We start from the raw sequence: 43,344 nt of genomic DNA on the forward strand, positions 1-43,344 counted from the left end.
GCCGCCGGGTCGGTGAGCGACGGCTGCGCGGACGGCGCCGGCACCCGGCTGAACGGCACACCGGGCGGCGCCTGGACCGGCGCCGGGCGCCCGGCGGCCAGCGGCCCGCGCCCCGCTCCGCCGCACGCCGCCGCGGCCTCCAGGCCGTCCGGGCTCTGCGTCACGGGCCGGTTGCCGCCGAAGCAGTTGGCCGGGTCGACGGAGGCGAGCACCAGATCGGCGCCGTTGCCGTCCACCTGGTTGCCCTCGACCCGGTTGCCGCTCGCCGGGTGGCCCGCCGGATCGGTGACGATCACCCCGGCCGCCCGGTTGCCCCGCACCAGGTTGCGCTCCACCCGGTTCTCCGTGCCGCCGCCGATCCCGATGCCGATGCCGAAGCCGCCGTCCGCCTGCTGCGGCGAGTCGGCGGCGTTGTTGTCGACGACCACGTTGCCCGCGATCACCGCGCCGTGCTGCGGGGCCAGCGCCTCCAGGTCGTTGGAGTTCACCGTGACGCCCACCCGGTTGCCCGCCGCGCGGTTGCCCAGGATCGACAGGTTGTCCGAGGCGTTGGTCAGCTCGATGCCGACCGCGTTGCGCTCCACCGTGTTGCCGCGCACCAGGGTGTCGCAGGGCTTGCACTGGCCGACGTAGATGCCGGAGTCGGCGTGCCCGGAGGCGTAGGACTCCTCGATCACCCCGGCGCGCGCGTCGAAGGCGTAGATGCCGTACAGGCCGTTGTTGTACGCCGTCACCCGGGTCGCCCGGAAGCCCTCCACCGGGGGGAAGCGCCGGGTGTCCAGCGGGTCGTACGCCGAGCCGCCCGCGCCGCGCTGCTGCAGCTTCTCGTCGGTCACCCCGGTGAACAGCACGCCGTTGGCCAGGTAGCCGTGCACGGTGAGGTTCTCCACCACCGTGCCGGGGCCGGTGGCGGTGATGCCGTTGGCCAGCTTCAGCCCGCCGTCGAACACCACCGCGGAGCGGTCCGTGCCGCGCAGCACCACGTTCCGCCCGGTGACGCGCACGCTCTCGCGGTAGGTGCCGGGGCCGATCAGCACCGTGTCGCCCTCGCGGGCGACGTCCACCGCCTTCTGGACGGTCGGGAAGTCCTCCGGTACGCGGACCACGCTCCCGGCCGGATGCCTGGCGTCCTCCGCGGCCGGGCCGGAGGAGGAGCACCCGGCGGCCGCCAGGGCGACCGCGACGACCAGCGAGGTCACAGCGGTCCTGCGGGGTGACTGACGATCAGGAAACGTGATTTGCATGGCACGTGTTTTATCGTCTCCAATAGGGCGCATGCCCACCGAACCGGAAAACGCGTCGCCTTCGGACCTTCCCGCCGCCCCCGGCGTCGGGCGCCGGCGGGCGCTGTTGGCGGCCGGGGCGGTACTCGCCGCCGGCGTCGGCGCGGCGGTCGGCGAACTGGTGGACCACGACCGCGCGCCGGTCCGCGCGGCCACCCCCGGCGCGCCGCCGCCCGCCGCGCCGATCCCCTTCCACGGCGCCCGGCAGTCCGGACTGACCGCACCTCAGCTGCCCGCCACCAGGCTGCTCGCCTTCGACCTCCCGCAGGCCACCGCCGCCGACGGCCGCGAGGCCCTGCGCACCCTGCTCACCGCCTGGACCCGCACCCTGGCCGCGGCGGTGGGACCGTCGCCCGACCCGCGCCTGCGGGCCGACGGCGCGGCGTCCCGGTTCACCTCGCTGGTCGGCCTCGGCCCCGGCCTGGCCGCCCGGCTCGCCCTCGCCGTCCCCGCCGGCTTCGCCGAACTGCCGCCGTTCCCCGGCGACCGCCTCGACCCGGCCCGCGGCGGCGGCGACCTGCTGCTCCAGCTGTCCGCCGCCGATCCCTGGACACTCGCGGTCGTCGCCGAACTCGCCACCACGGCCGCCCACGGCGCGGGCGCCGCGCCCCGCTGGGCGCAGTCCGGCTTCCTGCCCCCGACCGCGCCGGGCGTCACCCCCCGCAACCTGTTCGGCTTCAAGGACGGCACCGCCAACCCCGACGAGGACGCCGCCCGCCAGTGGGTCTGGGGCCCGCCCGGCCCGCACCAGGACGCCACCGTGCTCGTCTACCGGCGGATCCGGATGGACACCGCCGCCTTCGCCGCCCTCCCCGGGGAGCAGCAGGACCTCGCCATGGGCCGGCGCGCCGGCGACGGCGCCCCGCTGACCGGCACCGCCGAGCGCGACGAACCGGACCTCTACGCCAAGCACCCCGACGGCGCCTACGTCATCCCGGCCACCTCCCACGTCCGCCTCACCGGCCCCCGCCTCGACGGCGGCGCCCGGATGCTGCGCCGCGGCTACAGCTACGACGACGCGCCCGGCGACCGCGGCCTGCTGTTCTGCGCCTTCATGCGCGACCCGGGCCAGTTCACCCGCGTCCAGAACCGCCTCGCCGAGCGCGACGCGCTCAACCCCTTCCTCGAACACACCGCCTCCGCCGTCGTCTACGTCCTCCCCGGCGCCCCCGAGGGCGGCACCCTCGGCGGCCACCTCTGGGCGTGACCCCGGCCCGGCGGTGGCCGGCCGTCAGCCGGTGGCGGCCCGGCGCAGGCGCTTCTTGTCCGGCTTGCCGACGGGCGTCAGCGGGATCTCCTCGACCAGGTGGAGCACCTCGGGGGCGTAGATCCGGCCCTTGCGCGCGGTGACGAAGGCGCGGAGTTCGTCCAGCCGCGGCCGCTGCCCGGGGGCGGGGACGACGGCGACGTGGACGTGCTCCGCCTCCTGCTCGTCGCGGACCCCGAAGACCGCGCAGCGGGCGACGGCCGGGTGGGTGAGGAGCAGGTCCTCCACCTCGGAGGGGTAGACGTGCCCGCCGACCACGATGATCAGGTCCTTGACCCGGTCGGAGAGGTGGAGGTACCCGTCCTCGTCGAGGTGGCCGACGTCGCCGGTGTTCAGCCAGCCGTCGCGCAGCACCGCGGCGGTGAGGTCGGGCCGCTTCCAGTAGCCGGCCATGACGGTGTCGGAGCGCAGGTGGATCTCGCCCTCGGCGCCGGTCGGCAGGTCGGCGCCGTCGAGCGAACGGACCGCCACCTCGACGCCCGGCACCGGCCGTCCGACCGGGACCGGCCCGCCCGGGCCGAGCCGTTCGTGCTCCTGCGGGGTGAACACGGAGACCAGCTGGGCCTCCGACATCCCGTAGATGCCGGTCATGACCGGCCCGAACACCTTGAGCGCCTCCCGGATCCGGACCGGCGAGGCGGCGCTGCCCCCGTAGAGGATCTGCCGCAGGCTCGACAGATCGGTGCGGCCGACCGCCGGGTGGTCGAGCAGCTGGTGCAGCAGCGGGGGCAGCACCCAGAAGTCGGTGATGCGTTCGCGCTCGACGGCCTCCAGGACGGCGCCCGGGTCGAAGGAGCGCTGGAGGACCACCGTGCCGCCGCGCCGGAGGGCCAGGTCGGCGAGGATCCCGGCGAGGTGGGCGAGCGGGGTGGCGACGAGCAGCCGGGGCGGGGCGTCGGCGGAACCGCTGCCGATCGGGGCGTCGAAGACCCGCAGGTAGGGCCCGTGCAGGCTGAGGATGCCCTTCGGGATGCCGGTGGTGCCGCCGGTGTGGCGGATGCCGAGGTCGTCCCCGGGGTCGATCGGAACGCCCGGCGCCTCGGCGGGGCGGTGGGCGGAGGCGGCGATGACGTCCTCGCCGAGGGCCGTGCCGCCGGGGCCGGGGCCGGGTCCGGGGCCCAGGGTGAGGACGGTGGGCACGTCGAGCAGCGGGAGCAGCCGGGCGGCCTCGGCGTACCGTTCGGCGTCCACGAGCAGGACGGTGGTGTCGACGCTCGCCGTGATGTCGGCCAGGACCGGTGCGCTCATGCCGTCGTACAGGGTCACCACCCGGGCGCCCGCGAGACCGGCCGCGTACCGGGCGCCGAGGGCCTCGGGGGTGTTGCCGGTCAGCAGGGTCACGGTGGTGCCGCGCGCGGCGCCCCGGGCGATCAGCTCGTGGGCGAGGCGGTAGGTGGCGGCGGCGAACGCGCCGGCGGAGACCGCGGCGCCGTCGGCGGTGACCAGGGCCTGCCGGTCGGGTCCGGATGCGAGGGACCGGAGGATCAGCTCGGGGCCGCTGACGAACTCCGCGTCGCCCACGGCTACTTCTTCGTTGGCGTTGGCAACCATGGGCCCAGGCTAACCCCGCCCCCGCCGCCGTCCGGTGGGAACGGGGCGTGAACGTCTTTTCGCGGGCGCATCGGTGATGCCGCGTCAGCATCCGTGCGCCCCCCGGCCGCCCGTCGTTCGGTAGGCTCGCGGGCGGGACTGGAACGGTCCGGTCCGGACGGGAGTGATCCGTGGCGACCTACGTTCTGATCCATGGCGCGGCAGCCGACGCCTGGTGCTGGCGGCCGCTGGCGGCCGGGCTGCGCGGGCGCGGCCACCGGGTGGTCGCACCGGACCTGCCGTGCGAGGACGACACCGCCGGGCTCGCCGAGTACGCCGACGCGGTGGTGGCCGCGGTGGCGGCGAGCGGCGAGCGCCGGGGCCCGCTCGTGGTCGTCGCCCACTCCTTCGGCGGCTTCACCGGGCCGCTGGTGTGCGAGCGGCTGCCGGTGGACCTGCTGGTCATGCTCCAGGCCCAGGTGCCGGCCCCGGCGGAGTCCCCCGGCGCGTGGTGGGAGAACACCGGGTACTGGCCGGCCCGCCGTGCGGCCGACCTCGACCGGGGGGTGCCGCAGGGCGTGGAGGAGGACGAGCGCGTCCTGTTCCTGCACGACACCCCGGCCGCGTTGGCCGAGGAACTCCTCGCCGGCCACGAGCGGCGGCAGTCGGCGACCCCGTTCGGGGCGCCGTGGCCGCTGAAGGCCTGGCCGCAGGTGCCGACCAGGTTCCTGCTCGCCGCCGGGGACCGCTTCTTCCCGCCCGCCTTCCTGCGGCGCCACGTCGAGGAACGGCTCGGCTTCCGGCCGGACGAGATGCCGGGCGACCACCTCCCGATGCTCGGTCACCCGGAGGAGCTCGCCGAGCGGCTGGAGGCGTACCGGGCGGGGCTGTAGGGCACGCCCTGCCGACCGGGCCGGGCCGCGCCGGGTCCGCGACGCCGGGCACGCACACCCCCGGCCACCGGCCGGGCGGTGCCCCCGCCGCACGGACCCCGCCGCATCCACGCCGCCACGGCCTCGGCCGACCTGATGCACCGGACACGCCCCGGGGGGCGCCTTGTCGGGCGGCTGAGCCGGGCCCCGGCCGCGCCCCGGCCCCCGCCCGTGCCGGTCGGTGGCGCGGTGGGCGAGAATGGGGGTGACGGAGGCACAGGGCTGTGGGGGCGACGAGGTGGGCGGGGATTTCGGGGGTGCGGACGAGGCCGGCACCCGGGTGCACAACCGGCTGACGGACAGCACGGTGCACGGCGCCGTCGTCCAGGCCGGGCGCGCCGACATCGTCCTGCGGGCCACGGAGCCCGTCGAGCCGGCCGTCCCGGTGACCGTGGCGCCGCCGCTCGGCCTGCGCGACACGAGCCGCCCGCTGCGCGGCCGCGCCGACGCCCTGGCCCGGCTGGAGGCCGCCGCACCGGCCGGTGACCGGCTGCTGGTGCTGTGCGGGATGGGCGGCTGCGGCAAGACCACCCTCGCGCTGGAGCTCGCCGCCCGCCGCACCGAGGCCGGCTGCCGGGTGTGGTGGGTCGAGGCCCGCAACGGCCCGGCCCTGGAGGCCGCGCTGCGCGCCGTCGCCCGTCAGGCGGGCGCCGCCGCGGAGGAACTGGAGCGCGGGGACACCGCCGACGTCCTCTGGTCCCACCTGGACCGGCTGGACGCGCCCTGGCTGCTGGTCGTCGACAACGCCGACGACCCGGCCCTGCTCGACGGCCCGGGCGCACTGAACGCCGGCACCGGCTGGATCCGCCCCGCGACCGGAGCCGGCACCGTCCTGGTCACCACCCGCGAGAGCACCCCCGCCACCTGGGGGCCGGCGGCCCGGCTGCACCCCCTGCAACCGCTGACCGGCGAGCGCCTCGCCGCCGCCGCCCGCATCCTGCGCGACCACGCCCCGGACACCGCCGGCACCGAGGCCGAGGCGCACGCCCTCGCCGCCCGCCTCGGCGGCCTGCCGCTCGCCCTGCGCCTGGCCGGCACCTACCTCACCGAGGCGGGCCGGACCCCGGCCCCGTTCCGGGCCCCCGGCACCCCGACCACGTACGCCGACTACCGGCGGGCGTGGGAGGACGGCCCGCGGGGCCTGGACCCCGCGCACGTGCTGCCCCGGACCTGGGCGATGTCCCTCGACCTGCTCGACCAGCGCGGCCACGCCCACGCCCGGGGCCTGCTGGAGCTGATCGCCTCCTTCGCCGACGCGGACCTCCCGTACACCCTCCTGCTCACCCCCGACCGCCTCGCCGACGCCGGCCCGCTCGCCACCCTCGACGGGCCGGCCCTGTGGCAGCACCTCACCGCCCTCGCCGCCCTCGGCCTGATCGACCTCCCCGACCCCGCCCCCGACACGCTCCCCGTGCTGCGCATGCACCCCCTCGTCCGCGACGCCTCGCGCACGGCGGGGGCCGGGCGCACCGCGCTGCGCCTGCTGGTCGTGGCGGCCCTCGCGGAGGAGACCGGGGCGCCGGAGGACGCCGAGTTCGGGAGGGTCTGGCGGCTGCTCTCGCCGCACGTCCTGGACGGCTTCCACCGGGTCGACACCGGCTCCCTCGACGACGAGGACTTCCTGGAGATCACCGACGCGGTCGACCTGGCCGTGCGTCACCTCTGGGTGGGAGGCCTGCTCACCCAGGCCCGGGCGGAGTACGAGGCGGTTCTGGCCCTCGAACGCGAGCGGGTGGACGACACCCACCCCGACCTGCTCGTCACCCGGCGTCACTTCGCCCGGGTGCTGCGTGACCTGGGCGAGTTCGAGGCGGCCCGGGCGGAGCTGGAAGAGGTCCTCGCCATCGAGTGCGAGCGGGCCGGCGAGACGCATCCGGGCGCGCTGAACGCCCGTCACGACCTTGCCCTGGTGCTGGCCGCCACGGGGGAGTCGGAGGCGGCCAGGGCCGCGTTCGAGGCGGTCCTCGCCGCCCGCCGGGCGGCCTTCGGTGACGCCCACCCCTTCACCCTCGCCACCCGGCACGAGCTCGCCCAGATCCTCCATGACCAGGGGGAGTTGGCGGCGGCCCGGGCCGAGTTCGAGGCGATCCTCGCCGTCCGGGACGCGGCGTCCGGCCGCAACCACCCCGGGACGCTCGTCACCTGGCACCGCCTCGCCCTGGTGCTGCGTGACCTGGGCGAGGCAGAGGCGGCCCGGGCCGAGTTCGAGGCGATCCTCGCCGCCCGGCGCGGCGGCCTCGGCGAGGACGCTCCCGAGTCGCCCGCCGATTTCGCCAAGATCGCCCAACTCCTCTACGACCTGGGGGAGCTGGAGGAGGCGAGAGCCGCCTACGAGCTGGCTCTCGCGAACCGGAAGGAGCGGAGCGAGACGCACCCCGACACCCTCGTCATCCGGCACAACCTCGCCGTGGTGCGCCTCACCCTGGGGGAGTTGGAGGCGGCACTGGCCGAGCTGAAGGCGGTGGTCGCCCACGAACGCGAGCGGTGGGGCGACACCCACCTGGCCGGCCTCCCCGCCCGCCGTTCCCTCGCCCTGGCGCTCCTCGGCGCGGGGGAGCGTCAAGCGGCCAGGGCCGAGCTGGAGGCGATCCTCCGCATCCAGCACGAGCGGCTGGGCGAGGACCACCCCTACACCCGCGCCGCCCGCGAGGACCTCGCCGGGGCCCGGCACGTCCCGGAGGGAACGGCCTAGCGGGCTCCGCGCGTTGGGCGGGCATGGTGATGCTGACGAGTCTGCTCCTGATGACGGCGCTGGTGATCGTGCCCTTCACCCTCGCGGCCGCCCGGCACCTGGTGGTCCGTTCGGGCCGGCCGGGGTGGCTGGCCCGCCGCCTGGCCGCCCGGACCAGGCCCGGCGGGGCGGGCCTCGGTGCCACCGCGACGGAGGAACTGCACGCCTTCCTCAACGCCAACAAGCGCGTCCAGGTCGAGCAGCGGCGGACTCAACTGGTCCTGCGGGACGACGACCACGCCGGCGCCCCGCCCCGCGCCCGCTTCGACCTGGACCTCGGCATCGCCTACGTGGAGCAGCAGCGGTAGCGCCGCCGCCGTGCTCAGACGGCCAGCACCTCCACCGTGTGGACGGCGTTCCGGGCCCCGCCGGGCGGTTGGACGCGGCCGCGCGCGTCGGTGGCGCGGCAGCGGATGCGGTGCGGGCCGGGGCTCAGACGGCAGGGGAGGGCGAAGCGCTGCCAGACGGGGTGCGGGCCGCGCGGCTGGAGGGCGGCGGGCCGCCAGCCGCCGTCGTCGACGGCGACCTCCACCGAGACGACCGGCGTGAAGCTCCACGCCCGGCCCGTCACCTCGTGCGGCCCGGCCGGCACGCGTGCGCCGTCGCACGGGCCGAGGAGCTTGCTGTTGACGTCGACGTCCCGCACCGGCTGCGGGGCGCCGCCGCCCGGCGGGACGCGGGTGTAGAGGCGGGTGGTGAACAGGTGCTCGGGCCGGTGGTCGGCCAGCACCACGCGGGTCAGCCACTTGACCGAGTTGGTGGCGAACATCCGGGGCGCCACCGCGCGCACCGGGAAGCCGTGCCGGTGCGGCAGCGGTGCGCCGTTGACGGTGTCGGCCAGCAGCACCTCCTCCCGGGCCCGCTCCAGCGGGAGGTCCTTCAGATAGGCCAACCCGCGCTCTCCCGCGAACGCGCCCCGGTCGGCGCCCTCGAACCAGACGTGCCGGGCCCGCGGACGCGGGGCCGCCAGGGCCAGGACGTGGTGGAGCGCGACGCCGGACCACTCCAGGTTGGCCACGGCGCGGGTCGGGACGTCGGGGCGCGACGGGCTGCCGAAGCACTCGTGGACGGCGGTCAGGCGGGTCCGCGGCAGCCCGCGCAGCGCCGAGAGGTCCAGCCAGAGCGGTCGCTCCACCAGGCCTTCGACGGTCAACGTCCAGGCGGAGGCGTCGAGTTCGGGGGGCGGAGCGAGGTGGCTCCGGACGAAGAGGTGCTCGACGGGGGTGAGGAAGGCGTCGGGCGTGCTCGGATCGGCGGGCGTTGCCTGCACACGGGCTCCGTACGTCGTCGGGCGGCCCGGGAGGACCGGGGTGGACTACAGGAAGGATTCCGGCCCCGAACGATCCGTGTCCACCCACCCGCCCCGGCGGCTTCCCGGACACCGCGTGACGACCGTCAGGACGGCAGGACGCCGAGCTGGCGGAGCTGGCTGAGGAGGTCGACGACGCCCCAGGTCTCGGCGATCCGGCCGTCGGCGAAGCGGAAGACGAAGATCTCGTCGTACCTGACCGCGCGCCCGGTCGGCGGACGGCCCAGGTACTCGCCGAGGTTGGTGCCGGTGACGGTGTTGCGGCTGACCACCTTGTCCCCCTGCGCGATCACGTCCTCCACCGTGACGCGCAGGTCCGGGAAGGCCCGCAGGAGCGTGGTGAACACCTGCTTCAGCGCCTGCACCCCCGTGGTGTCGAGCGGCAGCGGCGTGCGGACCAGCAGGTCCGGTGCGGCGACCTCGTCGATCGTCGCCGCGACCAGCTCCGGATCACCGGAGCCGACGGCGTCGTGCAGCCGGCGCAGCGTCGCCACATGGGCGGTGGTGGTGGACGTGGACACGGGGTCCTCCTCCTGTCGGAAAAACGGAAAGCCGTACGGAGGACGGATGCCGGGCGCGATCTGTGACACGGCCCCGCCGCGCCTGGAGTAGGGCCCGGGGCCGGGGGGTACTGCTCAAGCGACAGCGGGGACACGGAACGTGACCGACGGCACCGCCGGTCCCCGCGCGTCCCGTACGACTCTCCCGCCGTGCACCGAGAGGACGAACATGGCCGAGATCGGGATCATCGTCGGCGGCGAGCAGCCCGGCCGGCGTGCGGCGCTGGCACGGTCGGCCGCGGTCACCGCGGACGCGTTCCGGGCCGTGGGCCACACGGTCCGGGTGGTCGAGGCCGGTGATCCCCGCACCGTCGACGGGCTCCGGGGCGTGGACGTCGCCTTCCTCGGCCTGGCCGACGACTACGCGGAGCACGGGACGCTGCAGGGGGTGCTGGACGCCCTGGGCATCCCGTACACCGGCTCCGGGGTCACCGCGAGCGTCCGGTCGATGCACAAGCCCAGTGCCAAGGAGCGCGTGGCGGCGGCCGGGGTCGACGTCCTGGCGCAGGTCCGGGGGACGGAGCTGGACGGGGCCGGGCCGGACGGCGCCCGGCGGGCGGCGGACCGCGTCGGCCTGCCGGCCATCGTCAAGCCCGAAGCGGAGGGGTGCTCGGCCGGCATCTCCGTGGCGCGCACCCACGAGGAGCTGGCCGACACCCTCGCCCGGCACCGGGCGGTGGGCCGCCGGGTCTTCGTCGAGCCGTTCGTCGTCGGAAGGTCCGTCACCGTGGGGGTGCTCCAGGACGCCGACGGCACGTGCGCCGCCCTGCCGGTGCTGGAGATCGATTCGGGGCGGGAGTTCTTCGACCACGACGCCAAGCACGCGCTCGGCGTCGCCCGCCGCTGCCCGGCCGACGTCCCGGCCGGCGCGGCCGACCGGATGGCACGGGCGGCCGTGACGGCCCATCGCGCCCTGGGCTGCCGCGGGTACTCCCGCAGCGACTTCGTCCTGGCGCCGGACGGGCGGGCGTACTGGCTCGAAGTCAACGCGCTGCCCGCGCTGTTGGAGACGGCGAGCTTCGCCACCGCGGCGGGCGCCGCCGGTGTGGCCTACGGCGAGCTGATGCTGAGGGTGCTGTCCACGGCCGCCCACCCGTCGGCCTACGGGCCGGGGCCGTCGTCGAACGCGCCGAGCCTGGAAGCCGCGCCGTGACGCGCCCGTCGCGTGCTACGGCGCTCCGCCGCCCGCGACCAGCGTGCCGAGGGCCGTGCGCCGGTGGGTGACCGAGCGGCCGGTGCGGGCCGTCGTCGCCAGTCCGGCCGCCCTGAGCGCCGCGGCGTGGGCGGAGGCCGTCGCGTTGCTGACGCGCAGGGCGCGGGCCAGGCCCGTCGTGGTCCGGGGCTCGGCGAGCAGGCGCAGGGCGTCCAGCCGGGTGCGGCCCAGGACGGCGGCCAGGGCCTCGGAGGGGTCCTCCGGGCGCCCGGCGGCGGGGGGCAGCCCGGGACCGGCGGGGTAGGTGAGGACGGCGGGACGGTCCGGCGCGTCCTGGAGCAGGGGGCCCGCCGGGTGGTGGAAGGTCGGCAGCAGCACCAGGCCGCGCCCGCCCAGGACGACGTCCCGGGCCGGTCCTGCGCCGGGCCACTCCCACACGCCCCCGTGCAGCCGGCTGCCGGGGGCCAGGCCGGTCAGCGCGGCGGCCGGGCCGTGCTCGGCGACGGCCAGGGCGTAGCGGGCGAACTCCTCGCGGTGCAGGTCCTGGACGACGGACCAGACCGGGGCGAGGACCGCCCCGAACGCGGCCTGCTGGGCACGGCGCAGGGTGCGCCAGGCCGCCCCGTCGCCCTCGTGCAGGCCGTGGATCCAGCGGGGCGCGGTCAACGGCCCGTGGACGCGCTCCAGTTCGGCGCGCACGAGCCCGGGGGCGGTGGCGCGGATCCGCTCGAAGCCGTCCGCCAGGGTGTCGCCGAGCACGTCCAGGAAGGACGGCGGGCGGCCCCCGGGAACCAGGTCGGCGAGCGGGCCGGCGGCGGCCGGGAGGGAACGCAGGACCCGGCCGCGCCACGGGGCGAACAGCGGCCCGCCGCGCGGATCCACCGCCGTCGCCAGGGCGGCGTGCAACTCCTGGAGCGGCGCCGGGCGGGGGGCGAAGCGGAGCCGGGCGAAGTCCGCCGCGGTGAAGTGGACGCGCAGCACTCCCACGGCTCCCACGATCCCCCGTCCCGCGCCGGCCTTTCGGCCAGGGCCTGAACCTTCGCGCCGGGACGGTCCCGTCCCGAGGATGGCCGCATGACATCCCGACGCACTCTTCTGAAGGCCACTCTAGGCGGCACCGCCGCCGCCCTGCTGCCCACCGCCGCCGCGGCCGCCGCGACCGCCGGCGGCGGGCCGGTGCTGCGGCTGCCCGCGCCCGGCGGCCCGCACCCCGTGGGCCTGCGGACGGTCGCGCTGACGGACCCCGCCCGCACCGACCCGTGGGTGGGCGGCCCGCGCGAGGTGATGCTGACCGTCCTGTACCCGGCCCGCTCGGTGCGCGGCCTCCCGCGGGCCCCGCAGCTCACCCCGGCCGAGGCCCGGGAGTTCGCCGGCTACGCGCCGCTCGTCCACCCGGGGCTGCCGGGGCCGGGGGCGGTGGACTGGGGATCGGTCCTCACCCACGGGTACCCGGCCGCGCCGCCGCTGCCCGGGCGCCGGCCGGTGCTGGTGTACTCGCCGGGCGGCGGCGACTCCCGCACGCTCGGCACGAGCCTCGCCGAGGACCTCGCGAGCCACGGCCGGGTCGTCGTCCTCGTCGACCACCCCGGTGACGCCTCCCAGGTGGAACTGCCGAGCGGCCTGCGGACGACCGTGCTGACCGGCCCCCCGGATCCGGCGACCTTCCGCACGATGACGGACACCCGGATCGCGGACCTGCGGCTGGTCCTGGACCGGCTCGGCACCCTGCCGCTCGCCCCGGTCATGGACCTCGGCCGGATCGGCCTGTACGGGCACTCCGCGGGCGGCACGGCGGTGGTCCACGCGGCCCGCGGCGACCACCGGGTCGGCGCGGTGGCGAACCTGGAGGGCTACCTCGACCTGGACCCGGCACCGGCCGGAGCCGACCGTCCGCTGCTGCTGTTCCGCAGCGAGCTCTTCGAGGGCGCCGCCCGGATCGAGGCCTCCTGGGCGGGCCTCCCCGGCCGGCGGGCGCTGCTCGCCGACGCGAACCACTGGGCGTTCACCGACTACGGCCCGCTCGTCGCGGGACTGCGGGCCGCCGGCCTGGTCACGGCGGCGACCCGCGACGCCCTCGTGGGGACCGGTGACCCGAGGGCGGCACTCGCCCGGGTCCGGCGCGGCGTGGGGGCCTTCTTCGCCCGTCATCTGGCGTAGCGGAAGCGCGGTGCGGCCGACCGGGGCTGGGCTCGCCCCCGGCGCCTCGCGGCCCGGGCCTGCGGCCAGCGCCGGGTTACCCCTGGTACGTGGCGACGAGGCTGTAGGGCTGGGATGTCGTTCTGCGCCCCGGGAGCGGTGCCGCCCTGGTGCCTCGCCGTCTGGGCTTGCGGCCTCGGGTCACGTGACTGCGCGGTGACGCGCCTGGGGGTGCCGTTCTGTTCTCTGCGAGCGGGACCGTCCCGGTGTCTCGCCGCCGGGGCGTGCGGTCAGCGCCGCGTCACCCCAGGCCACGTGACGGGGCGGCCGTGCGTCTGGGGGCGCTGTTCTGTGCCTCGGGGGGCGGTGCCGCCTCGGTGCCTCGCGCGGCCTCGGATCACGTGACTGTGCGGCGACCGCAGGGGGTGCCGTTCTGTTCCCTGCGAGCGGGACCGTCCTGGTGTCTCGCCGCCGGGGCGTGCGGCCAGTGCGTCAGCACCCCGGGCCACGTGACGGGGCGGCCGTGCGTCTGGGGACGCTGTTCTGTGCCTCAGGGGGCGGTGTCGCCTCGGTGCCTCGCGGCCTGGGTCTGCGGCCACTGTGTCGTGGCCTCGGGCCACGTGACTGCGCGGCGACGCGCTTGGGGGTACCGGCTGCGCCTCGGCGGGCGGGGCTGTCTCGCCGTCCGGGCCGGCGGGCACCGTGTCGTCGGGTCGAGGCCCGTGGCGACGTGGCCGTGTGCCCGGGCGTGCCGTTCTGGGGAGTTTTGCCGCGAGCAGTGTCGCCTCGCCGCCTGGGCCTGCGGCTACCGTGTCGTGGCCTCGGGGCACGTGGCGGCGCGGCACTGGGGAGTTCGCCGGAAGCCGGGCCGCCCCGCCGCCCCGGCTCCCGAGCGCGGTCGCGACCGGCGCCCCGGCCCCGGCCCCCGCCCCGCAGGTGGCCTCGGGAGGGACCGCCACGGGCGGCCTGCGGACATCAGTAGCCGCCGCGCCCCGGCCGGGCCCGCGCCGCCCCCTCGAACGGAGCCGGTGCAGGGCGGCCGGACCGGCGGCGGGTGCTCGGCGGCGAGGCCGCCCTGTGCCGCCTCGGCCACCGTGCGCGACGGCCCCGGCAACCGTGTGTGGCGGCCGTCGCGCCGGGTAGGCGCACCGACAGGGGCGCCGACCGGCCGTGGAGGAGGACGTGACCGCGCTGTTCGCCGACCGCAGGGACGCCGGGCGCAGGCTGGCCCGGCGGACGAGTGCGTACCTGGGTGCCCGCGCGGGGGAGCGGGCGGTCGTCGTCGGGCTGGCTCCGGGCGGTGTCGCGGTGGCGGCCGAGGTCGCGCGGGCGCTGGCGGCCCCGCTGGACGTGGTGGTGGCCCGCCCGCTCAACGCGCCCGGCAACGGCACCCCGCTCGGCGCGCTCGCCGACGAGTGCCCGCCGGTGCTGAACCGCCGGATGATGCGCGCGCTCCGGCTGCGGGAGGAGGACCTCGACGCCGAGGTGGCCCACCAGCGGGTGGAACTGCACCGGCTGGAGAAGCTGTACCGGGACCGCAGACCGGCGCTGCCGGTGGACGGGCGGACGGTGGTGCTGGTCACCGACGGGGTGGTGTACGGCCCGGTCGCCCCGGCCGCGGTGCGGGCGCTGCGCGGCTGCGGCCCGGACCGGCTGGTGCTGGCCGCCCCGGTGTGCGACGCCCGCTCGGCGGCGGTGCTGCGCCGGGTCGTCGACGTGCTGCTCTGTCTGCGCGAGACGACCTATCTGCACGCGGTGGGCCCCTGGTACGGCGACTTCCGTGACGTGACCGACCGCGAGGTGGCGGTCCTGCTGCGCCGGCCGCCGGGCCGGACCCCGGGGTGAGGGGTCAGATCCCCGTGGCCGGGAGCAGCAGCAGACGTTCGGGGTCGAACGGCATCCAGGCCGGGGCCTCGCCGCGTCCCATCGCGCGGACGCGGCACCAGGGCGGGGCGCCGGCCGGGCGCCACCAGGCGTTGATCCGGCCCACCGCCCAGCTGCCGTCCGCCCGGGTGATCTGGACCGGCTGGTAGGCGGGCTCGACCTCGTGCTCCGGCGGCCGCCAGCCGGGTGCGGCGGGCGGGCGGGACGTTGCGGTGTACTGCCCGGGATGGTCTGCCATGTCTCCCCCTCCTGGGTGGGCGGTGGAGGTCAACTCTACAGGCGTGTAGTAGTTCGTGGGAGTCCGATGGGTGAAATTCGGTCGAGCGGCCGGTGCCGGACGCGTAGGGTCCGGTGCCGCGCGGGAGTCCGGGGCTCCGGCGCCGCGGCCGGCGGCGACGACGTCCGGGACAGGGGGGAGTTCCGTGGCGGGCGGGTGGGGTGTCGTGCTGGTGCTGGGCCTGGTGGTCCTGGTGGGATCGTCCGTGCAGCGGCTGGCGGGCGTCGGCTTCGCGCTGGTCGCGGGACCGGCGCTGGTCCTGCTGCTGGGGCCGGGGGACGGGGTGACGCTGTCCAACTGCGCGGCCGGCGTCATCAGCGCGATCGGACTGGCCGACAGCTGGCGGCAGGTGCGGCTCGCCCGGATGCTGCCGCTGATCGGCGCGGCCGCGTGCACCGTTCCGGCCGGTGCCTGGACGGCCGCCCGGGTGCCGGCGCCCGCCCTGCTGATCGGGATCGGACTGCTGGTCAGCGCGGCGGCGCTGCTGGTGATCCGCGGGGTGCGGGCCTCCGGGCTGCGCGGCGTGCGCGGCGCCCTGGCGGCCGGTGCGGCCAGCGGGTTCATGAACTCCGCCGCCGGGGTCGGCGGTCCGGCCGTCTCGCTGTACGCGGTGAACACGGGCTGGAGCGCCCGGGAGTTCGTGCCCAACGCCCAGTTCTACGGGGTGGCCGTCAACCTCTTCTCGCTGGCGGCCAAGGGGGTGCCGCACCTCGCGGTGCCCGCGTGGTCGACGACGGCGGCCGGGATCGTGCTCGGCGCGGGCCTCGGCAAGGTGCTGGCGGAGCGGGTGGCCGAGCGCCGGGCCCGCACGGTGGTGCTGGCCCTGGCGCTGGCCGGCGGCCTGGCCACCCTCGGCAAGGGGCTCGGGGAGCTCTGAGCGTGCGACGGGTCGCCCCCGGTTCCGGTGTCACGGCCGCCGTCGGAGGGCAGGCTGGGTCCGTGCTGCTCCGCATCGAAGCCGTCGACCTTCCGGGCCGGTCCTGCCCGGCCGCCCCGGGGTTCCCCGGCTACCGGGACGTCCACGTCGCCGTCCAGCGGCGCGACCGCCCCGGCGAACTCCTCGATCCGCAGCCCGGTGACGCGCTGTCGGCGGGCTGGACACTGGAGTGCACGGCGAGCCCCGTCTCCGGCGGCATCGACCTCAGGGGTCCGTGGATCCAGGGCCGGCCCGGGCAGCGCTTCGTCTACCTGGTGTGGGGCACGGCCGGGCGCGCGGGTGGCTTCACGATGTTCCGGCGGGCCAAGCTCATGCTCGACGCCGTCGACCGGCAGGTGCTCGCCGAGGCCGTGGCGGCCGGGCGGCTGGTCGCCCGCCTCGGCCTGACGGACGCCGAGGGGCAGCCGCTCTGCGCGGCCGTCCGGCCCCCGGCCGTGGTGTGGACGGCCGGAGCCTGACGCCCGGTCACCCGCCCGACGACCCGCCCGGCCGCTCACCGGCCCCGGTCACCGGCCCCGTTTACCCGCCCCACATACCGGCCCCGGGTATAGTGACCGCATGTGTCCGGACGCCGCCCCACCCTCCCGCGACCGGCGTCGCCGTGGGGCCGGGGCGGCGCTGGTCCTGGTGCTGCTGACCGCCCTCGGGCTGATCGGCCACCACAGCCTGCCGCCCGGCGTCGTCCCGGCCCCGCACGCCGCGATGGCGGTGGCGATGCCGACGGCGCCCGCCCACGGGCACCCCGCCGGGCACCGGGCGTCGACCGTCGCCGAGCATCCCGCCCAGGCCTGTGCCGAGCACCGGGTCTGCTCCTCGACGGCGCCCGCGCGCGGCGTCCCGCTCGACGCCCCGCCGCCGTCCGGCCTCGCCGCCGCGGGCTCCGCCGACCCGGCGCCGCACCGCCCGGCCCCCGCACCCGGCATCCCGTGGCCGGGCGCGCCGCCACCCGATCTCGACACCCTCTCGGTCTCGCGCAGATAGGCGCCCGCACGGCGGCGGGGAGCGCACCCTCCCGCCGCCGGTCCGCCCCGTCCACCGGCACGGCCGTGCAGGCCGGTGCCGTCGCGCACTCACCCGAGAGACCACGATGTCCCGATTCACCGTCAACCGCCGTTCCCTGCTGCTCGCGGGCCTGGGCGCCGCCGGCGCCGGCCTGCTCGCCGCCTGCTCGGACACGGCCGGCACCCCGCCGCTCGTCGACCCGTCCGGCAGCCCCGTCGCCGAGGCCGAGGCCGGGCGGCGCGCCACCGGCCGCGAGCGCCCGGTGACCGTCACCGCGGCCGCCGCCACCGTCGAGCTGGGCGGCGGCCTCACCGCCCCGACCTGGACCTTCGGTGCCCTGCCGGGCACCGCCGTGCGCACCACGGCCGGCGACACCCTGGTCGCCACGCTGGACAACCGGCTGCCCGCGCCGACCTCCCTGCACTGGCACGGCCTGGCGCTGCGCAACGACATGGACGGCGTGCCGCCGGTCACCATGCGGCAGGTCGGCCCCGGCGGCAGCTTCACCTACCGCTTCGTCACCGACCGGCCGGGCACCTACTGGTTCCACCCGCACGTCGGCGTCCAGCTCGACCGGGGCCTGTACGCCCCGCTGATCGTCGAGGACCCGCAGGAGCCGCTGGGGTACGACGAGGAGTGGGTGGTCGTCCTGGACGACTGGCTGGACGGCGTCACCGGCACCCCCGACCAGGCGTTCGCCGAACTCCGCAAGGGGATGGGGGGCGGCAGCGGCGGCCACGACATGAGCGGGATGTCCGGCCACGACATGGGCGGCCACGGCACGGGCGGCACGGGCGCCCCCGCCGGTCAGCCGCCGTCGTTCATGCTCATGGGCGCCACCAGCGACCTGCTCGGCGGCGACGCCGGCGACGTCCGGTACGCGCACCACCTGGTGAACGGCCGGATCGCCGCCGACCCCGAGGTGTACCGCTCCTCGCCCGGCCGGCGGGTGCGGCTGCGGATCGTCAACGCGGGCGGCGACACCGCCTACCGCCTCGCCCTGGGCGGCCACCGGCTGACCGTCACCCACACCGACGGCTACCCGGTGCGGCACGAGGAGGCGGACGCCCTGCTGATCGGCATGGGCGAGCGCTACGACGCCCTGGTCACCCTCCAGGACGGCGTCTTCCCGCTGACCGCGCTCGCCGAGGGCAAGGGCGCCGCCGGCCGGGCCCTGGTCCGCACCGGCGCGGGCGAGGCGCCGGCGGCCACCGTCCGCCCCGCCGAGCTGGACGGCCGGATCCTCACCGCCGCCGAGCTGCGGGCCGCGGACGAGGTGCGCCTCCCGGCGCGCACCCCCGACCGCACCCACCGGATCGAGCTGACCGGCGGCATGGCGAAGTACGACTGGGCGCTCGACGGGCGGCCCTTCGACATGGCGGACCCGGCCGCCCGCCCGTTCCTGGTCGGTGGCGGCGAGCGCGTCCGCCTGGAGTTCGTCAACCGGACGCAGATGTGGCACCCGATGCACCTGCACGGCCACACCTTCCAGGTCGGGGAGCAGGGGCCGCGCAAGGACACCGTGATCGTGCTGCCCGGCCGGACGGTGACCTGCGACTTCGACGCCGACAACCCCGGCCGCTGGATGACGCACTGCCACAACGCCTACCACGGCGAGGCCGGGATGATGGGCCTTCTCGCCTACCGGGCCTGACCCGCCCCGTCGTTCCCGCTCCCGCCCCGCCCGCCGTGCACGCGAAGGCGAACGGGACCGGGACCGGGACCGGGAACGACGCGCGGGTCAGTCCTCCCGCACCACGACCGTGCACAGCCGCTTGGTCGCCCGGGTGAGCGCGACGTAGAGGTCGCGCTCACCCCCGGGGCGGGCGGCGGTGATGCCGTCGGGATCGACGACGATGGCCGTGTCGAACTCCAGGCCGCGGGCCTCGGACGCCGGCACCAGCCGGACCTGCCCGCCTCCGCCGGCCGCCGTCAGCGCCGCCGTCAACGCCGCCGTCAGCGCGGTGACCGACGCGTCCGGGCAGATCACCCCGATCAGCTCGCCGGGGTGGGCGGCCGCCTGGCCGTCCAGCTCCGCGCGCAGGACGCCGGGGAGCGCGGCGGGCGCCGCGCCGAGGGTGCGCGGCCGCTCGCCGTGCCGGATCGAGCCGACCGGCGGCTGGTCCGGGGCGATCCGGGCCAGCAGCTCGCGGGTGGCGGCCAGGATCTCCTCGGTGGTGCGGTAGCTGACGGTCAGGGTGCGCAGGTCGAAGCGCCGGCCGAGGTGCGGGGCCAGCGCCTCGTGCCAGTCGCGGGCGGTGGTCGCCGGACCGGCCTGGGCGAAGTCGCCGACCAGCGTCATCGACCGGCCGGGGCAGCGCCGCAGGACCATCCGCCACTGGAGCGCGGTGAACTCCTGCGCCTCGTCCACCACGACATGGCCGAAGGCCCGCGCCGGCGGGCCGTCGAGCAGCGCCGCCGCCTCGTCGAACAGCGGCAGGTCGGCGTCGGTCCACGGCGCCGCGGGGGCGCGCAGCAGCAGCGCACGCTCCTCGGCGGTGAACTCCGGCAGGTGCGCGGCCAGCGCGTCGGGGTCGCCCAGCAGGGCGTCCACCACCGCGCCGGGCGTCAGCCGCGGCCACAACCCCTCGACGGCGCGCTCGACGTGCGCGTCGTCGAGGAGTTCGGCCCGCATGGCGTCGCTGTCGAACCCGGGGCCGTCGTCGCCCGGCCCGGCCTCCAGACCCAGGTGACGCAGGTCCGCCGCCGCGGCCCGGTCCAGGTCGATGCCGGTCAGCTCGGCGACCTCGGCGTCGATCCGCTCCAGCGTCTCGGCGGCACCCCGGGCCAGCACCGCCGTCACGGCCTCCACCAGCAGCTCCTTGAACAGCCGGCGGGCCCGGTGGTGGGCGAGCCCGCCGACCCGGGCGGCGTCCCGCAGCCGGGCGACCTCTGCCCCCTCCAGCCGGACGTCCTCCTGCCCGACGCGGACCGCGAGGCCCCCGTCCGGCGCCTGCCGCGCGCGCACCACCGCGGCCAGCGCCCCGGCGAGCGCGGCGTCGCCCTTGAGCCGGGCCGCCCGCGGCCGCTCGACGGCCTCCACGGCCGGAGCGGTGACCTCGGCCGCCAGTTCGGCGCAGGTCGCGAGGACGACGTCGTTCTCGCCCAGCGAGGGCAGCACCTGCGAGATGTAGTCCAGGAACCGGGCGTTCGGCCCCAGCACCAGGACGCCCTGCTCGGCGGCCTTCGGGAAGGCGTAGAGCACGTAGGCGGCGCGGTGCAGCGCCACCACCGTCTTGCCGGTGCCCGGCCCGCCCTGGACGACGGTGACCCCGCGGTGCGGGGAGCGGACGATCGCGTCCTGCTCCGTCTGCAGCGTGGCCACCGCGGTGCCCATTCGCCCGGTGCGCCGCTCCTGGAGCGCGGCGGACAGCGGACCGTCGCCGACCACGTCCTCGGCGGTCGGCTCGGAACCGTCCAGCAGCTCGTCACTGACCCCGACGACGGCGCGCCGCGCCAGCCGCAGGTGCCGGCGCCGCCGCAGGCCCATCGGGTGCACCGGAGTGGCCTCGTAGAACGCGCGCGCCGCGTCCGCCCGCCAGTCGACCAGGGCCGGCAGCTCGTCCTCCTCGCGCTGCAGGCCCAGCCGGCCGATCCGCAGCGCCGTCCCGTCCGCCAGGTCGATCCGGCCGAACACCAGGCCGCCCTCGGCGCCTTCGAGGCGCCGCACCTCCCGGGTGAGCCGTTCGGCCGCCGACTGCCGCTCGTACGCCTCGCGGGCGCCGTCCGCCCGGGTCGCGAGCGTCACGGCGAGCTGCGCCCGGGTGTCGGCGAGCCGGTCGTCGAACAGGGCGGTGACGGCGGCCACCTCCGCCCGCTCCAGTTCCACCTGGCGTACCACGTTCTGCTCGGCCTGCGGCACAGGAAGTGCTCCCCTCTCGGTGTCGGCCTGTCACTATGCGTGGTCGCGCGGGGAAAGTAAATGTTGACTTGTAGACCGGAGTTGTGTCCCCCGACCGCGGTCCCGGCCCCGTCCCCGCCCCCGTCCGCGCCCCCGCAACGCGACCGACCGGGCACCCGGCCGCGCGGCGGCGGTCCGGGTGCCCGGTCGGCGGGAGGCGGTGCGCGCGGTGGTGCGGTGCGCGCGGGAGCCGGGTGGTCAGGACTCCTTGACGACCACGGTGTTGGCCGGCTTGTCGTGCAGCGCCTGCTGGAGCGGCTTGTCCCACAGCGGCCACAGCACGTTCAGCAGCGCGAAGAGCGAACCGAGGCAGTAGACCGCGTTCGGCAGCGTGTAGAGGGCAGCGCGGATCAGCAGCGAGTTCTCGGCGGGCTTGCCGCCGGTCGCGACCGAGACGACCCGCAGCTTCATGACCTTCTTGCCGACCGTCTGGCCGCCCTGGGTGAGCAGCATCGCGGCCTCGTAGCCGAAGGACAGCAGGGCCGCCAGGACGTAGTACAGGATCGAGGCGCCGATGACACCGAAGAGCACCACGGTGGGCACGAGCAGCACGCCGACGTCGATCAGCCGGGCGACCAGGCGCTCGCCGATCGGGGCGAGCGGACGGCCGCCGGGCACCGGCGAGCCGCCGAACGCGCCGGGCTGCGGGTGCCCGTGCGGCCAGGAGCCCTCCGGCGCGCCGTAGGGCTGCTGCGGGGGAGTGCCGTAGCCGTGCTGCCCGTACGGCTGCTGCTCCCCGAACGGCTGCCCGTAGGGGGCCTCCTGCTTGTACGGCTGCTCCTGCCCGCCGCCGTAGGGGTTCTGGTTCTGCTGACCGTGCGGGTTGTTCCCCTCGTAGGGGTTCTGGCCGTACCCGTTGGGGCCGTTGGTGCTCATCGTGGCTGGTTCCCTGCCTCGGCGACGGTGGTGTACGGCTGTTCTATCGAGCCCGCGTCCGCCGGGGGAAGGCCGATCGGCAAGTCGTTACCGATCAGGGGCATCGTTGTCGCCGAGCCGGGAGGCCGGGAGTCCGTTATGTTCGGAAATGCCGGAACAAGCCTGCGCCGCCCCCCGCGGCGGCCCGACCAGGGAGACGGGAATGACCGGTGCACCCGAACCCATCAGCGAGGCCGGCCGCAGCACGCTGGAGCGGGAACTCGCCGAACTGCGCACGGAACGCGATGCCGTCGCCGACACCCTGCGCGGCGGCGAGGACGTCGGCGACCGGGCCGATCAGGCCGACGAACTGCAACGGGCCGACCAGCTCGACCGGTTGGACGACCGGATCGCCGGAATCGAGGGGCGGCTGCGCGAGGCGGCCGCCGCCGGGGCGCCGAGCACCGAGAGCGTCGGCGTCGGCAGCACGGTGACCCTGCGCTTCGCGGACGCCGACGAGATGACCGTCCGGATCGGTGAACTCGCCGAGGAACTGGATCCGGAGCTGGTCACCGCGGACAGCCCGCTCGGCAAGGTGCTGCTCGGTCGCCGGGCCGGCGAGACCGTCGAGTACGAGGCGCCCGGCGGCCGGACGACGGCGCTCGTCGTGTCGATCGGGAGCACGTAGACCTGCGGCACGCCCCTGGCCTCCGGCCCGCCTCAGGCCCGCGGCACGTCCTGGAAACGGCCCGGGACCCAGAGCGGTACCGGGGCGTCGGGCGCCATGTGTCGGGCCGCGTCGGCGTCCAGGGCGGCCAGGGCCAGGCCCCGGTCGCCGTCGGTGAGCTCCGCCAGCGCGGCGGCGGCGGAGCGCGCGCAGGCCAGGACCAGCGCCAGCAGGTCCTGGCGGCGGCAGTGCTCCCGGACGTAGGCCGCGGACCGCTCGGCGACGTACCCGGCGTGGGCCTCGCGTTCGGCGTCGCCGGCCGGGCCGCTCCCGGCGGTGGCCGCGCGGACCCCGTGCCAGAGCAGGACCAGTGCGGCCGGCTCGGCCGGGTGGGACACCTCGGCGAGCCGCGCCCGGTCGCGGGCCTCGGCCGACTCGCGGCCCAGCCGTTCCAGGGCGGCCGGGCCGTCCCCGTCGTGGCGCCGCAGCACCAGCTCCGCCGCCCGCCGCACCACGGCCCGCAGCACGGTCTCGGCCGGCACCCGGAGGCCGGGCGCCGCGGGGTCGGCGAAGGCCAGCCACGCGTCGGCGAACGAGGCCGCCCGCAGCTGTCCCAGCCACGGCGCGGCGCCGGCCGCGGGCGCCAGCCGTTCCTCGACGGCGAGGCGGATCAGCCCGACGCCGATGAGGTCCGGCGCGCTCGCGTCCGGTCCCAGCCCGATCAGTTTGGTCCCCACGGCGTACCCCCCGGTCAGCGGTCGTCACTCTGCCGGGTCATCCCATCACAGTGCGGCGCGGTCGCACGGGATCGTGGCGCCGATGAGACGTACGACACGCGGGGGAGCGCCGGAGGGGCGCCGCTGGTCAGGCCCGTTCGGCTGCCTCGTCGGGCTCGGCGGCCTCGTCGGCGTTGCCGGTCCCGGCGGTCCCGGCGGTCCCGGCGGGCTCGTCGGGCTCGTCGGCCCGCTCGGGCTCCGGGTCGCGGCGCTCGAAGGGCGAGGGCACCGGGAAGTAGGCGCGCAGGAACTCCGTGACGGCCTGCTCCTGCTCCTCGGGCGACAGCAGGTCGCGGGTGCCGTCGGCGAGGCAGAAGTAGTCCGCCCAGCGCTCCTCGTGCAGCTGGGCGAGCCGGCCGAGGTCCTCGGTGCTGTCGGTGACGAAGTAGCCGTCGTAGAGGTGGCCCTCGACGGTGCGGGCCGTGGCGTGGCCGTAGTGGATGGCCAGGGTGACCGGCGCGAGGTCGGCGGCCGAGCGGAACGGCGAGCGGACGGTGTCGTGCAGCTCGTCCGCGAACCGCTCCGCGCTCTCGGCGAGCACGCTGCGCCGCAGCGGGTGCGGCGAGTGCTTGAGGGTGCGCGGGTAGGTCTTGCCGACGGCGGCGGCCAGCGCGGCCCGGGTGTTCTTCTGCGCGGCGACGTACACCGACTCGCCGGGCTCGGCCCCGCCGGGCGGGATGATCCGGTTGTCGGGGAAGTACCGGGGCATGCCGTTGCCGAGGAAGAAGTCCTCCGGGACGAGCGGGCGGCCGAGGAAGACGTCGTCGTTGAGGTAGAGGAAGTGCTCGGCGAGGTCCGGGACGAGGTGCAGCCGGGTCTCGATGGCGTGGGAGTTGAACACCGGGCCCGCGTCGGTGCCGGCGAACAGCACCCGGTGCGGGACGACGGTCAGGCCCGGGTGGGCGGTGTCCAGCCAGTGCGGTGTCTGGTCGTCGGTGACCAGGTGGATCCGGCGGATCCACGGCGCGTGCGCGGCCAGGGCGCGCAGGCAGTAGCGCAGCTCGTCGCGGTTGCGGAAGCGCTGGTCGGCGTCGCCGGCGATGCCGCTCTCGGCGACGCCGTCCTCCTCCGCGATCGGGGCGGCGGTGTGCGCGAGCCGGGCGCGGGCGGCGGCCCGGCGCTCCTGCCAGCCCGGGTCGGCGTCGTCGACCCAGGTGATCACGGCGTCGACCGGGAAGTCGACCTGCTCGGGCAGCGAGGCCGCGAAGACGTCGAGCAGGGGGTAGGGCCGGCCGCCGACGGTGGTGGTGGCGGTGGCCTCCAGCGAGGGCACCCACCAGCCGAAGGGCGTTTCGTCGATCGCCGCTATGGCGCCCTCGGAGGGCGCGGCGGAGTCCCAGAACTCGACGTCGCAGCCGGTCTCGGGGCCGTACAGCAGGGTGCCGAGCACCGCCGGGCGGTAGATCCGCACGCCCTTGACCCGGTCCGCCGGCCAGATCGGCCCGGCCTGCTCGCCGGCCCGCTCGCCGTCCTGCTCCTCGCCGTCGCGCTCGGCCGCCTCCCGGTCCTCCGCGTCCGGCGCGGGCTCCGCCGCCGCCTCCAGCAGGCCGACCGCGCCGGGCAGCTGCTCGGCGAGCACGGTGGTGAGGGTCCGCCCGTGCTCCAGGAGACCGGCGTAGACGGCCTGGCCGGCGAACGCGGCGGCCAGCGCCTCCAGCACCGCCGTCCGGTCGCCCGGGCGGATCGCCAGCCGGTGCCGCGGGTGGCGGTCGGGCACGATGCCGTGCGCGAGGCCGGCCGTCCGCAGCGCCGCGCTCACCTCGGCCAGGTTGCCGTCGCGGCGGTCGCCGGGCAGCAGCGTCCGGCGCGGTTCGGCCAGGTGCTCGCGGTGGCGGACGACCCCCGGGACCGTGCCGAGCAGCTCCGCCTCCCGGGCGGCCCGCTCCTCGCCGAGCCGCTCGTACGGCGACCGGGGCTCCTCCTGGGCGGCGTCCTCGGGCTCGACCTGCGCAACCGGCGCGACCGGCTCGTGCGCGGCCTCGTGCGCAGCCTCGGCAACGTCCTTGTGCGCGGCCTCCGGCGCGACCTCCTCCGGCGCCCCGGCGGCCGGCCCGGCAGGCGTGCCGCCGACGGGCCGGTTGCGACGGGCCAGCGCGGCCAGCGGGCGCATCTTGGCCGCGAAATCGGCCGGACGGATCGGCAAAGGGAACTCCAGGGCTCTCGGTACTGGTGTCAGGCGTTTCACGTCCCCCGAAAAGCTGCCGGTCTCTGCTCCGCTCCTCCGGCTCTCTTCCTCGCCTCTTCTTCTTCGCGACCGGCTCACCCGTGCACCCGACGGGGGCGCAGGTGGGACGGGCTTCCGGTCCGCACGAGATCGTATGCGACCAGGCGAATTCTGTGTTGAGCCATGGTAACAATCGCATGTCTTTTCGGCTCTGCGAGGCGTCGCCCGGGGAGTGCCGTCCGTGGTGAATGGTGTGCGACCGGCCTGAGGGCCCGTCATCGGTTCGCCGATTCACCGGATCTGTCCTGCCGTCGCGATCCGGCTTTCCGCCACCTTTGTCCTGTCGTGACCCGGCCATTGCCCGGGGTTGACGTCCGTGTCCGCCTGCCGGGAGCGACTCTCGTCGGCCTGCATATGCAGGTGGTCGACATATGCCGAGAGTTGTCCTATGGTGTTCGCCAGGCGGGCGGCCGGCTCCGGAGAACGGACGAGCCGTGGGGGGTGTGGGCGCCCGCCGCACCCGCGTGGTCCGGCAGACGGCCGGGCCCTTCGCTTCCTGTGGGAGGACCGCAGTGCACCACCGTTCCCGTTCGCCCAAGTTGCTCGGCACGGCGATCGCCGCCGTCCTGGGCCTCGGCCTGGGCATGCCGACCGCGTCCGCCGTCCCGTCCGCCGACCCCGACCCCGTTCCGGGCCTGGTCGCCGGATCGGACACCGCCGCCCCGCAGCTGGTCACCGGCCTGGCCGAGGCGGCCCCCGGCGCGACCCCGGCCGACGCGGCGCGGGCCCACCTGGCCGCCCACCGGGACCGTTACCAGGTCGACCCCGCCCAGCTGGTGGAGACCGGGACGGAGCGCGCCGCCGACGGCCGCCGCACCGTCAGGTTCGCGCAGCAGTACGGCGGCCTCCCGGTCTTCGGGGCCGCCTACCTCGTCCACCTGGTCGGCGAGGGCGAGGGGCAGCGCGTCGAGTCGGTCGGCGGCAAGTACTTCACCGGGCTCGCCGCCCCGACCGCGCAGAGCGTCCCGGACGCGGTGCTGCGCGAGCTCGCGCTCGGCGCGGTCGAGGACCCGGTCGCACGGCAGGCCGCGACGGCCGAGGACCACGGCCTGGTGGTGCTGCCCGGCGGCACCGGCCGGCTCGCCCGCCACTTCACCGTGCGCGGCGCCGACGCGGCCGCAGGGGAGGCGAAGGCGCGCGCCGTGTTCGTGGACGCCACCGTCGGCGCGGTCGCGCTCGCCTACGAGGTCCGCGCCCCGCAGCTGCCGGCCGCGCAGGCCGCCGGGTCCGCCGGTGCCGCAGGGGCCCCCGAGCCGGCGGTCGGCACCGCTCCGGACGTCCACGGCAACCCCGTGCAGGTGAACATCGGCCGCCTCCCGGACGGCAGTTACCAGCTCACCGACCTCACCCGCCCCGCCACCATCACCACCTATGACGCGGAGGGGCGCGAATACCTGGAGGTCAGGGGCAGGATGCCGGCCGGGGTCCAGCCCGCGGCCTCCGCGACGCCGGACTTCCCCGCCTCGGCGGCCGCCACCGGCGCCGCCAACGCGCACATCAACGCCGGGCTCGTGTACGACTTCTACCGCGACCGGCTCGGGCGCCAGGGCATCGACGGCCAGAACGGCCCGATCATCGCGATGGTCAACGCGACCAGCTTCGGCAAGCCGATGCGCAACGCCGCCTGGGACGGCCAGAAGATGATCTACGGCAGCGGGGGTGCCAAGGAGTTCCCCTTCGCCGTGGCGATCGACGTGGCCGGCCACGAGATGACCCACGGCGTGGTCGAGAAGACGGCCGGGCTGATCATGATAGGGCAGTCCGGGGCCCTGGACGAGGCGGTCTCCGACTACTTCGGCAACGCCATCGAGGTGACCGCCCGGGGCCTGTCGATGGACGACCCCCGCGCCGCCCTGCTGGGTGAGAGCCTCTGCCGCACCGGAACCCCGGAGGCCTGCGCGGACCGGCGGCTGGACGACGGCCGCACGACGGTCGCCGACTACGTGGGCGCCCCCTACAGCGTCGACAGCGGCGGGGCGCACCTCAACTCCACCATCATGGGCGGGGCGCTGTGGGACATCCGGCGCACCCTGGACCCGCTGACCGCCGACCGTCTGGTCTACCGGGCGCTCAGCGAGTACCTCACCCCGCTGGACGGCTTCGTCGAGGCCCGCAACGCGGTGCTCGCGGCGGGCCGGTCGATGGGCCTGTCCCGTGCCCAGCTGCGATCCGTCGCCGGCGCCTTCGACGCGCACGGGATCAAGGAGGGCTGGCAGCGCCGGATCGGCGTGGACAGCCGGCTGGTGCTGGGCGACGTCGCCGGCGGGCTCGTCGCGCCGGCCGTCGCCGACGGCCGCTGGGTGGCGGCCACCACCGGCCACGGCTTCGGCGGCGTCCTCGGCGTCGTCGCCGGAACCGTCGGCAGCTCCGCCGAACCCGTGCGGCTCAGCCCGGACGACGGCCGCTCGCACGCCTGGCCCGCGACCGACGGCACGACCGCCGCGTGGACGACCCTGGGCGGGCTCCCCGGCGGCGGCTGGGGCGCCGAGGTGCTGGCCCGCCCGCTGGACGGCGGACCGCTGCGCAGCGTCTACACCGGCCCGAACCAGCAGGTCTCGGACGTCCAGGTCTCCGGAGGGACCATCGCCTTCCGGTTGGCCGACTTCGCCACCCACCGGGCGCTGCCCGCGATCTCGGTGAACGGCGGCCCGGTGGTGCAGATCCCGCTGGCCGACGGCCATGCCGCCTCCTCGGTCACCCTCCAGGGCGGACTGCTGGGCTGGACCGAGATCTGGACGTCCGGTGAGCGGACCGTGTTCGCGCCGACCGTCTACTCGATCGCCACCGGCCGGGTCGTCGCCCAGTACGTGCTGGGTGACGGCGAGGGCGCCCCCGCCGTCCGGGCCGAGCAGACCCGGCTGGCCGGCGACCGGCTGTACTGGGTGGAGCAGCCCGACGACAAGAGCACGGGCAGCTCGATCCGCTCCGGCGCCGTGGACGGCTCCGGGGTGAGCGAGGTGCTCACCGGCACCACCGCCGACCTGCGCCGGATCGAGAGCTTCACCGTCTCCGACAAGGCCGTCACCTTCGTCCACGCCTTCGAGGAGCCGAACGGCCCCGTGCACAACGCCGACCTGCCGAAGCTCTGGCAGCTCCCGCTGGCCGGCGGCACCCCCCGGCGGGTCTCCTGCAACCGCGGCGGCCAGTACGTCCCGGCGGCCGACCGGGGCACCCGGGTGCTCTGGCTGGACGCCACGGCCGGCCGCACCGACCTGGTCGTGCGCGAGCGTCCGACCGGCACCTGCTGACCGGAGGGACGGCTGCCCCGGGGTCCGACCCACGGCGCCGACCCCGCGCCCGGACCCCGTCCGCCCCCTTGGTCGCCCGCCCGGCCGCTGCCTGCCCCCCGCGGCCCGGGGGGCCCCGTCCGTCGCGCCCCCCGGCCCCCGCCCCGCCCCACCCCGCCCCGCCCCCGGTGCCCCGCTGCCCGCTCCGGCGGATTGCCGGGGTGGGGGTGGGGCACCCGCCGGGGTGTCCGGTGCCACGGAGCGCCGGTGCGGAGGTGGCGGTCATGGACGGTCAAGGTCTGTCGAGCCGGGAGCGGCGCGTTCTGGCGGAGATCGAGGCGGGGCTGCGCGCGGACCGGCGGCTGGAGCAGCGGCTGCGGACGATGCGGTTCGTGCTGCCGGGCGGCGCGGGCCGGGCGCTGGACGCCGCCGCCCGGGTGCCGGGGTCGGTGCCGGTGCTGCCGGCGGCGCTCTCGCTCGGGCTGCTGCTGGTCGGCACGACGGTGCACACGGCGCTCGCCGTGGCGCTGTACTCCGTGGTGTGGCTGCCCACGGCCGTGCTGCTGCTCGCCCGGGGGACGAGGGCGGGGCCGCGCCGGATCCGTGTCCGTCGCGGCCGGTGAGCGCGGGGGTGGGGCGCGGGGGTGGGGCGCGGGGCGGAGAGGAAGTCCGGGCAGATCGGTATCAATCGCCGCATTCCGGGTACCACTGTCATCGGAGTGGCCGTGGTGCACCGACGCCGGCCGTTCCCGCGCCCGTCGGGCGCCACCTGGACCGTCGCTTGAAGAAGCCGGGCAGAGGTCTTCGGGAAGAGGAGCCGCGGTGCGTGCGGGAGTTCCCGCCCGCCGTCCCTCGCGGCCCAGGCGTTCCCGCTCCCTGGAGAACAGCCGTGTCCATGTCGACACTCCCAACCGGCCCGTGCGCCGACCCCCCGTCCGCCCCGCCGTCCGCCCCGCCCACCGCGCCGTCCGCCCTGCCGGACGCCCTGCCGCCGGACCTGCCCCCGCGCCCGAGCGAGGCGCAGCTGCGGGTGATGGGCAAGACCGAGGCCCGTGAACTCAGCGACGCGCTCTTCGAGCGGCTCGGCGGGCTGCCCCGCGAGTCGCACGCCTACAGCTACGTCCGCGGGACCATCATCGAACTCAACATGCCGCTGGTGCGGTTCATCGCCGGTCGCTTCCGCCACCGTCCGGAGGACATGGACGACATCCTCCAGGTCGGCACCGTCGGACTGATCAAGGCGGTCGACGGCTACGACCCGGAGCGCGGGGTGGAGTTCGTGACCTACGCCATCCCCACCATCGCCGGCGAGATCAAGCGGTTCTTCCGGGACACCTCCTGGCCGGTCCGGGTGCCGCGCCGGATGCAGGAGTTCTACCTGACCGTCGCCCGCGGCTCCGACCGGCTGGAGCAGCGGCTCGGCCGCCTGCCGCACCCCGAGGAGATCGCCGAGGACCTGCACCTCACCGTCGACGAGGTCGTCGAGGGGCTGGTCGCCGGCCGGGTCTACCGGCCCAACTCGCTGGACGCGCTGCGCGACCAGGACACCGACGAGTCCGGCAGCGCGCTGCTGGACCGGCTCGGCTCCTGCGACCCCGGCATCGAGCTGGCCGAGTTCCGCACCGCCGTGCGCCCGCTGCTCGGACAGCTGCCGCGCCGCGAGCAGGTGGTGCTCAAGCTGCGCTTCTGGGAGGACCGGACGCAGTCGGAGATCGCCGAGCGGATCGGCGTCTCGCAGATGCACGTCTCACGGCTGCTCTCGGCCACCCTCGCGCACCTGCGCGAGCAACTGGAGGACCGGGCGGCGGACGGCCCGTCGGACGCTCCGTCCGGGCCCGGCTGACAACCCGCACCCCTCCGGGCGTTTCCGGCCCCCCGCAGCGGTTAGCCGCGCTGCGGGGGGCCGTCGGCGTGAAGGAGGAGAAGCACCGTGTCACCGCAGGGTCCGACCCCGCCGGCGGCACCGTCACCCCCGGCGCCGACGGCGCACCCGGCCACGGGCTGCGCCTCGCCCCCGCGCGCGCGGCCCCCTACCGGACCGCGTGAGCCCAGGTGCCGCCACCACCCGGCACCGTGCACCCCGAGGAGCACCCGCGATGACCCGCCACCAGCCCCGACCGCCCGCCGACACCACGACCGTGCCGGACGAATCCGCCGGACTCGCCGTCCGCCTCCGGCCGTGGGCCCGCGGCAGCGTCCTCGCCCTGCACGGCGAACTCGACCTGGACTCCGTCGCCGTCCTGCGCCGGGCCCTGGACCGCGCGCTCGCCGTCCCCGGCACCGTCGTGGTGATCGACTGCGGCGACCTCGCGTTCTGCGACTCCACCGGCGTCGGCGCGCTGCTGGAGGCCGCCGCCCGCGCGGCCGGCTTCGGCAGCCGCGTGGAACTCGCCCGCCCCCGGCCGCTGGTCCGCCGGGTGCTCGAACTCACCGGCGCCACCGAAGCGTTCGCCGTCCACGACACCGCGCCACCTTAGGCCCCCCAGGAGGATCCGATGACCACCACCCCGGCGGCGCTCTTCGACGTCGACGGAACGCTGCTCGACACCACCTACCTGCACACCCTCGCCTGGTGGGAGGCCCTGCGCCAGTACGACCGCGCCGTCCCCGCCGTCCGGGTGCACCGGGCCGTCGGCATGGGCGCCGACCGGCTGCTCGACCACCTGCTCGGCGAGGACCGCGACCGCGCCGACGACCAGGCCGTCACGGCCGCCCACGACGCCCTCTACGCCCGGTACTGGCCCGTGGTGCGCCCGCTGCCCGACGCCGCCGAACTGCTGCGCTCCTGCGCCCGCCGCGGCTGGCGGGTGGTCCTGGCCAGCTCCGCGTCCCAGCGCGAGCTGACCGCGCTGCGCACCGCGCTGGGCGCCGACGAGGTGATCGCCGCGGTCACCACCGCCGATGACGTCGCCGCCACCAAACCCGAGCCCGACCTCGTCCGCGCCGCCCTCGACCGGGCCGAGAGCGCCCCCGAGCTGGCGGTGTTCGTCGGCGACACGCTCTGGGACGTCACCGCCGCCGCCCGGGCCGGGGTGCCGTGCGTGGCCGTCGAGAGCGGCGGGCACTCCGCCCAGGACCTGCTCGGCGCCGGCGCCGTCGAGGTCCACGCCGACACCGGGGACCTGCTGGCCGGCCTGGACACCAGCCTGCTCGCCCGCCCGCCGGTCCCCGGCTGAGCCGCCCCGGCCGCGCGGCGCGGACCGCGTCCGCTCGACCCGGCCGGGTCCGCACCGCGATACTGGAAGTCCGGGCGGGTCCGCCCGTCCGGAGGTCCCGCGTGCGCGCCGGGGTGTCCGGCAGACGGCACCGGGTACGCGTGGCGGAACCCCATCGACACCGGGGAGACCGTCATGCAGCCCGCCGTTCTCCAGCCCCTCCTCCTCCGGCCGCGTTCCCGGCCCCGCCCCGACCGGCCCTGCCCCGACCGGCCCGGAGCCGTCCCGCGCGGGCAGGAGTGACCGTGCCCGGCCCGTCCTCCACCGCGGGGCAGGACCCCCCGCGCCCGGCCACCACGCCGGGTGCCGAGGAGACCGCCGTGCTGCGCGAGGCCGTGGACCGGCTGCGCACCGAGGCCGAGGGGCTGCGCCGCGCGATGCGCAGCCGCGGCGTCATCGAGCAGGCCAAGGGGATGCTCACCGAACGGCTCGGCTGCACCCCCGACGAAGCCTTCGCGTACCTGGTGCACCTCTCCCAGGACACCAACCGCAAGGTGGTCGACCTCGCCGCCGGCCTGGTGGGCGTCGCCGCACCGCCGCCCGAGGACGCCGCGGCGCCACGGGACGGCGAACGGGCCCCGGCCGGGCCGCCGCTGCCGGAGGGCGAGGAACCGGCCGCCGCCTTCCCGGAGCAGCCCGAACCGCCCCGGCCCCTGCCGCACCCGCCGGGCGGGGCGGCCCGCGCCCGGGTCCAGGACCTCGCGGCGCTCTTCCACCTGGCCTCCTCGGCGCTGGCGAGCGCCGACACCCCCGAGGACCTCGCCCGGGTGCTGCACGAGGTCGCCCTCGCCCCCGTCGGCGTCATCGCGGTCGTGCTCGGCCTGCTGGAGCCGGACGGCGCCCTCGCCCTGGTCGCCGGCCACGGCGTTCCCGCCCAGCGGCTCAGCCAGTGGCGCCGGATCCCGCCGGAGACCGGTGTGCCCCTGGTCTCGGCCGCCCACGGCGGCGGCATGGTCTGGGAGTTCGACCCTCCGGAGGGCGACGCCGGCCGGCCGGTCACCGGCCGCATCGTCCCCGGCCGCAGCGCCTGCGCCGTCCCGCTGCACCACGCCGGGCGGATCATCGGCGCGATGAGCCTCGGCTGGGCCGGCCCGGCGGAGCAGGCCCGCTCCGCCACCCGGTACGTCAACGCGCTGGCGGGCCCGGTGGGCGTGAACCTGCTGCGGGTGGCGGCGGGCGACGGCGGCGAGCCGGCGCTCCCCGTCCCCGGCGGCGAGGCCTGGCTGCGCGGCGTCCTGGACGCCACCTTCTCCCCGGTCCTGGCGCTCTCCGCGGTCCGCCCGGGCGGTCGCGGCGGGCCGGTCACCGACCTGCGCGTCGCCTACGCCAACCGGGCCGCCGTCGGCCCCGGCCCGTCCGCCCAGGGCCGGCGCCTCAGTGAACTGCACCCGGGCCTGGTGGCCACCGGGACGTTCGCCCGGATCCTGCGGGCCGCCGTCGAGGCCGTCCCGCACGAGGGCCCCGCCGAGGGTTTCAGCCAGGGCACCGGCGGGCCGGAACGGGCCGTGACGATCCGCGCCACCCCCTTCCTGGACGGCCTGCTGCTCACCTGGCGCCCGCGCCGCGGCCCGGTCGAACGCGCGGCCCACCTGGCCGAGGCGCAACGGCTCTCGGGCGTGGGCAGCTTCCGCTGGTCGACCGGCGACCCCGGACCGGACTGCTCCCGGGAGGCCCTGCGGCTGCTCGGCCTCGGCGGCGGGCAGCCGGCCGTGGTGCCGCTCGCCGGGCTGCTGCACCGGGTGTGCCCCGAGGACCGGCCCGCCGCGGGCCTGCTGGTCCGCCGGCTGCTGGCCGGCCAGCACCTGGCCACCCTGGAGTTCGGCGTGGTCGGCGCGCCCGGCGCCGCCCCGCGCGTCCTGCGGGTCGTCGCCGAGTCGCTCGCCGATCCCGGCGGCGGCCGGGCGCGCACCGTGAACGGCGTCGTCGAGGACGTCACCGGAAGGCGTCACGCCGACGACCAGCTCACCGCCGTCCGGTCCCGCCTCGCCGAGCAGCGGCGCCGGGCCGCCGCCGAGCACCGGGCCGCGCGGGCCCTGCGGACCGCGCTGACGGCGGCGTCGTCCGTCGCCGAGCCGGAGACCGGAGGGCCGGAGAGCGCCGTCCGCCCCCTCCGCGGCGCCGAGAACCCCCGTTCGGCGGGGGACCTGTGCGACCTGCTGCGGCTGCCCGGCGGCCGCTACCTGCTGGCGGTCGGCGGCGTCGGCCGCCGCGGCCCGGTCGCCGCCGTCCGGGCGGGCGAGGTCCGCAACGGCCTGCGCGCCCTCGCCCACACCGGGGCCGGCCCGGCCGAACTGCTCGACGTGCTCAACGCCATGCTCGGCGAGCACAACGGCCACCGCACGGTCGGCGCCGTCTGCGCCCTCTACGACCCGCGCGCCGGTGAACTGCTGTGGACCGCCGCCGACGAGGTGCCCCCGCTGCTCCTGCGCGACGGCGGGGCCGCCTTCGCCCCCGGCCCCGTCGGCCCCGCCCTCGGCGCCCGCCCCGGGGCCCGGTACGACCAGTCCGACCTGAGCCTGCGGCCGGGCGACGTCCTCCTGTTCGCCACCCTCGGCCGGCCGGTGCACGCCCCGGCCGCCGACCGCACGGCCCGCCTGCTCCTCGATGCCGCCGACCCCCCGGACTGCGCGGGACCCGCTGCCCTCCCCGCCCACCTCGACCGCATCGCCGCCCGCCTGACCACCGGCCCCGCCCCCGTCGACCACGGACTCCTCCTCGCCCTGCGCGTTCCGGCCCTGCCCGGGCGGTGACGCCTGCCCCTGTCGCGCGGTTGCCGGGTGAGGGGGCTGGCGGGGTGCGTCCGGGGGGTGGTGCCGAGGTGTGGGTCGGCCGCCTGCCCGGGGTGGCCCGGTCGCTGCTCCCGCCCGCGTCGATTGCTGGTTCGCTGTCGGTCTGCGCATTCCGGGCGGTGATGCCTGCCCTTGTCGCGCGGTTGCCGGGCGAGGGGTTCGGCGGGGGGCGTCCGGGGGGTGGTGCCGAGGTGCCGAGGTGCGCGTCGGCCGCCTGCCTGGGGTGGCCCGGTCGCTGGTCCTGCCCGCGTCGATCGCCGGTTTGCTGTCGCTCTGCGCATCCCGGGCGGTGACGGCCGCCCCTGCCGCGCGGCTTCCCGGCGAGAGCCCCCGGCCACCTGGCCTGCGGGGCCGCCGCCGGCCTGAGCACCGGTCCCGCCGTCGTCGATCACGGCCTACCCTGCGCCCTGCCCGTCCGCTGTCGTGCGGCTGCCGACGTGTGCGCCGACCAGCCGGACTCTGCCGCGTCTGCTGTTCCCGGCCGGCCGGCCGGGCTGCTGCCCGAGTTGGCGAGCTTGCGGAGCCGCCTCCTCGCCGTCCCCGCGTGCGTGGGCGCCGATCGCCGTGATTCGCCCCCGCCCGGTGGGCCTGCCCGTCCGGCTGCCGGTGACGGTCTCGAAGGTCCCCGTCGGGCCGGCAGCTCGCCCGTGGGGGCAGCCGGGCAGCAGCGGCATGGTGGGACCGTTTTGGCGGGACCGGGCCCCACGGTGCCAGGCTGCCGGCCGCCCCGCCGTACGCGTCCAGGGCCCCGACGGCAACGGCCCGGCCCGTGCGGACGCGTGGGCCGGCCGCCCCGTGCGTGAGGTTCGTTCCGGGCGATCCGGGGCACCCGCCCGGCCGGAAGCGGAGCACGATGCCGAGGAGGCGGACAGCATGGACCCGCGGACACCGAACGCCCGGCCCGTCCACGGCCCCGGGGCGCTGGGGGCGGCCACCGGCGGCACGCGGGCGCCGGCCGCCCCGGCGGCGCCCGGGCTGTGGGGGCCGACCGGGGTACGGCCGGACCGGCGTGCCTCCGGCGGCGGGAGCGCGCGATGAGGCGGGCCCCGGCTCCCCGGGGGCCGCTCTCCGCAGCCGTCCTCGCGCTGGTGACCGCCGGCCCGCCCGACGGCGCCGACGCCAGTGCCCCGGGCGGCTCCGCGGCCGGCGACGGGGCCTGGACGGAAGCGCTCCGGGGCACCGATCCGTGGGGCGAGGACCACCAGCTCGCCCTGCACCTCTGCTACGAACTGCACGACCGCGGCCTGCCCGGCGTCCACCCCGGCTGGGAGTGGGACCCCGGCCTGCTCGCCCGTCGGCGCGGTCTGGAGCGCCCCTTCCTCGCCGCCGTCCGGGAGGCGGCCCGGCCCGTGACGCCCCTCGCCGAGGCCGTCGGGCGCCTGCTGACCGCCGAGGGCGACGGCGGCCCGTCGGCGTACCTGGAGGCCGAGGGCGAGCGCTGGCAGGCCCGGGAGTACCTGGTGCACCGCTCGGTCTACCACCTCAAGGAGGCCGACCCGCAGCTGTGGCTGCTGCCCAGGATCCACGGCCCCGCCCAGGCCGTCCTGATGACCGTCGCCTTCGACGAGTACGGCGCCGGGCGGCCCGAGAACGCCCACGCGCTGCTGTTCGCCCGGATGATGGCCGACCTCGACCTGGAGCCGGCCTACGGGCACTACCTCGACGCGGTGCCCGCGCCCGCGCTGGCGGTGGTCAACCTGATGACGCTGTTCGGGCTGCACCGCTCGCTGCGCGGCGCGGCCGTCGGCCAGTTCGCCGCCATCGAGATCACCTCCTCGCCGGGCTCCGCCCGGCTGGCCGCCGCGCTGGAGCGCCTGGGCGCCGGTCCGGACGGCACCCTGTTCTACCGCGAGCACGTCGAGGCGGACGCGGTCCACGAGCAACTGGTCCGGCGTGGCGTGATCGACGAGCTGACGGCCACCGAGCCCGGGCTGGCCGGGGACATCGCCTTCGGCCTGGCGGCGACGGAGGCGGTGGACGGCCGGTTCGCCGCCCACCTGCTGGAGCACTGGCGGGCCGGGCGCAGCTCGCTGCGCTCGCCGCTGCCCGACGGCCCCGGCTGAGGCGGTGTCGCTGCCGCCGCGCCGGTGCGGGCTCCCGCATCCTTTTCCCGACGACCGGTCAGCAGGGGCCGCGGACGCCGAGGGTTCGGAGGGTGCATGGACGGGCAGCGCGGCATGGCGGGACGGCGGCGGTTCCTCGGGCTGACGCTCGCCGCCGCGGCGGCCGGGGCCTGCACCCGCTCCCCGACCCCCGCGCCCCCGGAGACCCCGCCGGCCCCCACCCCGCCCGTCGCCCCGGCCACCTCCCCGGAGGCCTCGTCCGGGGCCTCTCCCACGCCGACGGCAGCGGAGAACGCCCTGCCCGGCGACGCCGACTGGCGGATCACAGCCGCCGGCCCGCCGGAAGCCGTCGAGGGCTACGCCGACCGGGTCAGCGCGCTGCCCGGCGAACGCGTGCGGCTGCACGTGTCCACCACCGCCCCCGCCTTCCGCGTCAGCGCCTACCGCATGGGCTGGTACGGCGGGGCGCGCGCCCGCCTGCTGTGGCGGTCACCACCGCTGCCCGGCGAGCGCCGGCCGGCCGCCACCGTCGACCCCCGCACCCGCACGGTGACGACCACCTGGGAACCGTCCGCCGAACTGGACACCACCGGCTGGCCGCCCGGCAGCTACCTGCTGCGCCTGGACGCCGTCGACGGCCAGGGGCAGCGCTACGTGCCGCTGACGATCCGCTCGGCGGCCACCGCCGGCACCCTCGTCGTCGTCAACGCCGTCGGCACCTGGCAGGCGTACAACCGGTGGGGCGGCCACGACCTGTACGACGGCCCGAGCGGCGGGCTCGCCACCCGCTCGCTGGAGGTCGGTTTCGACCGCCCGTACCTGGACGACGACGGCGCGGGCCTGTTCCTCGTCTACGAGGCGCCGCTGATCGCGCTGGCCGAGCGCCTCGGACTGCCGCTGTCCTACGCCACCGGCGTGGACGTGCACCGCCGCCCCGGGATCCTCGACGGCGCGCACGCCGTCCTGTCGCCGGGCCACGACGAGTACTGGTCGCCCGAGCAGCGCGCGGCGGTCACCGCGGCCCGCGACGCCGGGACCAACCTGGCCGTGCTCGGCGCCAACTGCTGCTACCGACGGGTGCGGTACCAGCCGTCCCCGCTGGGCGAGGACCGGATCATGGCCTGCTGGAAGGGCGACTGGGCCCGCGACCCCGGCTACCTGGACGGCGGGCCGGCCACCACCGACTTCCGGCTGGGGCCCGGCGCCGACCCGGAGAGCTCGCTGCTCGGCGTGCTGTACGACGGCTACCCCGTCGACGCGCCGTACGTCGTCACCGCCCCCGGGCACTGGATCTTCGACGGCACCGGCGTGGCGGCGGGCGACTCCTTCGAGCACCTGGTGGGCGTCGAGTACGACACCGTCGACGCGGTCCGCTCCTTCCCCCGGCCGCTGGAGATCGTCTCCCACTCCCCGGTGGTCTGCGACGGCCGGCGCGCCCACGCCGACACCGCCTACTACACCCACCCCTCCGGCGCGGCCGTGTTCGCCTGCGGCACCATGCGCTGGGTCGAGTCGCTGGACGCCGAAGGCCCGGCCACCCCGGGCGTCAACCACGGTCTGGACGGTCGCACCGGCGCGCTGACCCGCCGGGTGACCGAGAACGTCCTGCGGGCCTTCGCGGCCGGCCCGGCCGCCGCCGCCCGTCCGGCCCAGGACAACGTGCGCGGCGTCTACCCGGACTGAGGCAGGGCCCGGCGCCGCCGGTGGCTGGTGTCGCAGAACGGGCGGTTCCGGCTGCGCCGGCACGCGCAGAGCGCCACCACCGGGCGCTCGCAGAGCCGGACCGTGCCGTCCGGCCCGGTCACCTCGACCGGGCCCTCCACCAGGATCGGCCCCTCCGCCAGGACCGTCACCCGCACCGGCGGACGACCGCCGCCGCCCGGGTCACCGCGACCGGACACCGCGCACCACCACCAACTCCTCCTCGCGCACACCGGCCCCGATCAGCCCCAGCCGTTCGAACAGCCCGGCCCGCGCCGTCATCACCGGCCCGAACACCTGCCGGCGGCGGGCCACCACGGCCGCCCGCAGCCCCGCGTCGCGCAGCGCGGCCAGCGTCTGCGGCACCCCGGCGAGCGAGGACTGCACCAGCAGCAGCACCCCGCGGGCGGTGAGCAGCCCCGGCACCTCCCGGCAGATCCGGTCGAGGACGAGCCGCCCGTCCGGCCCGGCGTCCCACGCCAGCGCCGCGCCGTGGGGCCGCCCGGGCTCCTCGGCGGGCACGTACGGGGGATTGGCGGTCACCAGGTCGAAGTGCCGCCCGCTCACCGGGCCGGTCAGATCGCCCCGGCACAGCTCGACCCGGCTGCGGTGCAACCGGGTGTTCACCCAGGCGGTGAGCACGGCGCGGGCCGAGAGGTCCACCGCCGTCACCCGTGCCCCGGTGCGCGCGGCGGCCAGCGCCACCACGCCCGTCCCGGTGCCGAGATCGAGCACCCGGCTGGCGGCGTCGAGGCGCTCACCGCGCAGGCAGCGGACGAGGAGGTCGGTGTCGCCCTGCGGCGGGTACACGCCGGGCGGTCTGATCAGCAGCATGCCGAGCGGCTGCCCCGCCCGGCCGGTCCCACACCCCGGCGAGCCACCCGGCAGGATCGGACCGTGGCGGACGATTCTCCGGTGGTGGGAACCGGCGGCGCCGGTCGTGTTCGGCGCGGCGGGCGAGGTCGAGGCGGTGGTCTTTCCCGGGCCGCGGCTCTGCCCGCCCGGCTGGGCGGGCGTCGTCGTCCTCGGCGGGGCCGCCGTCGTGACGGCGCCGACGGAGGACGCCGCCGACCAGACCCGTGCCGCCGCGGCCGGGGTGTCGGCCGGCCGGCGGGGCGGCCGTCGTGACGGCGCCGATGCAGGACGCTGCCGACCGGATCCGCGCCGCCGTGGCCGGGGTGCCGGCCGGCCGGCTGGGTGATCCGGCGGTGTTCGCGAGGGCGTTCCCGCGCGGCCGGATGCTCGGACCGGCCGCGATCGCCCACGTGTCCGAGGCCGGCTTCCGGCCGGTCGACGCGGGCGCGGGCGCAGGCGCAGGCGTGGAGCTGCTGCCGGCCGGGCACCCGGAACCGATCGGCCTGCAACGGGCCGCGGGGTGGGCGGATGCCGTCGGGGCGGGCCGCCGGATTGCCGCTGCGGCCGGCTGCCGTCGCCGGCGGTGCCGCCCCGGCCGCCTGGCTGTGCTGACGACCCTCGCCCTGCGCGGCCTCGCCTGGGCGGCCGGCTGCGCCGGGGTGCGGCGCGCGTTCGCGGGGTGGGCGGATGCCGTCGAGGCGGGCCTCGACGAGATCACCTCGCACGCCTTCGCCGTCTGGGCGGGCGGCCGGATCGTCGCTGCGGCCAGCTGCCGCCGCCGGCCGTGCCGCACCGCCCACCTGGCGGTGCTGACGGCCCTCGCCGTGCGCGGCCGCGGCCTCGCCTGAGCGGCCGGCTGCGCTGCGGTGCGGTACGGGCCGCGGGGTGGGCGGATGTCGACGAGGTGGGCCTTGACGAGATCACCTTGCCCGCCTTCGCTGTCCGGGCGGGCGGCCGGATTGCCGCTGCGGCCGGTTGCCGCCGCCGGCCGTGCCGCACCGGCCACCTGGCGGTGCTGACGGCCCTCGCCGTGCGCGGCCGCGGCCTCGCACGGGCGGATGCCGTCGAGGCGGGCCTCGACGAGATCACTTCGCCGGCCTTCGCTGTCCGGGCGGGCGGCCGGGTCGTCGCTGCGGCCGGTTGCCGCCGCCGGCCGTGCCGCACCGGCCGCCTGGCCGTGCTGATCGCCCTCGCTCTGCGCGGCCGCGACCGCGGCCTCGCCCGGGCGGCTGCCTCCGCCGCGGTGCGGCACGCGCTCGCGCGGGACCTGCTGCTGCAGTGGTGGGCCGGCGTCCCGGCGTCCCGGCGCGTGGCGGCGGCGCTGGGGTTCACCGAACTCGGCTTCCGGCTCGGCGTCGAGCCGCGCTGACCCGCACCCGCCGAGCGTTCCGGTGGCGCCGGGGTGCCCGGGCCCCGTCCTCCGTCAGCCCGCGCCGGGGAGCCGGATCTCCAGGTGTCCGGAGAGCGCCCGGGCCTCCAGCACCGGCTGGGGCGAGGTGGCGGGCCCCCGGGTGACCTCGCCGTCGCTCAGCCGGAACTCGCTCCCGTGCCACGGGCAGCGCAGGCAGCCGTCCACCACCGCACCCTCGGCCAGCGGGCCGGACAGGTGGGCACAGCGCTCGGCGAGGACGTGCCAGCGGTCCTGGTCGTCGTGGACCACCACGACCGCCAGGCCGTCGACCGTGCGCCGCACCGGTTCACCCGGCGGGAAGTCCTCGACCGGCCCCACTCCGACCCAGTCCGGGGGCGCCAGCCGGTGCACGGCCGCCGCCCGGTTGGGGCCCGCCGCCTGCCGGTAGGAGAGGTGGCCGCCGAGCACGCCGCCGACCGAGACGGCGGTCAGCCCGGCGAGGCCGAGCAGCCGGCCCTTCAGCGGCCGGTGGCGGCAGCGGGCCACCAGCGAGGCGGCGAACAGCAGGACGCCCGCGTTGTTGGCGGCGGCGTGCACCAGCCCGGTGCGCCGCCGGGGCGGGTCCAGACGGGCCCAGTCCGCCCAGCCGGCCGCGGCGGCGGGCCCGGCCGCCGCCAGCCCGGCGGCGACCAGGACGCCCGCCGCCCGGCGGTGGCCGGGCAGGGCGTCCAGGAGCTCCGCCGAGATCCAGCAGCCGAGCGGCAGCTGGACCAGCGCCGGGTGCAGGGGGTGGCCGAGCCACACACCGTGCAGCAGATCGCGGTAGCGGCCGAGCGGCAGCCCGTTCAGCGCGTCGGCGAGCGGAGCGGCGGCGCGGTCCAGGAACCGCCAGCCGGCCGGGGCGTCCAGGGCGTCGCGCAGCCGGCGGGAGCACGGCCCGCCCTGCGGGAGGTCATGGGAGGAAGTGTCCATACCCGGCGGCTAGCCGACCGGCGGCCGGGCAAACCCGCGTCCGCTACCGGGCCGGGCAGGGCCGGGCCGGTCGTCCGCCGTCCGGGCCTTCCCTGCGACGGGGCCCGGCGACGCCCCGTCGCGCCGCCGTCACGTGCCGTACCCGGCTGGGCATACTGTGCGGACCCGACCGGAGGTGGCCATGTCGATCGTGGATGTCGCGGAGCTGCGCAGGCTGGTCGCCGAGCACGACGCCCTGGCCGGGGACCGCTCGTCCGACGCGCGGCAGCGGCTGCGGGACATCGGCTACACCATCGGCGTCTACACCGGGGAGGCGGACGCGGCGCGGGCCGTGACGCGGGCCCGGGAACTGCTGGACGCCAAAGACGGCGGGCCCACCGCGTCGGGCGGCCCCGGCACAGGCCCCGGCACAGGCCCCGGCACAGGCCCCGGCCCTGGCTCCGGGCCCGGAGCCGGGCGGCGGCGGGCGGCCCCGGCACAGGCGCTCTCGGAGACCCTGCTCGCGGAGCTCGGCGAGCTCGCGGGCCGCGAGCGGGGCCGGTCGCGGCCGTTCTCGACCCTCGGCGAGGTGCTCCACCTCGCCCGGGTGGCGCTGCCGGACTGCGCGGGGGCGGCGGTGAGCACCTGGCACGACGACGGGGCGGTGCACACCCTGGCGGCGGGTTCGCCGCAGCTGCTGGCGCTGGAGCGGGCGCAGGGCGAGGCCGGGGCCGGGCCGCTGGCACGGATCCGGACCCAGGGGGAGGGCCAGGTCGTGGTGCGGATCGAGGCGGGTCGCCCGGGGCGGTTCACCGACCGGGCCCGGCGCTGCGGCGTGCGCACGGTGGTCGCGGCACACCTGCGGACCCACCCGCACGGGTGCACCGCCTTCAGCGCCTACCTGCTCTCCTCGACGGAGCCGGGGGCGTCGGTGCTGCGGCTGGTCGCGGCGCTCGCCCTGCAGTCCTCGATCGCCCTGGACCGCTCCGCGCTGGCCCGGGCGGTGGCCGACCTGCTGGACCGGCGGCACACCACGGGGCTGGCCATGGGCGTGGTGATGGAGCGCTACGGGGTGGCGCCGCACACCGCCCTCATGCTGCTCGCCCGGGCGGCCCGGCGGCTGGACACCGACCTCGGCACGGTGGCCCGCCGGCTGAGCGCCCACGACCGGCCGAGCACCGGCCCGGCGGCGGATCAGTCCGGCCCGGCACCCGACCCGGACTGATCCGCCGCCGGGCCGACCCGCGCCCCGGGCCGACCCGCGGCGGGGTTTGCCGCCGCCCGCCCGGGGAACCCGCCGGGGTTCCGGAGCACGCCGCGACCCGGGAAGCGGGCCCGGGGCCGCCGGCCCCGAGGTGCGGTCCGGCCCGGTGTGCGGACAATCGACAGGCGGGGGCCGAACCGAGGAGGCGGGCCATGACCGACCCGTACCGCCGCTACGCGGTGACCCTGCCGGCCACGACCGGCGGACACGCGCCACTCTCCGTCGTCGTCGTCCACCGGACCGGCGCCCTGGGACCGGGCGGGAGGCCGGTGTGGGCGAGCGCCGACGGCGATCTCCGGGTGGAGATCGCCGGCCAGGTGGCCACCGTCCTGACCGCGCCCGCCGGAAGCGCCCGGCACCCCTGCCTGGACGCCGTACCACTGCCCTGAGAGCCCGCGCACAGCGTGGGGGGGGGGGGGGGGCCCCGCGGGGGCGCCCCCCCCCCCCCGGCGCCCGGGCGGGGGCCCCCCCGCGGGGCCCGCCCCCCCCCCCCCCCCCGACGAC

38 protein-coding genes are annotated in these 43,344 nt (G+C 77.4%); 25 read left to right on the plus strand and 13 right to left on the minus strand.

The window, feature by feature from the left end; all coding sequences use genetic code 11:
* Positions 1–1,199: nitrous oxide reductase family maturation protein NosD (locus ACFXAM_RS16400; RefSeq protein ID WP_380291674.1), on the minus strand; the 1,199-nt coding region annotated here is incomplete at its 3' end.
* 76 nt (positions 1,200–1,275) lie between these two features.
* Between ACFXAM_RS16400 and ACFXAM_RS16405 the strand changes: the two genes are divergently transcribed.
* A complete protein-coding gene (locus tag ACFXAM_RS16405) occupies positions 1,276–2,490 on the plus strand; it encodes a Dyp-type peroxidase (protein ID WP_380291676.1) in 1,215 nt (404 codons plus the stop codon).
* A 24-nt stretch (positions 2,491–2,514) separates the two neighbouring features.
* Here ACFXAM_RS16405 and ACFXAM_RS16410 read toward each other — a convergent pair whose 3' ends face one another.
* Positions 2,515–4,101: an AMP-binding protein gene (locus tag ACFXAM_RS16410; protein ID WP_380291678.1), complete on the minus strand. Its 1,587-nt coding sequence runs from the start codon at positions 4,099–4,101 to the stop codon at positions 2,515–2,517.
* Positions 4,102–4,271: 170 nt separating this feature from the next.
* Here ACFXAM_RS16410 and ACFXAM_RS16415 point away from each other — a divergent pair, with 170 nt between their 5' ends.
* From ACFXAM_RS16415 to ACFXAM_RS16425, 3 genes are all read left to right on the plus strand, one after another.
* Entirely contained in the window at positions 4,272–4,973 is a 702-nt protein-coding gene (locus ACFXAM_RS16415; RefSeq protein ID WP_380291680.1) for an alpha/beta fold hydrolase, read from the plus strand.
* A gap of 244 nt (positions 4,974–5,217) precedes the next feature.
* Positions 5,218–7,704, plus strand: a complete 2,487-nt coding sequence (locus ACFXAM_RS16420; RefSeq protein ID WP_380291682.1) for a tetratricopeptide repeat protein — start codon at positions 5,218–5,220, stop codon at positions 7,702–7,704.
* 29 nt (positions 7,705–7,733) lie between these two features.
* Positions 7,734–8,051, plus strand: coding sequence for a DUF6191 domain-containing protein (locus tag ACFXAM_RS16425; protein ID WP_380291684.1), 318 nt, complete (start codon positions 7,734–7,736; stop codon positions 8,049–8,051).
* Positions 8,052–8,065: 14 nt separating this feature from the next.
* On the opposite strand, the gene ACFXAM_RS16430 is transcribed toward ACFXAM_RS16425, so the two are convergent.
* Positions 8,066–9,013 carry a molybdopterin-dependent oxidoreductase gene (locus ACFXAM_RS16430; RefSeq protein WP_380291686.1) on the minus strand — a complete coding sequence of 316 codons (948 nt, stop codon included), beginning with the start codon at positions 9,011–9,013 and terminating at the stop codon, positions 8,066–8,068.
* Between the two features lie 125 nt (positions 9,014–9,138).
* The gene (locus ACFXAM_RS16435) at positions 9,139–9,573 is read right to left on the minus strand and encodes an ester cyclase (protein ID WP_380291688.1); all 435 of its coding nucleotides are present in this window, start codon (positions 9,571–9,573) and stop codon (positions 9,139–9,141) included.
* A gap of 208 nt (positions 9,574–9,781) precedes the next feature.
* Between ACFXAM_RS16435 and ACFXAM_RS16440 the strand changes: the two genes are divergently transcribed.
* Entirely contained in the window at positions 9,782–10,765 is a 984-nt protein-coding gene (locus ACFXAM_RS16440; protein ID WP_380291690.1) for a hypothetical protein, read from the plus strand.
* A gap of 15 nt (positions 10,766–10,780) precedes the next feature.
* Here ACFXAM_RS16440 and ACFXAM_RS16445 read toward each other — a convergent pair whose 3' ends face one another.
* Entirely contained in the window at positions 10,781–11,746 is a 966-nt protein-coding gene (locus ACFXAM_RS16445; protein WP_380291746.1) for an ArsR family transcriptional regulator, read from the minus strand.
* 93 nt (positions 11,747–11,839) lie between these two features.
* On the opposite strand from ACFXAM_RS16445, the gene ACFXAM_RS16450 reads away from it, so the two are divergent.
* Both ACFXAM_RS16450 and ACFXAM_RS16455 read left to right on the plus strand, forming a co-directional pair.
* The gene (locus tag ACFXAM_RS16450) at positions 11,840–12,922 is read left to right on the plus strand and encodes an alpha/beta hydrolase family protein (RefSeq protein ID WP_380291692.1); all 1,083 of its coding nucleotides are present in this window, start codon (positions 11,840–11,842) and stop codon (positions 12,920–12,922) included.
* Positions 12,923–14,083: 1,161 nt separating this feature from the next.
* On the plus strand, positions 14,084–14,746 hold the full coding sequence (locus tag ACFXAM_RS16455; protein ID WP_380291694.1) for a phosphoribosyltransferase: 663 nt from the start codon (positions 14,084–14,086) through the stop codon (positions 14,744–14,746).
* Positions 14,747–14,750: 4 nt separating this feature from the next.
* Here ACFXAM_RS16455 and ACFXAM_RS16460 read toward each other — a convergent pair whose 3' ends face one another.
* Positions 14,751–15,023: a hypothetical protein gene (locus tag ACFXAM_RS16460; RefSeq protein ID WP_380291696.1), complete on the minus strand. Its 273-nt coding sequence runs from the start codon at positions 15,021–15,023 to the stop codon at positions 14,751–14,753.
* A gap of 184 nt (positions 15,024–15,207) precedes the next feature.
* Here ACFXAM_RS16460 and ACFXAM_RS16465 point away from each other — a divergent pair, with 184 nt between their 5' ends.
* The 4 genes from ACFXAM_RS16465 (at position 15,208) to ACFXAM_RS16480 (ending at position 18,655) form a co-directional block, all read left to right on the plus strand.
* On the plus strand, positions 15,208–15,939 hold the full coding sequence (locus ACFXAM_RS16465; RefSeq protein ID WP_380291698.1) for a TSUP family transporter: 732 nt from the start codon (positions 15,208–15,210) through the stop codon (positions 15,937–15,939).
* Between the two features lie 62 nt (positions 15,940–16,001).
* A complete protein-coding gene (locus tag ACFXAM_RS16470; RefSeq protein WP_380291700.1) occupies positions 16,002–16,457 on the plus strand; it encodes a DUF5990 family protein in 456 nt (151 codons plus the stop codon).
* Between the two features lie 100 nt (positions 16,458–16,557).
* Positions 16,558–16,980, plus strand: a complete 423-nt coding sequence (locus ACFXAM_RS16475; protein ID WP_380291702.1) for a hypothetical protein — start codon at positions 16,558–16,560, stop codon at positions 16,978–16,980.
* Between the two features lie 106 nt (positions 16,981–17,086).
* A complete protein-coding gene (locus tag ACFXAM_RS16480) occupies positions 17,087–18,655 on the plus strand; it encodes a multicopper oxidase family protein (protein WP_380291704.1) in 1,569 nt (522 codons plus the stop codon).
* Positions 18,656–18,742: 87 nt separating this feature from the next.
* Here the strand turns inward: ACFXAM_RS16480 and ACFXAM_RS16485 are convergent, their stop codons facing one another.
* Both ACFXAM_RS16485 and ACFXAM_RS16490 read right to left on the minus strand, forming a co-directional pair.
* The gene (locus ACFXAM_RS16485; RefSeq protein WP_380291706.1) at positions 18,743–20,863 is read right to left on the minus strand and encodes a HelD family protein; all 2,121 of its coding nucleotides are present in this window, start codon (positions 20,861–20,863) and stop codon (positions 18,743–18,745) included.
* A gap of 237 nt (positions 20,864–21,100) precedes the next feature.
* Positions 21,101–21,778 carry an RDD family protein gene (locus tag ACFXAM_RS16490; protein WP_380291708.1) on the minus strand — a complete coding sequence of 226 codons (678 nt, stop codon included), beginning with the start codon at positions 21,776–21,778 and terminating at the stop codon, positions 21,101–21,103.
* A gap of 202 nt (positions 21,779–21,980) precedes the next feature.
* Here ACFXAM_RS16490 and ACFXAM_RS16495 point away from each other — a divergent pair, with 202 nt between their 5' ends.
* Positions 21,981–22,445: a GreA/GreB family elongation factor gene (locus ACFXAM_RS16495; RefSeq protein ID WP_380291710.1), complete on the plus strand. Its 465-nt coding sequence runs from the start codon at positions 21,981–21,983 to the stop codon at positions 22,443–22,445.
* A 32-nt stretch (positions 22,446–22,477) separates the two neighbouring features.
* On the opposite strand, the gene ACFXAM_RS16500 is transcribed toward ACFXAM_RS16495, so the two are convergent.
* The gene (locus tag ACFXAM_RS16500) at positions 22,478–23,161 is read right to left on the minus strand and encodes a hypothetical protein (protein WP_380291712.1); all 684 of its coding nucleotides are present in this window, start codon (positions 23,159–23,161) and stop codon (positions 22,478–22,480) included.
* A gap of 127 nt (positions 23,162–23,288) precedes the next feature.
* The gene (locus ACFXAM_RS16505) at positions 23,289–25,343 is read right to left on the minus strand and encodes a stealth conserved region 3 domain-containing protein (protein WP_380291714.1); all 2,055 of its coding nucleotides are present in this window, start codon (positions 25,341–25,343) and stop codon (positions 23,289–23,291) included.
* Positions 25,344–25,936: 593 nt separating this feature from the next.
* Between ACFXAM_RS16505 and ACFXAM_RS16510 the strand changes: the two genes are divergently transcribed.
* The 9 genes from ACFXAM_RS16510 to ACFXAM_RS16550 all read left to right on the plus strand — a co-directional run bounded on the left by ACFXAM_RS16510 (position 25,937) and on the right by ACFXAM_RS16550 (position 38,401).
* Positions 25,937–28,672, plus strand: a complete 2,736-nt coding sequence (locus ACFXAM_RS16510) for a M4 family metallopeptidase (protein ID WP_380291716.1) — start codon at positions 25,937–25,939, stop codon at positions 28,670–28,672.
* Between the two features lie 263 nt (positions 28,673–28,935).
* Positions 28,936–29,274, plus strand: a complete 339-nt coding sequence (locus ACFXAM_RS16515; protein WP_380291718.1) for a hypothetical protein — start codon at positions 28,936–28,938, stop codon at positions 29,272–29,274.
* A 272-nt stretch (positions 29,275–29,546) separates the two neighbouring features.
* On the plus strand, positions 29,547–30,494 hold the full coding sequence (locus tag ACFXAM_RS16520; RefSeq protein WP_380291720.1) for a SigB/SigF/SigG family RNA polymerase sigma factor: 948 nt from the start codon (positions 29,547–29,549) through the stop codon (positions 30,492–30,494).
* Between the two features lie 68 nt (positions 30,495–30,562).
* Positions 30,563–30,697, plus strand: coding sequence for a hypothetical protein (locus ACFXAM_RS16525; RefSeq protein ID WP_380291722.1), 135 nt, complete (start codon positions 30,563–30,565; stop codon positions 30,695–30,697).
* A gap of 50 nt (positions 30,698–30,747) precedes the next feature.
* Positions 30,748–31,128 carry an STAS domain-containing protein gene (locus tag ACFXAM_RS16530; protein ID WP_380291724.1) on the plus strand — a complete coding sequence of 127 codons (381 nt, stop codon included), beginning with the start codon at positions 30,748–30,750 and terminating at the stop codon, positions 31,126–31,128.
* Between the two features lie 18 nt (positions 31,129–31,146).
* The gene (locus ACFXAM_RS16535) at positions 31,147–31,827 is read left to right on the plus strand and encodes an HAD family hydrolase (protein WP_380291726.1); all 681 of its coding nucleotides are present in this window, start codon (positions 31,147–31,149) and stop codon (positions 31,825–31,827) included.
* A gap of 284 nt (positions 31,828–32,111) precedes the next feature.
* The gene (locus ACFXAM_RS16540) at positions 32,112–34,616 is read left to right on the plus strand and encodes a SpoIIE family protein phosphatase (protein ID WP_380291728.1); all 2,505 of its coding nucleotides are present in this window, start codon (positions 32,112–32,114) and stop codon (positions 34,614–34,616) included.
* Positions 34,617–35,689: 1,073 nt separating this feature from the next.
* Positions 35,690–36,718 (plus strand): iron-containing redox enzyme family protein, encoded by a 1,029-nt coding sequence (locus ACFXAM_RS16545; protein ID WP_380291730.1) that lies wholly within the window; start codon positions 35,690–35,692, stop codon positions 36,716–36,718.
* Positions 36,719–36,814: 96 nt separating this feature from the next.
* Positions 36,815–38,401, plus strand: coding sequence for a N,N-dimethylformamidase beta subunit family domain-containing protein (locus tag ACFXAM_RS16550; protein ID WP_380291732.1), 1,587 nt, complete (start codon positions 36,815–36,817; stop codon positions 38,399–38,401).
* Here the strand turns inward: ACFXAM_RS16550 and ACFXAM_RS16555 are convergent.
* Positions 38,389–38,619, minus strand: coding sequence for a CDGSH iron-sulfur domain-containing protein (locus ACFXAM_RS16555; RefSeq protein ID WP_380291734.1), 231 nt, complete (start codon positions 38,617–38,619; stop codon positions 38,389–38,391). The genes ACFXAM_RS16550 and ACFXAM_RS16555 overlap by 13 nt on opposite strands.
* Positions 38,603–39,253 (minus strand): HemK2/MTQ2 family protein methyltransferase, encoded by a 651-nt coding sequence (locus tag ACFXAM_RS16560; RefSeq protein WP_380291736.1) that lies wholly within the window; start codon positions 39,251–39,253, stop codon positions 38,603–38,605. The genes ACFXAM_RS16555 and ACFXAM_RS16560 overlap by 17 nt, the downstream gene beginning before the upstream one ends.
* A gap of 290 nt (positions 39,254–39,543) precedes the next feature.
* Here ACFXAM_RS16560 and ACFXAM_RS16565 point away from each other — a divergent pair, with 290 nt between their 5' ends.
* Both ACFXAM_RS16565 and ACFXAM_RS16570 read left to right on the plus strand, forming a co-directional pair.
* Positions 39,544–40,122, plus strand: coding sequence for a hypothetical protein (locus tag ACFXAM_RS16565; protein ID WP_380291738.1), 579 nt, complete (start codon positions 39,544–39,546; stop codon positions 40,120–40,122).
* A 77-nt stretch (positions 40,123–40,199) separates the two neighbouring features.
* A complete protein-coding gene (locus ACFXAM_RS16570; RefSeq protein WP_380291740.1) occupies positions 40,200–40,643 on the plus strand; it encodes a GNAT family N-acetyltransferase in 444 nt (147 codons plus the stop codon).
* Between the two features lie 54 nt (positions 40,644–40,697).
* On the opposite strand, the gene ACFXAM_RS16575 is transcribed toward ACFXAM_RS16570, so the two are convergent.
* Positions 40,698–41,597, minus strand: coding sequence for a Rieske 2Fe-2S domain-containing protein (locus ACFXAM_RS16575; RefSeq protein ID WP_380291742.1), 900 nt, complete (start codon positions 41,595–41,597; stop codon positions 40,698–40,700).
* Positions 41,598–41,778: 181 nt separating this feature from the next.
* On the opposite strand from ACFXAM_RS16575, the gene ACFXAM_RS16580 reads away from it, so the two are divergent.
* Positions 41,779–42,801: an ANTAR domain-containing protein gene (locus tag ACFXAM_RS16580; protein ID WP_380291743.1), complete on the plus strand. Its 1,023-nt coding sequence runs from the start codon at positions 41,779–41,781 to the stop codon at positions 42,799–42,801.
* A 191-nt stretch (positions 42,802–42,992) separates the two neighbouring features.
* Positions 42,993–43,229 carry a DUF6296 family protein gene (locus ACFXAM_RS16585; protein WP_380291744.1) on the plus strand — a complete coding sequence of 79 codons (237 nt, stop codon included), beginning with the start codon at positions 42,993–42,995 and terminating at the stop codon, positions 43,227–43,229.
* The last annotated feature ends 115 nt before the right edge of the window (positions 43,230–43,344 follow it).

The sequence above is a fragment of the Kitasatospora sp. NPDC059462 genome, assembly GCF_042749955.1.
Lineage (GTDB): Bacteria > Actinomycetota > Actinomycetes > Streptomycetales > Streptomycetaceae > Kitasatospora.

Excerpts from the sequence above, each read along its gene's own strand:
- ACFXAM_RS16405 (WP_380291676.1), top strand. The coding sequence starts at position 1,276 with ATGCCCACCGAACCGGAAAACGCGTCGCCTTCGGACCTTCCCGCCGCC.
- ACFXAM_RS16410 (WP_380291678.1), bottom strand. The coding sequence starts at position 4,101 with ATGGTTGCCAACGCCAACGAAGAAGTAGCCGTGGGCGACGCGGAGTTC.
- ACFXAM_RS16425 (WP_380291684.1), top strand. The coding sequence starts at position 7,734 with ATGCTGACGAGTCTGCTCCTGATGACGGCGCTGGTGATCGTGCCCTTC.
- ACFXAM_RS16440 (WP_380291690.1), top strand. The coding sequence starts at position 9,782 with ATGGCCGAGATCGGGATCATCGTCGGCGGCGAGCAGCCCGGCCGGCGT.
- ACFXAM_RS16450 (WP_380291692.1), top strand. The coding sequence starts at position 11,840 with ATGACATCCCGACGCACTCTTCTGAAGGCCACTCTAGGCGGCACCGCC.
- ACFXAM_RS16460 (WP_380291696.1), bottom strand. The coding sequence starts at position 15,023 with ATGGCAGACCATCCCGGGCAGTACACCGCAACGTCCCGCCCGCCCGCC.
- ACFXAM_RS16475 (WP_380291702.1), top strand. The coding sequence starts at position 16,558 with ATGTGTCCGGACGCCGCCCCACCCTCCCGCGACCGGCGTCGCCGTGGG.
- ACFXAM_RS16480 (WP_380291704.1), top strand. The coding sequence starts at position 17,087 with ATGTCCCGATTCACCGTCAACCGCCGTTCCCTGCTGCTCGCGGGCCTG.
- ACFXAM_RS16490 (WP_380291708.1), bottom strand. The coding sequence starts at position 21,778 with ATGAGCACCAACGGCCCCAACGGGTACGGCCAGAACCCCTACGAGGGG.
- ACFXAM_RS16495 (WP_380291710.1), top strand. The coding sequence starts at position 21,981 with ATGACCGGTGCACCCGAACCCATCAGCGAGGCCGGCCGCAGCACGCTG.
- ACFXAM_RS16515 (WP_380291718.1), top strand. The coding sequence starts at position 28,936 with ATGGACGGTCAAGGTCTGTCGAGCCGGGAGCGGCGCGTTCTGGCGGAG.
- ACFXAM_RS16520 (WP_380291720.1), top strand. The coding sequence starts at position 29,547 with ATGTCGACACTCCCAACCGGCCCGTGCGCCGACCCCCCGTCCGCCCCG.
- ACFXAM_RS16530 (WP_380291724.1), top strand. The coding sequence starts at position 30,748 with ATGACCCGCCACCAGCCCCGACCGCCCGCCGACACCACGACCGTGCCG.
- ACFXAM_RS16535 (WP_380291726.1), top strand. The coding sequence starts at position 31,147 with ATGACCACCACCCCGGCGGCGCTCTTCGACGTCGACGGAACGCTGCTC.
- ACFXAM_RS16545 (WP_380291730.1), top strand. The coding sequence starts at position 35,690 with ATGAGGCGGGCCCCGGCTCCCCGGGGGCCGCTCTCCGCAGCCGTCCTC.
- ACFXAM_RS16550 (WP_380291732.1), top strand. The coding sequence starts at position 36,815 with ATGGACGGGCAGCGCGGCATGGCGGGACGGCGGCGGTTCCTCGGGCTG.
- ACFXAM_RS16560 (WP_380291736.1), bottom strand. The coding sequence starts at position 39,253 with ATGCTGCTGATCAGACCGCCCGGCGTGTACCCGCCGCAGGGCGACACC.
- ACFXAM_RS16575 (WP_380291742.1), bottom strand. The coding sequence starts at position 41,597 with ATGGACACTTCCTCCCATGACCTCCCGCAGGGCGGGCCGTGCTCCCGC.
- ACFXAM_RS16580 (WP_380291743.1), top strand. The coding sequence starts at position 41,779 with ATGTCGATCGTGGATGTCGCGGAGCTGCGCAGGCTGGTCGCCGAGCAC.
- ACFXAM_RS16585 (WP_380291744.1), top strand. The coding sequence starts at position 42,993 with ATGACCGACCCGTACCGCCGCTACGCGGTGACCCTGCCGGCCACGACC.